This window comes from Pseudomonas sp. Au-Pse12 (genome assembly GCF_021341665.1).
GTDB lineage: Bacteria > Pseudomonadota > Gammaproteobacteria > Pseudomonadales > Pseudomonadaceae > Aquipseudomonas.
This window is the reverse complement of sequence record NZ_JAJTTH010000012.1, coordinates 114,436-172,106: the sequence shown is the minus strand read 5'-3', so window position 1 is coordinate 172,106 and position 57,671 is coordinate 114,436. Positions and strand designations below refer to the sequence as shown.

47 protein-coding genes and 1 tRNA gene (1 of these 48 running past the window's edge) are annotated in these 57,671 nt (G+C 62.8%); 28 read left to right on the top strand and 20 right to left on the bottom strand.

What is annotated here, in order from left to right; translation table 11 throughout:
* The first annotated feature begins 64 nt into the window (after window positions 1-64).
* The gene (locus LXM55_RS27850; protein ID WP_233323338.1) at window positions 65-1,294 is read left to right on the top strand and encodes a multifunctional CCA addition/repair protein; all 1,230 of its coding nucleotides are present in this window, start codon (window positions 65-67) and stop codon (window positions 1,292-1,294) included.
* A gap of 52 nt (window positions 1,295-1,346) precedes the next feature.
* Here the strand turns inward: LXM55_RS27850 and folK are convergent, their stop codons facing one another.
* Together folK and folB are read right to left on the bottom strand one after the other, a co-directional pair.
* Complete coding sequence (folK, locus tag LXM55_RS27845; RefSeq protein WP_233323337.1) at window positions 1,347-1,862, bottom strand: 2-amino-4-hydroxy-6-hydroxymethyldihydropteridine diphosphokinase; 516 nt, start codon at window positions 1,860-1,862, stop codon at window positions 1,347-1,349.
* A complete protein-coding gene (folB, locus tag LXM55_RS27840; RefSeq protein ID WP_233323336.1) occupies window positions 1,853-2,206 on the bottom strand; it encodes a dihydroneopterin aldolase in 354 nt (117 codons plus the stop codon). Before folB ends, folK begins: the two co-directional genes overlap by 10 nt.
* A gap of 74 nt (window positions 2,207-2,280) precedes the next feature.
* On the opposite strand from folB, the gene plsY reads away from it, so the two are divergent.
* Window positions 2,281-2,850, top strand: coding sequence for a glycerol-3-phosphate 1-O-acyltransferase PlsY (plsY, locus tag LXM55_RS27835; RefSeq protein ID WP_233323335.1), 570 nt, complete (start codon window positions 2,281-2,283; stop codon window positions 2,848-2,850).
* Window positions 2,851-2,896: 46 nt separating this feature from the next.
* Here the strand turns inward: plsY and tsaD are convergent, their stop codons facing one another.
* The gene (gene tsaD / locus LXM55_RS27830) at window positions 2,897-3,922 is read right to left on the bottom strand and encodes a tRNA (adenosine(37)-N6)-threonylcarbamoyltransferase complex transferase subunit TsaD (RefSeq protein WP_233323334.1); all 1,026 of its coding nucleotides are present in this window, start codon (window positions 3,920-3,922) and stop codon (window positions 2,897-2,899) included.
* Window positions 3,923-4,122: 200 nt separating this feature from the next.
* Between tsaD and rpsU the strand changes: the two genes are divergently transcribed.
* From rpsU to LXM55_RS27805, 5 genes are all read left to right on the top strand, one after another.
* A complete protein-coding gene (gene rpsU / locus LXM55_RS27825) occupies window positions 4,123-4,338 on the top strand; it encodes a 30S ribosomal protein S21 (protein WP_002551877.1) in 216 nt (71 codons plus the stop codon).
* 481 nt (window positions 4,339-4,819) lie between these two features.
* A complete protein-coding gene (gene dnaG, locus LXM55_RS27820) occupies window positions 4,820-6,793 on the top strand; it encodes a DNA primase (protein ID WP_233323333.1) in 1,974 nt (657 codons plus the stop codon).
* A gap of 67 nt (window positions 6,794-6,860) precedes the next feature.
* Window positions 6,861-8,708 (top strand): RNA polymerase sigma factor RpoD, encoded by a 1,848-nt coding sequence (gene rpoD / locus LXM55_RS27815; protein WP_233323332.1) that lies wholly within the window; start codon window positions 6,861-6,863, stop codon window positions 8,706-8,708.
* A 116-nt stretch (window positions 8,709-8,824) separates the two neighbouring features.
* Window positions 8,825-12,568 carry a bifunctional diguanylate cyclase/phosphodiesterase gene (locus LXM55_RS27810; RefSeq protein ID WP_233323331.1) on the top strand — a complete coding sequence of 1,248 codons (3,744 nt, stop codon included), beginning with the start codon at window positions 8,825-8,827 and terminating at the stop codon, window positions 12,566-12,568.
* A 15-nt stretch (window positions 12,569-12,583) separates the two neighbouring features.
* Window positions 12,584-12,660, top strand: a tRNA-Ile gene (locus LXM55_RS27805).
* A 185-nt stretch (window positions 12,661-12,845) separates the two neighbouring features.
* On the opposite strand, the gene LXM55_RS27800 is transcribed toward LXM55_RS27805, so the two are convergent.
* Window positions 12,846-15,221, bottom strand: a complete 2,376-nt coding sequence (locus LXM55_RS27800; RefSeq protein WP_233323330.1) for a glucose/quinate/shikimate family membrane-bound PQQ-dependent dehydrogenase — start codon at window positions 15,219-15,221, stop codon at window positions 12,846-12,848.
* A 207-nt stretch (window positions 15,222-15,428) separates the two neighbouring features.
* Here LXM55_RS27800 and LXM55_RS27795 point away from each other — a divergent pair, with 207 nt between their 5' ends.
* From LXM55_RS27795 to LXM55_RS27750, 10 genes are all read left to right on the top strand, one after another.
* Window positions 15,429-15,890 carry an Lrp/AsnC family transcriptional regulator gene (locus LXM55_RS27795; protein ID WP_232643820.1) on the top strand — a complete coding sequence of 154 codons (462 nt, stop codon included), beginning with the start codon at window positions 15,429-15,431 and terminating at the stop codon, window positions 15,888-15,890.
* A 168-nt stretch (window positions 15,891-16,058) separates the two neighbouring features.
* A complete protein-coding gene (locus LXM55_RS27790) occupies window positions 16,059-17,741 on the top strand; it encodes a flavin monoamine oxidase family protein (RefSeq protein ID WP_233323329.1) in 1,683 nt (560 codons plus the stop codon).
* A gap of 111 nt (window positions 17,742-17,852) precedes the next feature.
* Window positions 17,853-18,647 carry a carbon-nitrogen hydrolase family protein gene (locus LXM55_RS27785; protein ID WP_233323328.1) on the top strand — a complete coding sequence of 265 codons (795 nt, stop codon included), beginning with the start codon at window positions 17,853-17,855 and terminating at the stop codon, window positions 18,645-18,647.
* 48 nt (window positions 18,648-18,695) lie between these two features.
* Window positions 18,696-21,158 carry a pyrroloquinoline quinone biosynthesis protein PqqF gene (pqqF, locus tag LXM55_RS27780; RefSeq protein WP_233323327.1) on the top strand — a complete coding sequence of 821 codons (2,463 nt, stop codon included), beginning with the start codon at window positions 18,696-18,698 and terminating at the stop codon, window positions 21,156-21,158.
* 156 nt (window positions 21,159-21,314) lie between these two features.
* Window positions 21,315-21,389, top strand: coding sequence for a pyrroloquinoline quinone precursor peptide PqqA (gene pqqA, locus LXM55_RS27775; protein ID WP_003194766.1), 75 nt, complete (start codon window positions 21,315-21,317; stop codon window positions 21,387-21,389).
* A 104-nt stretch (window positions 21,390-21,493) separates the two neighbouring features.
* Window positions 21,494-22,405, top strand: a complete 912-nt coding sequence (gene pqqB, locus LXM55_RS27770; protein ID WP_233323326.1) for a pyrroloquinoline quinone biosynthesis protein PqqB — start codon at window positions 21,494-21,496, stop codon at window positions 22,403-22,405.
* A 92-nt stretch (window positions 22,406-22,497) separates the two neighbouring features.
* The gene (gene pqqC / locus LXM55_RS27765; protein WP_233323325.1) at window positions 22,498-23,250 is read left to right on the top strand and encodes a pyrroloquinoline-quinone synthase PqqC; all 753 of its coding nucleotides are present in this window, start codon (window positions 22,498-22,500) and stop codon (window positions 23,248-23,250) included.
* A complete protein-coding gene (pqqD, locus tag LXM55_RS27760) occupies window positions 23,247-23,522 on the top strand; it encodes a pyrroloquinoline quinone biosynthesis peptide chaperone PqqD (RefSeq protein WP_233323324.1) in 276 nt (91 codons plus the stop codon). The genes pqqC and pqqD overlap by 4 nt, the downstream gene beginning before the upstream one ends.
* On the top strand, window positions 23,494-24,660 hold the full coding sequence (pqqE, locus tag LXM55_RS27755) for a pyrroloquinoline quinone biosynthesis protein PqqE (protein ID WP_233323323.1): 1,167 nt from the start codon (window positions 23,494-23,496) through the stop codon (window positions 24,658-24,660). The genes pqqD and pqqE overlap by 29 nt, the downstream gene beginning before the upstream one ends.
* Window positions 24,626-26,458, top strand: a complete 1,833-nt coding sequence (locus tag LXM55_RS27750) for a S9 family peptidase (RefSeq protein ID WP_233323322.1) — start codon at window positions 24,626-24,628, stop codon at window positions 26,456-26,458. Before pqqE ends, LXM55_RS27750 begins: the two co-directional genes overlap by 35 nt.
* A 41-nt stretch (window positions 26,459-26,499) precedes the next feature.
* Here the strand turns inward: LXM55_RS27750 and LXM55_RS27745 are convergent, their stop codons facing one another.
* From LXM55_RS27745 to LXM55_RS27730, 4 genes are all read right to left on the bottom strand, one after another.
* Window positions 26,500-26,658: a YqaE/Pmp3 family membrane protein gene (locus LXM55_RS27745; protein WP_011063854.1), complete on the bottom strand. Its 159-nt coding sequence runs from the start codon at window positions 26,656-26,658 to the stop codon at window positions 26,500-26,502.
* 216 nt (window positions 26,659-26,874) lie between these two features.
* On the bottom strand, window positions 26,875-27,600 hold the full coding sequence (locus LXM55_RS27740; RefSeq protein WP_233323321.1) for a type 1 glutamine amidotransferase: 726 nt from the start codon (window positions 27,598-27,600) through the stop codon (window positions 26,875-26,877).
* Window positions 27,600-28,883, bottom strand: coding sequence for an aspartate aminotransferase family protein (locus LXM55_RS27735; protein ID WP_233323320.1), 1,284 nt, complete (start codon window positions 28,881-28,883; stop codon window positions 27,600-27,602). The genes LXM55_RS27740 and LXM55_RS27735 overlap by 1 nt, the downstream gene beginning before the upstream one ends.
* Entirely contained in the window at window positions 28,880-29,578 is a 699-nt protein-coding gene (locus tag LXM55_RS27730) for an MOSC domain-containing protein (RefSeq protein ID WP_233323319.1), read from the bottom strand. Before LXM55_RS27730 ends, LXM55_RS27735 begins: the two co-directional genes overlap by 4 nt.
* Window positions 29,579-29,680: 102 nt before the next feature.
* Here LXM55_RS27730 and LXM55_RS27725 point away from each other — a divergent pair, with 102 nt between their 5' ends.
* The gene (locus LXM55_RS27725) at window positions 29,681-30,610 is read left to right on the top strand and encodes a LysR family transcriptional regulator (RefSeq protein ID WP_233323318.1); all 930 of its coding nucleotides are present in this window, start codon (window positions 29,681-29,683) and stop codon (window positions 30,608-30,610) included.
* A gap of 237 nt (window positions 30,611-30,847) precedes the next feature.
* Here LXM55_RS27725 and LXM55_RS27720 read toward each other — a convergent pair whose 3' ends face one another.
* The 10 genes from LXM55_RS27720 to bioB form a co-directional block, all read right to left on the bottom strand.
* On the bottom strand, window positions 30,848-32,626 hold the full coding sequence (locus tag LXM55_RS27720) for an acyl-CoA dehydrogenase C-terminal domain-containing protein (protein WP_233323317.1): 1,779 nt from the start codon (window positions 32,624-32,626) through the stop codon (window positions 30,848-30,850).
* Between the two features lie 186 nt (window positions 32,627-32,812).
* Window positions 32,813-34,609: an acyl-CoA dehydrogenase C-terminal domain-containing protein gene (locus LXM55_RS27715; protein ID WP_233323316.1), complete on the bottom strand. Its 1,797-nt coding sequence runs from the start codon at window positions 34,607-34,609 to the stop codon at window positions 32,813-32,815.
* 91 nt (window positions 34,610-34,700) lie between these two features.
* Window positions 34,701-35,993: a GGDEF domain-containing protein gene (locus LXM55_RS27710; protein WP_233323315.1), complete on the bottom strand. Its 1,293-nt coding sequence runs from the start codon at window positions 35,991-35,993 to the stop codon at window positions 34,701-34,703.
* 220 nt (window positions 35,994-36,213) lie between these two features.
* Window positions 36,214-38,019 (bottom strand): phenylacyl-CoA dehydrogenase, encoded by a 1,806-nt coding sequence (locus LXM55_RS27705; RefSeq protein ID WP_233323314.1) that lies wholly within the window; start codon window positions 38,017-38,019, stop codon window positions 36,214-36,216.
* 300 nt (window positions 38,020-38,319) lie between these two features.
* On the bottom strand, window positions 38,320-38,616 hold the full coding sequence (locus LXM55_RS27700) for a pyrroloquinoline quinone biosynthesis protein PqqE (RefSeq protein WP_233323313.1): 297 nt from the start codon (window positions 38,614-38,616) through the stop codon (window positions 38,320-38,322).
* A gap of 107 nt (window positions 38,617-38,723) precedes the next feature.
* Window positions 38,724-39,404 carry a dethiobiotin synthase gene (gene bioD / locus LXM55_RS27695; RefSeq protein WP_233323312.1) on the bottom strand — a complete coding sequence of 227 codons (681 nt, stop codon included), beginning with the start codon at window positions 39,402-39,404 and terminating at the stop codon, window positions 38,724-38,726.
* Window positions 39,401-40,213, bottom strand: coding sequence for a malonyl-ACP O-methyltransferase BioC (gene bioC, locus LXM55_RS27690; protein ID WP_233323311.1), 813 nt, complete (start codon window positions 40,211-40,213; stop codon window positions 39,401-39,403). Before bioC ends, bioD begins: the two co-directional genes overlap by 4 nt.
* On the bottom strand, window positions 40,206-40,937 hold the full coding sequence (locus tag LXM55_RS27685) for an alpha/beta fold hydrolase (RefSeq protein ID WP_233323310.1): 732 nt from the start codon (window positions 40,935-40,937) through the stop codon (window positions 40,206-40,208). Before LXM55_RS27685 ends, bioC begins: the two co-directional genes overlap by 8 nt.
* A complete protein-coding gene (gene bioF / locus LXM55_RS27680) occupies window positions 40,930-42,108 on the bottom strand; it encodes an 8-amino-7-oxononanoate synthase (RefSeq protein WP_233323309.1) in 1,179 nt (392 codons plus the stop codon). Before bioF ends, LXM55_RS27685 begins: the two co-directional genes overlap by 8 nt.
* A gap of 114 nt (window positions 42,109-42,222) precedes the next feature.
* Window positions 42,223-43,278 carry a biotin synthase BioB gene (bioB, locus tag LXM55_RS27675; protein ID WP_233323308.1) on the bottom strand — a complete coding sequence of 352 codons (1,056 nt, stop codon included), beginning with the start codon at window positions 43,276-43,278 and terminating at the stop codon, window positions 42,223-42,225.
* Window positions 43,279-43,368: 90 nt separating this feature from the next.
* Between bioB and LXM55_RS27670 the strand changes: the two genes are divergently transcribed.
* The 5 genes from LXM55_RS27670 (at window position 43,369) to rarD (ending at window position 49,094) form a co-directional block, all read left to right on the top strand.
* Window positions 43,369-44,109: a ComF family protein gene (locus LXM55_RS27670; RefSeq protein WP_233323307.1), complete on the top strand. Its 741-nt coding sequence runs from the start codon at window positions 43,369-43,371 to the stop codon at window positions 44,107-44,109.
* Window positions 44,110-44,172: 63 nt separating this feature from the next.
* Complete coding sequence (locus LXM55_RS27665) at window positions 44,173-44,937, top strand: TOBE domain-containing protein (RefSeq protein WP_233323306.1); 765 nt, start codon at window positions 44,173-44,175, stop codon at window positions 44,935-44,937.
* 84 nt (window positions 44,938-45,021) lie between these two features.
* Window positions 45,022-46,926, top strand: coding sequence for a PhoX family protein (locus LXM55_RS27660; protein WP_233323305.1), 1,905 nt, complete (start codon window positions 45,022-45,024; stop codon window positions 46,924-46,926).
* A gap of 157 nt (window positions 46,927-47,083) precedes the next feature.
* A complete protein-coding gene (locus LXM55_RS27655) occupies window positions 47,084-48,058 on the top strand; it encodes a serine/threonine protein kinase (RefSeq protein WP_233323304.1) in 975 nt (324 codons plus the stop codon).
* Between the two features lie 148 nt (window positions 48,059-48,206).
* Window positions 48,207-49,094, top strand: a complete 888-nt coding sequence (rarD, locus tag LXM55_RS27650; RefSeq protein ID WP_233323303.1) for an EamA family transporter RarD — start codon at window positions 48,207-48,209, stop codon at window positions 49,092-49,094.
* A 223-nt stretch (window positions 49,095-49,317) separates the two neighbouring features.
* Here the strand turns inward: rarD and LXM55_RS27645 are convergent, their stop codons facing one another.
* Window positions 49,318-49,836, bottom strand: a complete 519-nt coding sequence (locus LXM55_RS27645; RefSeq protein ID WP_233323302.1) for a glycine cleavage system protein R — start codon at window positions 49,834-49,836, stop codon at window positions 49,318-49,320.
* A gap of 484 nt (window positions 49,837-50,320) precedes the next feature.
* Here LXM55_RS27645 and LXM55_RS27640 point away from each other — a divergent pair, with 484 nt between their 5' ends.
* Window positions 50,321-52,498 (top strand): malate synthase G, encoded by a 2,178-nt coding sequence (locus LXM55_RS27640; protein WP_233323301.1) that lies wholly within the window; start codon window positions 50,321-50,323, stop codon window positions 52,496-52,498.
* A gap of 79 nt (window positions 52,499-52,577) precedes the next feature.
* Here LXM55_RS27640 and LXM55_RS27635 read toward each other — a convergent pair whose 3' ends face one another.
* On the bottom strand, window positions 52,578-53,024 hold the full coding sequence (locus tag LXM55_RS27635) for a response regulator (protein WP_233323300.1): 447 nt from the start codon (window positions 53,022-53,024) through the stop codon (window positions 52,578-52,580).
* A gap of 257 nt (window positions 53,025-53,281) precedes the next feature.
* Between LXM55_RS27635 and LXM55_RS27630 the strand changes: the two genes are divergently transcribed.
* The 4 genes from LXM55_RS27630 to LXM55_RS27615 form a co-directional block, all read left to right on the top strand.
* Window positions 53,282-55,216, top strand: a complete 1,935-nt coding sequence (locus LXM55_RS27630; protein WP_233323299.1) for a putative nucleotidyltransferase substrate binding domain-containing protein — start codon at window positions 53,282-53,284, stop codon at window positions 55,214-55,216.
* A gap of 24 nt (window positions 55,217-55,240) precedes the next feature.
* A complete protein-coding gene (locus LXM55_RS27625) occupies window positions 55,241-55,948 on the top strand; it encodes a 3'-5' exonuclease (protein WP_233323298.1) in 708 nt (235 codons plus the stop codon).
* Window positions 55,949-56,241: 293 nt separating this feature from the next.
* The gene (locus LXM55_RS27620) at window positions 56,242-56,760 is read left to right on the top strand and encodes an RNA polymerase sigma factor (protein ID WP_233323297.1); all 519 of its coding nucleotides are present in this window, start codon (window positions 56,242-56,244) and stop codon (window positions 56,758-56,760) included.
* On the top strand, window positions 56,757-57,671 hold the 5' portion of the coding sequence (locus LXM55_RS27615; RefSeq protein WP_233323296.1) for a FecR family protein. It continues 63 nt past the right edge of the window; 915 of the gene's 978 nt are visible here — the first part of the coding sequence; it begins with the start codon at window positions 56,757-56,759; the stop codon falls past the right edge of the window. Before LXM55_RS27620 ends, LXM55_RS27615 begins: the two co-directional genes overlap by 4 nt.

The following is a 57,671-nucleotide window of genomic DNA, read 5'->3' as shown; positions in this document are numbered from 1 at the left end:
CCGATCACAAGCCTCCGAAGGCGCGAGACAAGGGTTATCCTGTCGCGCTAACGGAGGTTTTTTTATGCGGATTTACAAAGTCGGCGGCGCCGTACGCGATCGCCTGCTGGGCAGGCCGGTCACTGATATCGACTGGGTCGTGGTAGGTGCCAGCGCGCAAGACATGCTCGCCAAGGGCTTTCGCCCCGTGGGCGCCGACTTCCCGGTGTTCCTGCACCCCAAAACCGGCGAGGAATATGCCCTGGCCCGTACCGAGCGCAAGAGCGGGCGGGGTTATGGCGGCTTCACGTTCCACGCCAGCCCGGAAGTCACCCTGGAAGAGGACCTGATTCGCCGTGACCTGACGATCAACGCCATGGCCGAGGATGACCAAGGCTTGCTCACCGATCCCTACAGCGGCCAGAAGGACCTTGAAGATCGCCTATTGCGCCATGTTTCACCGGCATTCGCCGAAGACCCGCTGCGGGTACTGCGGGTAGCCCGCTTCGCCGCCCGTTACGCCGAACTGGGCTTTCGCGTAGCACCAGAAACGCTTGAGCTGATGCGTCAACTCAGTGAGTCGGGCGAGCTTCAAGCCCTGACCGCCGAGCGCAGCTGGAAAGAGATTTCCCGCGCACTGATGGAGGACCAGCCACAAGTCTTTATCCAGGTATTGCGCGACTGCGGCGCCTTGGCGGTATTGATGCCAGAAGTCGATGCTCTGTTCGGAGTGCCTCAGCCCCCCGCCCACCACCCGGAAATAGACACCGGCGTGCACACCCTCAGTGTGTTGCAACAAGCTGCGCAGCATCAGCAACCACTCAGCGTGCGCTGGGCCTGCCTGCTGCACGACCTGGGCAAAGGCGTGACACCCGAGGAAGAATGGCCACGGCACATCGGCCACGAACACAAGGGGCTGGAACTGATCAAGGCCGTCAACGAGCGCTTCAAGGCACCGCGGGAATGCCAGGAACTGGCGCTGCTGGTGGGCCAGTACCACACTCACGCCCACAAGGCACAGGAGCTGAAAGCATCGACACTGCTTGAACTGCTGCAAAGCTTCGACGTGTTCCGACGCCCGCAGCGCTTTGAGGAGTTCATTGCAGCTTGCGAAATGGATGCACGCGGCCGCCTGGGACTGGAGTCGCGACCTTATCCCCAGGCCGACTACTTGCGCGGCGCAGCCAGCGTGGCCCGCGCGGTTGCCGTGCAACCCTTGTTGGAGCAGGGCTTCAAAGGCCCGGAACTGGGCGAAGCGCTGAGGCTGGAGAGGCTGAAGGCCATCAAGGCCTACAAGGAACAGCAGTCGTCTTGAGAAACTCGCGGACAAGGCTCGGGCCTTGTCCGCACCCGAGCCCAGCGCAAGGCTACAGGGCCGGAGGCGTCAGTTGCCGGCCTTGCCACTCAAAGGCCACAGGCGCCAGCACCTGATCGATCTGCGCCTCATGCCAGAGTGTCCCCAGGCTTTTGCCGGCCAACGGATGCACCCGCTCTGGCGCCATCAGCGACAACGGCCACAGCACAAAGGCGTTCTTCAGAATCTCCGCACGGGGCAGGATCAGCCCATCGAAATTGCCGGTCAGCTCGCCGTACAACAAGACATCGATGTCCAGCGGCAAGCCTTTGCGATCCGGAGCATAACGGCCGTTATCCGCTTCGATGAACTTCAAGCGCCGATCCAGCTCGGTCAACGGCAGATCGGTATAACCCGACACCACCAGATTGAAGAACGGACCACTCTTGATCCCCACCGGCTGGCTTTCGAACACCGCCGAGCAACGCATATCCACCAGGAAACCGGCCAGGGCGTCGAGCCCGGCCCGCAGATGAACTTCACGCTCGATATTGCTACCGAGCCCCAGAAACACCTGAGTCAGCGACATCCGCGCTCGATCTCCACGCCCACACCCTTGGCAGCCGGGACGGCGCCGGGCTTGGTCAGCTTCAAGCGCAGCCAAGGGATGTGAAATTCACTCATCAGAACCTCGGCGAGACGCTCGGCGAAGGTTTCCACCAGTTGGTACTGGGCCTGCTCGGCAAATGCCTGGATCCGGGCGGAGACGCTCGCGTAGTCCAGCGCCAGTGTCAGATCGTCTCCCGCCGCAGCTGGCCGGTTGTCCCAGGCAAAGCTCAGATCAAGACGCAGGCACTGTCGGATGCCACGCTCCCAGTCGTAGGCACCAATCACGGTGTCCACTTCCAGCCCTTCGATAAACACTCTGTCCAAGCACTCTTCTCCGCAGCACGACAAGGGCGCAATGCGCCGTTAGAATCAGGGCTTCCTCGCCCGGAATAGTTAGCATGTTTTGGTTACTGGCGATTTTCGCCTACCTGCTCGGCTCTCTGTCCTTCGCCATTTTGCTCAGCCGCCTTACGGGTAATCCCGACCCGCGAATGAGTGGCTCGGGTAATGCCGGCGCCACCAACATGCTGCGCCTGGCCGGCAAGAAACTCGCGATCCTGACCCTGCTGGGAGATCTGTGCAAAGGCCTGGTGCCTGTGCTGATCGCTCACCTTGCCGGGCTTTCCCTGCAACAACAGGCCTGGGTCGGGCTCTACGCCGTCCTCGGCCACCTGTTCCCGCTGTACTTCCGCTTTCGTGGCGGCAAAGGCGTCGCCACCGCCGCCGGCATGCTCCTGGGGCTTTATCCCCCGGCCGCACTGCTGGCCGTCGCCGCCTGGGCGCTAACCTTCTATCTCACCCGCACCAGCTCGCTGGCTGCGCTGATCGCCACGCCCCTGACCTTGCCACTGCTGGCATGGCAGGAACCCGAGGCGCTGCTGCCGATGAGCGTGCTCACGCTACTGATCGTCTGGCGCCACCGCGGCAATTTACGCGACCTGTTTGCCGGGCGCGAACGGCATTTTTGAATCCGCCCGATGAAAAAGCTTCAGCTTTAGCCTCTACCCTGCAGCTTCACAGGGCTGACAACTGCTCCATCGGCCAACGCGCCTGCACACTGATTGCCAGGCTTTCCTGCTGCCCGGCCTGCAAACGCTGGCAGCCGGCGAAGGCGATCATCGCGCCATTGTCGGTGCAGAATTCGGGGCGAGCGTAGAACACATTGCCCTTCATTTCAGCGAGCATCTTTTCCAGCGAAGCACGCAACGCCTTGTTGGCACTCACGCCCCCCGCAATGACCAGCCGTTTGAGGCCCGTCTGCTTCAAGGCACGCTTGCATTTGATGGTCAAAGTTTCCACCACCGCCTGCTGGAACGCGAGGGAGATGTCGCAACGGGTTTGTTCACCGTCGTCTCCAGCGCTGACGCACTGCTGCCAGGTATTCAAGGCAAAGGTTTTCAAGCCACTGAAGCTGAAATCCAGCCCCGGACGATCGGTCATCGGCCGCGGAAATACAAAACGCCCCGCTACGCCCTGGGTGGCCAGGCGCGCGATCTCGGGACCACCGGGATAATTCAGGCCAATCATCTTTGCAGTCTTGTCGAATGCCTCGCCCGCGGCATCATCCAGGGTCTCGCCCAACAGCTCGTATTGGCCAATGCCATCAACCCGAACCAGCTGGGTATGACCACCAGATACCAACAAAGCGACGAACGGAAATTCCGGCGGCTGCTCTTCCAGCATGGGCGCCAGCAGGTGACCTTCCATATGGTGCACGCCCAAGGCTGGAATACCCCAGGCAAAGGCCAGCGCCTGGGCGCAGGAAGCCCCCACCAACAAGGCGCCCACCAGGCCGGGACCTGCCGTGTAGGCAATGGCGTCGATCTCGGTCGGCACGCAGTCGGCCTCGGCCAGCACCTGGCGGATCAAGGGCAGCATGCGCTTGACGTGATCCCGGGAAGCCAGTTCCGGCACCACGCCACCGTAGGCACGATGCAGGTCGATCTGGCTGAACAGCGCATCGGCCAAAAGGCCGCGTTCACTGTCGTAAAGCGCGACGCCGGTTTCGTCGCAGGACGTTTCTAATCCCAGTACTAGCATGGGTTTGCGCCTTGTAGAGGCTGAATTCGAAGGCGCGCATAATAGTCGCCACTCCGGCGCCCGACCAGCGGTTTTCGATCAGAGGCTTTGCATTCCGAGCGTTGAGGGGTTAACATCCGCAACCCTTAAAAACCGACGACCTCAGCCGCGATTTTTGCGACGAGAACGTTGACCCCGGTAATGAATGAAGGTAGCTCTGGATGCCAGCCGTCAAAGTTAAAGAGAACGAACCCTTCGACGTAGCTCTGCGTCGTTTCAAGCGCTCCTGCGAAAAAGCCGGTGTTCTGGCTGAAGTTCGTAGCCGCGAATTTTACGAGAAGCCGACTTCCGAGCGTAAGCGCAAAGCAGCAGCTGCTGTTAAGCGTCACGCCAAGAAAGTTCAGCGCGAACAGCGCCGCGCCGTACGTCTGTACTAATACACAGACGTTCGCTGCAAGCTTCTGCCAAGCCCGGCCCTCAGCCGGGCTAATGGCATTTGCGGAATACGCTTGATGCTTCACCGTCGAAGCCGCCCATGCGACCCAGACGAATCTGCTTCACCACGTCAGACCTGGCTTCTTGCCAGCGGTGCACGTCTTTTCTGACGAGCCTTCCAAGGCTACTGACGAGCACACCCTTACTGATTCCTACAGACGATCAGCCCAAGGCGCCCTTCTCCAGCGCCCGCTTAATGAGCTATCCGAGGCCATCCAAAGGCCACTGTCGGACTCAGCGCAACACCTTCAAATAGTCGAATACTGATTGAAACTAACGTCAGTGGACGTTCGGCAGATACACTTCCCGACTGCGATCACGCCGAAAACCAGAGTCGAGCCGCGCCACCCGACGCCTCGCCACACCTGATCTTTCGACAGCGTCGCCAGGGCTATTTTTCCGCGCAGTGATGACGAGAACGCCATGGCCGGGCTTATTCCCCAGAGCTTTATTGACGACCTTCTGAACCGCACCGATATCGTCGATGTCGTCAGCTCGCGCCTGCAAATCAAGAAAGCCGGCAAGAACTACACCGCCTGCTGCCCTTTTCACAAAGAAAAGACCCCTTCCTTCAGCGTCAGCCCCGACAAGCAGTTCTACTACTGCTTCGGCTGCGGCGCGGGCGGCAACGCCCTCGGCTTCATCATGGACCACGACAACCTGGACTTTCCCCAGGCCGTCGAGGAGCTGGCGAAGGCCGCAGGCATGGAAATCCCCCGCGAAGAAAGCACTCGCGGCCAGCGAAAACCCCGGCAACCCACCGACTCGCCGCTGTATCCGCTACTCACGGCTGCCGCCGATTACTATCGCCAGGCCCTGAAAAGCCACCCGGCGCGCAAGGCTGCGGTCGACTACCTGAAGGGTCGCGGCCTCACCGGCGAGATCGCCCGGGACTTCGGCCTCGGCTTCGCCCCGCCCGGCTGGGACAACCTGTTCAAGCACTTGAGCAGCGATACCCTGCAGCAGAAGGCCATGATCGATGCCGGCCTCCTGATCGAGAACGCCGAGACCGGCAAGCGCTATGACCGCTTTCGCGACCGGGTGATGTTCCCAATCCGTGATACCCGCGGCCGGATCATCGCCTTTGGTGGCCGGGTTCTGGGGGACGACAAGCCCAAATACCTGAACTCCCCGGAGACTCCGGTCTTCCACAAGGGCCAGGAGCTCTACGGCCTGTTCGAAGCCCGCAAGAACAACCGCAACCTCGATGAAATCATCGTCGTCGAGGGCTACATGGACGTCATTGCCCTGGCCCAGCAAGGCCTGCGCAACGCGGTGGCAACCCTGGGCACCGCCACCAGCGAAGAACACCTGAAACGCCTGTTCCGCATCGTGCCCAACGTACTGTTCTGCTTCGACGGCGACCAGGCCGGACGCAAGGCCGCCTGGCGCGCCCTGGAGGCTACCCTGGGCTGCCTGCAGGACGGACGCCGCGCACGCTTCCTGTTCCTTCCGGAAGGGGAGGATCCGGACACCCTGGTCCGCTCCGAAGGCACCGACGCCTTCCGGGCCCGAATCAACCAGCACGCACAACCGCTGGCGGACTACTTTTTCCAGCAATTGATCGATGAAGCCGACCCGCGCTCACTGGAAGGCAAGGCGCACCTGGCCACCCTGGCTGCACCATTGATCGAAAAAATTCCCGGGGCCAACCTGCGAACCCTGATGCGCCAGCGCCTCAGTGAAATCACTGGCCTGACCAATGAAACGGTCAATCAACTGGCCCACAGCGCACCACCGGAAGTGCCACCAGCCTACGACGCCGGCATCGATTACGACGCCATGCCGGACTACGCCGACTACCATGAGCCACACCAGGAGGCATACGCCCCGCAACAGGAGTGGACACCGAAGAAAAATGGCGGCGGCAAGAAGTGGGAGAACAAGCCCTGGGACAAGAATGGCAAGGGCAAGCGCCAGGGTGATCGCGACCAACCTCGCGGCCCGCGCATTCCTGCCGCGGTGGAACCACCGACCCTTTCAGCCTTGCGCACCTTGTTGCATCACCCGCAATTGGCAGAAAAAGTTGAAGATGCCGGACACTTTGCCGATGACGACAACACCAACACCCAGTTGCTGGTGGCCTTGATCGAAGCCGTGCAGAAAAATCCTAAGCTACGCTCTATCCATCAGTTGATGGCGCGCTGGCACGGCACTCAGCAAGGGCACCTGCTCACTGCATTGGCGGAAAAAGAATGGCTGATCGACGGAGATAACCTTGAACAACAGTTTTTCGACACCATTAATAGTTTGTCCGCTCGCCAACGTGAGCGTGTTTTAGAGCAACTTCTCAGGAAATCGCGTCAAAGCGAGCTCAGTAGCGAAGAGAAAAAACAGCTGGTTGAGCTTCTAAAACGCAATGTTCCCGCATCAAACCCGACCTCAACTGGCGCGTGAGGTCATAGCTCGGGTATAATCCTCGGCTTGTTTTTTGCCCGCCAAGACCTTCAGTGGATAGGGTGTTATGTCCGGAAAAGCGCAACAGCAGTCTCGCCTCAAAGAGTTGATCAGCCGTGGACGTGAGCAGGGTTACCTGACTTACGCGGAGGTCAACGACCACCTGCCGGAGGATATTTCAGATCCGGAACAGGTGGAAGACATCATCCGCATGATCAACGACATGGGGATCAACGTATTCGAGAGTGCTCCGGATGCGGATGCCCTTTTGTTGGCCGAAGCCGACACCGACGAAGCAGCAGCTGAAGAAGCCGCCGCAGCGTTGGCGGCTGTGGAAACCGACATTGGTCGCACTACCGACCCAGTGCGCATGTACATGCGCGAAATGGGCACGGTAGAGCTGCTCACACGTGAAGGCGAAATCGAAATCGCCAAGCGTATCGAAGAGGGCATCCGTGAAGTGATGGGCGCAATCGCGCACTTCCCTGGCACGGTTGATCACATCCTCTCCGAATACACTCGCGTCACCACCGAAGGTGGACGCCTGTCCGACGTTCTCAGCGGCTACATCGACCCGGACGACGGCATTACGCCGCCTGCCGCCGAAGTACCCCCGCCTGTCGACACCAAGACCGCGAAAGCGGATGACGACAGCGATGACGAAGAAGCAGAAGCGACCGAAGACGAAGAAGAAGCCGAAAGCGGTCCAGATCCGGTTATCGCCGCACAGCGCTTTGGCGCCGTCGCCGACCAGATGGAAGTCACTCGCAAGGCGCTGAAGAAACACGGCCGCGAGAACAAGCAAGCCATCGCCGAAATGCTGGCCCTGGCTGAACTGTTCATGCCGATCAAACTGGTTCCGAAGCAATTCGAAGGCCTGGTTGAACGCGTACGCAGTGCCCTGGATCGCCTGCGTCAGCAAGAACGCGCCATCATGCAGCTCTGCGTGCGTGATGCCCGCATGCCGCGTGCCGACTTCCTGCGCCAGTTCCCGGGCAACGAAGTGGATGAAAGCTGGACCGAGGCGCTGGCCAAAGGCAAGAGCAAGTACGCCGAAGCCATTGCCCGCCTGCAGCCGGACATCATCCGTTGCCAGCAGAAGCTGACCGCTCTTGAAGTCGAAACCGGCTTGAAGATCGCCGAGATCAAGGACATCAACCGTCGCATGTCGATCGGTGAGGCCAAGGCCCGCCGCGCGAAGAAAGAGATGGTTGAAGCCAACCTGCGTCTGGTGATCTCCATCGCCAAGAAGTACACCAACCGTGGCCTGCAATTCCTCGATCTGATCCAGGAAGGCAACATCGGCTTGATGAAAGCGGTGGACAAGTTCGAATACCGTCGCGGCTACAAGTTCTCGACTTATGCCACCTGGTGGATCCGTCAGGCGATCACTCGCTCGATCGCCGACCAGGCCCGCACCATCCGTATTCCGGTGCACATGATCGAGACGATCAACAAGCTCAACCGTATTTCCCGGCAGATGCTGCAGGAAATGGGTCGCGAACCGACGCCGGAAGAGCTGGGCGAACGCATGGAAATGCCTGAGGACAAGATCCGCAAGGTATTGAAGATCGCTAAAGAGCCGATCTCCATGGAAACCCCGATCGGTGATGACGAAGACTCCCATCTGGGCGACTTCATCGAAGACTCGACCATGCAGTCGCCAATCGATGTAGCCACCGTTGAGAGCCTGAAAGAAGCGACTCGCGAAGTACTCTCCGGCCTCACTGCCCGTGAAGCCAAGGTCCTGCGCATGCGCTTCGGCATCGACATGAATACCGACCACACCCTCGAAGAGGTTGGTAAACAGTTCGACGTGACCCGTGAACGGATTCGCCAGATCGAAGCCAAGGCGCTGCGCAAGCTGCGCCACCCGACGCGAAGCGAGCATCTGCGCTCCTTCCTCGACGAGTAAGCCCAAGACCCCCAGCCCAGCTGGGGGTTTTGCTTTCTGCAACCCGTCCTTCTTTCCTTCCCCGGCGCATAGCCCGTCTACACTCGAAACATTCCCCGTGCCATAACGAGACGGTTATGCCCAGACTGTCGGCCATACTTCTGCTGGCGCTGCTTACCTGGACCGCAACGGCTGGCGCGCTGACTCTCACCGACGAAGAACGTAGCTGGCTCAAGACTCACCCGGAACTGCGCCTGGGTGTGGACGCTTCCTGGCCGCCCTTCGAATACCGGGATGAGGACGGCCGCTATCAGGGCCTCGCGGCAGACTACATTCACCTGATCCAGGAACGCCTGTCAGTGACCCTCAAGCCTGTCGAGCCCGCGAGCTGGACCGCGGTGCTTGAGGACGCCAAGCAAGGCAAACTGGATTTGCTGCCCGGTATCATGTCGACCCCGGAGCGCCAGAGCTACATGGCCTTCACCCGGCCCTATCTTGATTTTCCCATCGTCATCCTTGCCCACTCCGGTGGCGCACAACCACGCAACCTCCAGGACCTCTACGGCCTCAAGGTCGCCGTGGTGGAGAACTACGCCCCCCACGAACTGCTGCGCACCCATCATCCGGACCTGAATCTGGTCGCCCTGCCCAATATCAGCTCCGCCCTGCAGGCCTTGGCCACCGACCAAGTGGATGCGGTGGTCGGAGACCTGGCGTCCAGCGTCTGGAGCCTGCGTCAACTCAAGCTCGAAGGCCTCTACGTCAGTGGCGAAACCCCTTATCGCTACCAGCTGGCGATGGGCGTGCCGCGGGACAGCAAAATCCTGGTGGGCATTCTCGACAAGGTCCTGGCTGACCTGAGCCCCGAGGAGATCAGTGCAATCCAGCAACACTGGGTGGGCAGCGTGCTCGACCACCGGACCTTCTGGTCGGATGTACTGCTGTACGGGCTGCCCGGTCTCCTGCTGCTGATCACGGTGCTGGCGGTAGTGATCCGCATCAACCGCCGCCTGAGCTCGGAAATCTCCCGCAGAGTCGCCCTGGAACAGGAACTGCGCAGCAGCGAATACCACTACCGCAGCCTGGTGGAGAGCTTGTCCGCGATTGCCTGGGAAGCGCGCATCAGCGATTTCACCTACAGCTACGTATCGCCCCACGCCGAGGCCCTGCTGGGCTACCCCCTTGCCCATTGGCTGATCCCAGGGTTCTGGCGCAACATCATCCACCCCGCGGACCTGACCCGCGCCCAAGCCTTCTGTGACCACGAGGTACAGGCCGGGCGCGATCACAGCCTCGACTACCGCGTGATCACCGCCGACGGTCGCTGCCTCTGGGTACGCGACATCGTCAGCCTGATCGAGCACGGCCACGAACCGGTGATGCGCGGGCTGATGATCGATATCAGCGAGACCAAGCACACCGAAGAGGCCCTGCGCCTGTCCGAGCAGAAATTCGCCTCGGTGTTCCAACAATGCCCGGACATCCTGGTCATCGCCCGGCTGTCGGACGGCTGCCTGCTGGAGGTCAACAAAGCCTTCGAGGAACAGATCGGCCTGAGCGCCGAGAGCGTGATTGGCCAGACCGCCACCGAGCTCAACATCTGGGGCATCCCCGGGGTTGGGCCTGGCCTGCTGCAACGGCTGCAGGCCGGCAGTATCCGCAACCTGGAGATGCCCTTTCGCCGGCACAACGGCCAGCTGTTCACCGGCCTGATCTCCGCCGAGCCCTTCGACCTCGACACCACCCCCGCCCTGGTGGTGGTGGTGCGCGACATCAGCCAGCTCAAGGAAACCCAGCAGCAACTGCAGACCTCCGAGGAAAAATTCGCCAAGGCCTTCCACGCCTCCCCCGACGGCTTGCTGCTAAGCCGCCAGCGTGATGGGCTGCTGATCGAGGTCAACGAAGGCTTCAGCCGCATCACCGGCTTCAACAGCGCCATGTCCCTGGATCGCTCGACCCTGGACCTGGGTATCTGGGTCAACCTCAACGAGCGCAAACAGATGCTCGACCTGCTGCACCGCGATGGCTTTGTCCGCGACTTCAGCTGCCACATCCGCCGCAGCGATGGGCAGATCCGCCTGTGCGAGCTGTCGAGCCGGCCACTGCCTATCGGTGACGACGACTGCATGCTGACCATTGCCCGAGACATTACCGACCGCCACCTGATGCAGGAGAAGCTGCAACAGGCGGCCACGGTGTTTGAAAGCACAGCCGAAGGCGTGATGATCACCGACACCCAGCAGCGCATCAGTGCGGTCAATCGGGCCTTCAGTGAAATCACCGGCTACAGCGAAAGCGAAGCACTGGGCCACACGCCTCGCCTGTTGGCATCGGGCCTGCACGACAGCGCCTTCTACGCCGCGATGTGGCATCAGCTGACCCTGGAAGGCCACTGGCAGGGTGAAATTTCCAACCGGCGCAAGAGCGGCGAGCTCTACCCCAATTGGCTGACCATCAACGCGGTACGCAACCGCGAGCGCCAGATCACTCATTTCGTCGCAGTGTTTGCCGATATTTCCAGCCTCAAGCATGCTCAGGCACGGCTCGATTACCAGGCGCACCACGACCCGCTGACCGGCCTGCCGAACCGCACCCTGTTCGAAAGCCGGCTGCAGAGCGCCCTCAACAACCAGCAAGACAATGCCAGCCAGGGCGCGGTGCTGTTCCTCGACCTGGACCGGTTCAAGCACATCAACGACAGCCTCGGCCATCCGGTGGGCGACCTGCTGCTCAAGGGCATCGCCGTGCGCCTCAAGGAGCAGCTGCGGGACATCGACACCGTGGCCCGCCTGGGCGGGGACGAGTTCATCATTCTGCTGCCGGGCCTGCACCAGGCCAGCGACGCCGATCACATCGCCAGCAAGCTGCTGAACTGCTTTAGCGCGCCCTTCCAGGCCGGTGAACACGAGTTCTTCATCAGCGCCAGCATCGGCACCAGCCTGTACCCCAAGGACGGCAGCGATGTCGCCACCCTGATCAAGAACGCTGACGCCGCCATGTACCGCTCCAAAGCCAAGGGCCGCAACCGGGTTGAACGCTACACCCGCGACCTGACCGCCCAGGCCAGCGAGCGGGTGGCTCTGGAGCACGAACTGCGGCGGGCCATCGAACGCAATGAACTGTCCCTGTACTTCCAGCCCAAGATCAGCCTCAGCAACCATGAACTGGTGGGCGCCGAGGCCCTGATCCGCTGGCACCACCCGACCTTCGGCGAGGTGCCTCCCGAGCACTTCATCCCACTGGCCGAAGAGAACGGCATGATCCTGCTGATCGGCGACTGGGTGCTGGAACAGGCCTGCCTGCAACTCAACCACTGGAACCAGCACTATGAGGGCTTCGGCCCGCTGTCGGTGAACCTCGCCGGCGCTCAACTGCGCCAGCCCAACCTGCTGGGGCGCATCGAACAGCTGCTGCGCGACTATGACCTGCAGCCCGGCATGCTACAGCTGGAGATCACTGAGAACTTCATCATGAGCCAGGCCGAAGAAGCCCTGGAAGTGCTGCATCAGCTCAAGCGCCTGGGCGTGCAACTGGCCATCGACGACTTCGGCACCGGCTACTCATCCCTCAGCTACCTCAAGCGCCTACCCCTGGATTTCCTCAAGATCGACCAGTCCTTCGTTCGCGGGCTGCCAGACGACCCCCACGACGTAGCGATTGTTCGCGCGATCATCGCCCTAGGACGCAGCATGCAGTTCACGGTGATTGCCGAGGGCGTGGAAAACCAGGAACAGCAGACCTTCCTCGCCCTGGAAGGCTGCGAGCAGATCCAGGGCTACATCGTCAGCCTGCCCCTTGAAGCAGATGAGTTCTGTGCGGCCTTCCTGCGGATCCGGGTTTCCGATTTTTCGGATAGCACAGCCGAGAAACCATCGTTATAATCCGCCGCCTACTGAGGGCCTATAGCTCAGTTGGTTAGAGCAGAGGACTCATAATCCTTTGGTCCACGGTTCAAGTCCGTGTGGGCCCACCACCTTCAAAGCCGCGCACTGCGCGGCTTTTTTGTGCCTGTCGCTTCGATGAATTCGAACCGCCACGCTCGCCAACGTCCCCCCGTCCAAGCCGGATCCAGAACACCAAGACCATCCCCCGCCATGTCTTGCGCCCATGAAAAAGCCGCGCATTGCGCGGCTTTTTCACGGTGCTGCGGCACTGCCCTTACTTGGGTAGCGCGTAAGCAATCACATAGTCGCCACGATCCGTCGACTGCCGTGCACCGCCTGCCGTGAGCAGGATGTACTGGCGCCCGGTCTTGGGCGATACGTAGGTCATCGGGCCCGACTGACTGCCCACGGGCAGGCGCGCTTTCCAGATCTCGTTGCCGTTGCCGGTATCGAAGGCCCGCAGGTAGAAATCCTGGGTGCCGGCGAAGAACAACAGGCCGGACTGGGTGGCCAGAGACGCGCCCAGGGTCGGCATGCCAATCGGAATCGGCAGGTGCATGCGAATCCCCAGCGGGCCGGTGTCCTGCACCGTGCCCACCGGCACTTGCCACATCAGCTTGCGGGTCTTCAGGTCGATGGCCGACAGGGTGCCGAATGGCGGTTTCTGGCAAGGAATGCCCGCCGCCGAAAGGAAGCGCTGGCGCATGGCGCCAAAGGGCGTGCCTTCCTGGGGCACCACGCCCATTTCGATGCCGCTGGCCCCGGCGGCAATCTGCTCGCGAGGGATCATGTAGTTGGCCAGGCCCAGGCGCATGTCGTTGACGAACATGTAGTGGCTGGTCGGATCCACCGACACGCTGCCCCAGTTCATGCCGCCCAGGGAACCCGGGAACTGCAACGCATGATCCAGGCCCGGCGGGGTGTACACGCCTTCGTGACGCATGCCCTTGAACTGGATGCGGCACATCAGTTGGTCGAACGGGGTCGCCCCCCACATGTCGGACTCGGTCAGCGTCTGATTGCCAATCGACGGCATGTCCACCGAGAACGGCTGGGTGGGCGAATAACGCTCGCCCGGGACATTGCCCTGGGGCACCGGACGCTCTTCGACACGAGCAATCGGCTGGCCGGTCTCGCGGTTGAGCAGGAAGATCTCGCCCTGTTTGGTGACCTGTGCCAACGCCGGTTGCACACCGCCCTTGTCGTCCGGAATGTCATACAGCAACGGCTGCGCCGGCAGGTCGAAGTCCCAGAGGTCGTGGTGAGTGGTCTGGAAGTGCCAGCGAACCTGGCCGGTCTTCACGTCGATGGCGACGACGGAGGAGTTCCACTTGTCGTCGAACGCGGTGCGCTGGCCGCCGAAGAAATCCGGAGTGGCGTTGCCGGTGGGCAGGTACACCAGGCCCAGCTTGGCGTCATAGGACATCGCCGACCAGACGTTCGGGGTGCCACGGGTATAGGTTTCACCCGCTGGCGGACGCTTGGTGGTGGCCGGGTTTCCCGGATCCCAGGCCCACATCAGCTCGCCGCTGCGCACATCGAAAGCCCGCACCACGCCTGGCGGCTCACCCGTGGAGAAGTTGTCCGCAACCCGGCCGCCGACGATCACCACAGTGCCCGCCACCAGCGGGGTCGAGGTTTGCTGGTAGTAACCCGGCTTGATCTCGCCCATGTCGGTTTTCAGGTCGACGGTGCCCCGGTTGCCGAAGTCTTCACAGGGCTTGCCGGTTTCAGCATTGATCGCAATCAGGCGCGCATCGCCGGTCGGCAGGAACAGACGCTTGGTGCAGGCCGCCGGAGCAGCGGCAGGCGCCGACACTTCGGTGACCGGGGCCGCCGAGGCGTCGAAATAGCCCAGGCCACGGCAACGCTGCCAGTTTGGCGCATAGCCTTGCGGGTCGAACTTCCAGCGCTCGGCGCCAGTGTCGGCATCCAGGGCGAACACCTTGCCGTAGGCGGTACAGGTGTAGACGGTATCGCCGATCTGCAGCGGGGTGTTCTGGTCTTCGGCGCCAGCGCCGTTGCTTTCAGGCACGTCACCGGTGCGGAAGGTCCAAGCCACTTGCAACTGACCGACATTGCCCTGGTTGATCTGGTCCAGGGCAGCAAAGCGGTTGCCCGCGGTGGTATTGCCCCAGTGGGCCCAGTCTTTCTGCTCAGTGCCCGGTGCCACTGGCTGGATCGCCGGCACCTTGTCCGCCTTGACCACGTGGGTCGGCACAAACATGTAAGCCAGGGTTGCGACCACGCCGATCCCCAGCAGCCCTGCCAGGCCATAGGCACCTCGCCCGGCATGGGCCCCGGAGGCTCGTACCAGGGTCGGGTAGATCAGCGCCACCACCAGACCGATTACTGCAAAGGTCAGCACCCGCGAAACCAGCGGCCAGTATTCCCAGCCCGCATCCCATACCGCCCAAATGCCGGTCAGCACCAGGGCCACGCCGTACAGCCAGGCGCCACGTGGATTGCGACGAGCAATCAACAGCCCGGAAACCAGCATCGCCAAGCCCATCAACAGAAAATAGGCGCTGCCGCCCAGGCTGAGGAGATACCCCCCGCCTCCGGCCAGGCCCAGCCCGATCAGGGCAATCAGGATGCCCAGCCCCGCGAGCACATATTGGCCGCCGGCGGCAGCCCTCGTGTTGTTCATCGTAAAACCTCTCCCATCTTTAAACCTAGTGGCGAGAATGTACTAACTGGTTACTTATGACAATCTGTCGCAGGCCATTTGTTTCAAAAAACTTCCCGACCTGCAGAGCCTGGTTACCGATTCCGCCACGTCCTCCGGGAGCTGCAGCGAGGGTGCACGGGAGCCTGTAACATGTGCCCTCCCTCGATACCCGTGCAGGAGCCCACCTTGTCCGATAGCCGCCCTCCCGTTCTTGACGAAGTCGACCGTCAATTGATCGCAGCCTTGCAGATCAACGCCCGCGAAAGTGTGGCGATGCTGGCCCGGCAGTTGGGTATCGCCCGCACCACCGTGACCTCGCGCCTGGCGCGCCTGGAGAAGAGCCGGGTCATCACCGGGTATGGCGTGCGGCTGGGCCAAAGGGTGGTCGATGGCGGCTTGCAGGCCTATGTCGGGATCAAGGTCCAACCGCGCTCCGGCAAGGAAGTCTTGCGCCGCCTGAGTGGCATGGCCCAAGTCCAGCAACTCTGTGCGGTCAGTGGCGAATTCGACTATGTGGCCTGGCTGCGCACTGACTCGCCGGAACAGCTGGACCAGTTGCTGGATCAGATCGGCAGTGTCGACGGAGTGGAAAAGACCACCACCTCGATCATCCTCAGCAGCAAGATCGATCGTGGGCACGCGCTGTAAGGCGCGCCCCGTCTTTTCGTCACTTTTAATCAATAATTCGTCATATCGATAAATAACAAGGCATAACGACGACAGTTTGCGTCTTATTTACGTGTTTCACCCTCTCTAGAATGGCTGCCATCTTTTCCTATACTCAGCACTCTGCTGAGCCGCCCGCCAAGGTCAGCCATGAACAAGAACAATCGCCATCCTGCAGACGGTAAGAAGCCGATCACCATTTTCGGCCCGGATTTCCCATTCGCCTTTGACGACTGGATCGAGCATCCCGCCGGCCTGGGCAGCATTCCCCAAGCCCAGCACGGCACCGAAGTGGCGATTGTCGGCGCCGGTATCGCCGGGCTGGTGGCGGCCTACGAACTGATGAAGCTGGGCCTCAAGCCGGTGGTCTATGAAGCCTCGAAAATGGGTGGCCGCCTGCGCTCCCAGGCCTTCGAAGGCGCCGAAGGGATCATCGCCGAGCTGGGTGGCATGCGCTTTCCGGTGTCGTCCACGGCCTTCTATCACTACGTCGACAAGCTCGGCCTGAAGACCAAGCCTTTTCCCAACCCCTTGACGCCGGCCTCGGGCAGTACCGTCATTGACCTGGAAGGCCAGACTCACTACGCGCAGAAACTTGCCGACCTGCCGGCGCTGTTCCAGGAAGTCGCCGACGCCTGGGCTGATGCGCTGGAGGACGGTTCGCGCTTCAGCGAGATCCAGCAAGCCATTCGCGACCGCGACGTGCCACGCCTCAAGGAGCTGTGGAACACCCTGGTGCCGCTGTGGGACGACCGCACCTTTTACGACTTCGTCGCCACCTCGAAAGCCTTCGCCAAGCTGTCCTTCCACCACCGGGAAGTGTTCGGCCAGGTGGGCTTCGGCACCGGCGGCTGGGACTCGGATTTCCCCAACTCGATGCTGGAAATCTTCCGCGTGGTCATGACCAACTGCGACGACCACCAGCACCTGGTGGTGGGCGGCGTCGAGCAAGTGCCCCTGGGCATCTGGCGCCACGTGCCGGAGCGTTGCGCCCACTGGCCGGCCGGCACCAGCCTCAGCTCGCTGCACAACGGCGCGCCACGCACCGGGGTCAAGCGCATTGCCCGTGCCGCCGACGGCCGCTTCAGCGTCACCGACAACTGGGGCGACACCCGGGAATACGCCGCGGTGCTGACCACCTGCCAGAGCTGGCTGCTGACCACCCAGATCGAATGCGAGGAATCGCTGTTCTCGCAGAAGATGTGGATGGCCCTGGACCGCACCCGCTACATGCAGTCGTCGAAGACCTTCGTCATGGTCGACCGACCGTTCTGGAAGGACAAGGACCCGGAAACCGGTCGCGACCTGATGAGCATGACCCTCACCGACCGCCTGACCCGTGGCACCTACCTGTTCGACAACGGCGACGACAAGCCGGGGGTGATCTGCCTGTCCTACTCGTGGATGAGCGACGCCTTGAAGATGCTCCCGCAGCCAGTGGAAAAACGCGTGAAGCTGGCCCTGGATGCGCTGAAGAAAATCTACCCGAACGTGGACATCGCCAGCCGCATCATCGGCGACCCGATCACCGTGTCCTGGGAAGCCGACCCGCATTTCCTCGGCGCCTTCAAGGGCGCACTGCCGGGCCATTACCGCTACAACCAGCGCATGTACGCGCACTTCATGCAGGACGATATGCCGGCCGAACAGCGTGGCATCTTCATTGCCGGCGACGATGTGTCCTGGACTCCGGCCTGGGTCGAGGGCGCGGTGCAGACCTCGCTCAACGCCGTGTGGGGGATCATGAAGCACTTCGGTGGTGCAACCCACGCCGAAAACCCGGGCCCGGGGGATGTGTTCCACGAGATCGGGCCTATCGCCCTGGCCGACTGAAACCGGCAACCGGCTCGCCACTACCCTCCGCAGGCAGCCGCTGTGGAGGTGTCGTGCAAACCCGCGACAGCGGCTACAGTGGCCGGTCTGCCAGTGATAGGAGTGAAGACCATGCGCGTCGCCCTGTATCAGTGCCCGCCGCAACCGCTGGATGTGGCCGGCAATCTGCAACGCCTGCATCAGGTGGCCATGGAAGCCACCGATGCCGATCTGCTGGTGCTGCCGGAGATGTTCCTCAGCGGCTACAACATTGGTGTGGAGGCGGTCGGGGCCCTGGCGCAAGCCCAGGATGGCCCCTCGGCCCAGCGCATCGCCGCCATTGCCCAGGCCGCCGGTACGGCCATTCTCTACGGCTACCCGGAGCGCAGCGCCGACGGCCAGATCTACAACGCCGTGCAACTGATCGATGCCCACGGGCAGCGCCTGTGCAACTACCGCAAGACCCACCTGTTCGGCGACCTCGATCACTCGATGTTCAGCGCTGGCGAAGATGACTTCCCACTGGTGGAGCTCAACGGCTGGAAGCTCGGTTTTCTGATCTGCTACGACATCGAGTTCCCGGAGAACGCCCGGCGCCTGGCCCTGGCCGGTGCCGAGCTGATTCTGGTACCAACCGCCAACATGATTCCCTACGACTTCGTCGCCGACGTGACGATCCGCGCCCGGGCCTTCGAGAACCAGTGCTACGTGGCGTATGCCAATTACTGTGGCCAGGAAGAGCAGATCCGCTACTGCGGCCAGAGCAGCATCGCCGCCCCCGACGGCAGCCGGATCGCCCTGGCCGGGCTCGACGAAGCGCTGATCATCGGCACCCTGGATCGTCAGCTGATGGACGAATCCCGGGCGCTCAATCGCTACCTTGCCGATCGCCGCCCCGAGCTTTACGACGACCTGAGCAAGCGCTGATCCGGAGATATCCGCTAGCATGAGCGCTTCTCTGTTCTGGAAGTGCTCATGCCCGCGCCGAACCACCCTCTGCCCCACCTGGAAACCCTGGCCAACGGCCTGCGGATTTCCCTGCGTCATGCTCCCCACTTGAAACGCTGCGCCGCAACACTGCGGGTTGCCGCCGGCAGCCACGATGTGCCGCTGGCCTGGCCGGGCCTGGCACACTTTCTGGAGCACCTGCTGTTTCTGGGCACCGAGCGGTTTCCTGCCGAACAGGGGTTGATGGCCTATGTCCGTGCCCAGGGTGGGCAACTGAACGCGCGAACTGGCGAACGCGCCACCGAGTTCTTTTTCGAACTGCCCACCAGCGCCTTTGCCGGCGGCCTGGAGCGCCTGTGCGAGATGCTTGCCCACCCCCGCATGAGCCTGGAAGACCAGCATCGGGAGCGCGAAGTCCTGCACGCGGAATTCATTGCCTGGTCCCGGGATGCAACGGCGCAGCGTCAATTCGCACTGTTTGCCGGCCTGTCCGCCAGGCACCCGCTAAGGGCCTTTCACGCTGGCAACCGCTACAGCCTGAACCTGCCCAACAAGGCCTTTCAACAGGCCCTGCAGCAGTTCTATCGCGACTATTACCAAGCCGGGCAAATGCTCCTGAGCCTCGCCGGCCCGCAGCCGCTGGAAGAACTCCGGGCCCTGGCCGAACGCTACGCTAGCGGCCTGCCGAGCGGCCAGCGCCTGGAACAGACACCGCCTCCTGCGCTGCTGGCTACGGCTGGCCAGCCTTATCAGAAGCATGAGGCAACGCGTCTGGACCTGCTGTTCGCCATTGAACACCTGCCCGAAGGCGCCGCCAGCGCCCTGGACTTTCTCTGTACCTGGCTGCAATCGGCCAAGCCCGGCGGCCTGCTGGCCGAGCTGCAGCAACGCCAACTGGCGCAAAGCCTGAAAGCCGTGCCGGTGTATGAGTTCGCCGGGCAAGCCCTGCTGCACCTGGAATTCAACCTGAACAGCGACGCCGTGACGGCCCCGGCCCAGGTCCGCGAACGGCTGATGGAGTGGCTGGGATTCTTCAGCGCTCAGGCCGACTGGGCACCGCTGCGAGAAGAATATGCCTTGCTGCAACAACGGCAGCTCCAGGTCGCCAGCGCGCTGGAACTGACTCGGCGGGACAGCCGGCAGACGGCCGCCGCCCTGGACGAATCGGGGCTCGCCACCCTCAAGTCGCTGCTCAAGCAGTTGCAGCCCCAGCCTGTGGCCAACTTCAGCCACGCGTGGCGCCTGCCTCCTGCCAACCCCTTCCTGCGCAGCACGCTCGAGGCTCCGCGGGCCGGGCTGATTCGTGGGCAGACCAGCGCTCATCGCGGGCTGCGCACCTTTGCCCAGGATCGTTCCCGGGGCCGCAAGGAACACTCGGCCCTGAGCTTCAGCCAGGCACTGCCAGCAGACCCTGCTGGCGGGGCCCTGATCCTGCGCTGGCAGCTGGCCTCGCCAGCCCCGATGGGCTTGCACGCGCGGTTGCGGCGCAGCCTGGAAGCACTGCGTGAGGATGCCCGACAAGCCGGCGTGGAACTGAACTTCAGCGCCTGCGGCAAGGACTGGCTGCTGAAGTTGCAGGGCTTGCCATCGCCCATGCCCGCCGTGCTGCAACAAGCTTTGAAAGCCCTGAGCCAACCCGCCGAGTCGTTCTGGCTGGAACAGGCAAGCCTCAGCGCTGAAGCGCCACTGCAGCCGATCCGTCAGTTGCTCAAGGCATTTAGCGAACAGCCACAATGCGACAACCCAGCCCAGCCTGATCCACAAGCTCTGCAAACACTGTGGGCCAATGCGCGCTGGGATGGGCTGGCCCTGGCGCTACCCAGCACTACCCAGGAAGCCCTGAGCCGCACCCTGCCACAAATACCGGGCACCGCGAACGCCTCTCTGTGCCACCCCGCCTCGCCAGGCACTGGCCTCCAGTGGCAGAGCCTGCCCGGGGGCTCGAGTGAACATGCCCTGCTGCTGTTTTACCCGGCACCCGGCACCCACCTGGCCGACGAAGCAGCCTGGCGGTTACTGGGGCAACTCTGCCAAACCCCCTTCTATCAACGCCTGCGTGTCGAACTGCAATTGGGCTATGGCGTCTTCAGCGCCGTTCGCCAGCGCCATGGGCAGACCGGCCTGCTGTTCGGCGTGCAATCCCCTGGCGCAACCATCACGGAGATCCTTCAACACATCGCGGAGTTCCTCCAGCACCTGCCCGAGCAGCTCCAGGTGCTCGATGCAGCCGCCTGGGATGCTCAGCGACAGGCCCTGGCCCAGCAGTTGCACGCCACGACCCTGCCGCTGGATCAGGCGGCAGAGCTGTTGTGGCAGGCGAAGCTGGCCGGCCATTCGTCGGATTACCTGCAGCAGTTACACGCGAGTATCCAGGCGCTTGAACCCGCCGCCGTGATCCACGCCGCCCGGCAATTGAAGGCTGCCGTCGCCGGCGTCAGCGCGCTGGCCAACAGGCCCTGCCCGGGGGCCCCCTGGCAAGTGGCAGAATGATCATTACCGGCGCTGCAATGAGCTTTCTTCAGAATTGCGGGCAACCTTCTGCGGGAATTTAGTAAGATAGCCTCCTAAGCATCTGAACATCTCCCGCCGGAGGTGGACTATATGTATAGGCAATACCCGTCCCACCCACCTCAAAGGAGCACTTTTATGACTTGGTCCAAACCTGCTTACACCGACCTGCGTATCGGCTTCGAAGTCACCATGTACTTCGCCAGCCGCTAATCTCTGCCTCTGGCCAGAAACGCAGCGCAACGCCTCGGCCCGTCCGGGGCGTTTTTATTTTCAGTTCTCCACCTTTTTTCCAGCCTTCAGCCCAGGGAGCGTCCATGTTTGTCCAGATTCTAGGTTCCGCCGCCGGCGGTGGTTTTCCGCAGTGGAACTGCAACTGCGTGAACTGCGCAGGGTTTCGCGACGGTAGCCTACGGGCCCAGGCGCGCACTCAATCGTCCATCGCCATTTCCGATGACGGGGTGAACTGGGTGCTGTGCAACGCCTCCCCGGACATCCGCGCCCAACTGCAAAGCTTCGCCCCCATGCAACCGGGCCGAGCGCTGCGTGACAGCGGCATCAGCGCGATCATCCTCATGGACAGCCAGATCGACCACACCACCGGCCTGCTCAGCCTGCGCGAAGGCTGCCCGCATCAGGTCTGGTGCACCGACATGGTCCACGAAGACCTGAGCACCGGCTTCCCGCTGTTCAAGATGCTCAGCCACTGGAACGGCGGCTTGAACTGGAACCGCATCGAACTGGACCAGAGCTTCAGCGTCCCCGCCTGCCCCAACCTGCGCTTCACGCCACTGCCCCTGCGCAGCGCGGCGCCACCCTATTCACCGCACCGTTTCGACCCGCACCCGGGGGACAACATCGGCCTGATCGTCGAAGACCTGCGCAGCGGCGGCAAACTGTTCTACGCGCCAGGCCTGGGCAAAGTGGATGCGCCACTGCTGGAAATCATGGCCGCCAGTGATGTGCTGCTGGTGGACGGCACCCTGTGGGAAGACGATGAAATGCAGCGTCGTGGCGTCGGCACGCGCACCGGTCGGGAAATGGGCCACCTGGCGCAGAACGGCCCCGGCGGCATGCTCGAAGTGCTGGAGCAGTTGCCCCGCCAGCGCAAGGTGCTGATCCACATCAACAACACCAACCCGATCCTTGACGAAGACTCCGCCGAACGTGCCGAACTGGTACGCCGAAAGGTGGAAGTGGCTTACGACGGAATGAGTATTGAGCTGTAGGGCGAATCGCCCACAAGCTCGACCCAAGCGCCTTGGCCCCTTTGCTTAGGAGCGGGCTTGCCCGCGAAAGGGCAACCCTCCGGAGAACACACATGACCGACACCCCGCTGTCCGCCGCCGAATTCGAGCAGGCTCTGCGCGCCAAAGGCGCCTACTACCACATCCATCACCCCTATCATGTGGCGATGTATGAAGGCCGGGCGACCCGCGAGCAGATCCAGGGCTGGGTCGCCAACCGCTTCTACTATCAGGTGAACATCCCCATGAAGGACGCGGCGATCCTCGCCAACTGTCCGGACCGCGAAGTTCGCCGCGAGTGGATCCAGCGCCTGCTGGACCACGACGGCGCCCCTGGCGAAGACGGCGGCATCGAGGCCTGGCTGCGCCTGGGCCAGGCCGTGGGCCTGGACCCGGACCAACTGCGCTCCCAGGAACTGGTGCTGCCCGGCGTACGCTTTGCCGTGGACGCCTACGTCAACTTCGCCCGCCGGGCCAGTTGGCAGGAAGCCGCCAGCAGTTCGCTGACCGAGCTGTTCGCCCCACAGATCCACCAGTCGCGCCTGGACAGCTGGCCCCAGCATTACCCGTGGATCGACCCGGCCGGCTACGAGTACTTCCGCACCCGCCTGGGCCAGGCCCGCCGCGATGTCGAGCACGGCCTGGCGATCACCCTGCAGCACTACACCACCCGTGCCGGCCAGGAACGCATGCTGGAAATTCTCCAGTTCAAACTGGACATCCTTTGGAGCATGCTCGACGCCATGAGCATGGCCTATGAATTGAATCGCCCGCCTTATCACAGCGTTACCGATCAGCGGGTCTGGCATAAAGGGATCCCCCTATGAGTTTCGACCGCAGCAAAACCCCACGCTGGCGCCCCGGCTACCGCTTCCAGTACGAACCGGCACAAAAGGGCCACGTCCTGCTGTACCCGGAGGGCATGATCAAGCTCAACGACAGTGCCGCGCTGATCGGCGGGCTGATTGATGGCGAGCGCAACGTGACGGCGATCATCAGCGAACTGGAGGTCCAGTTCCCAGGGGTGGCCGAGCTCGGTGACGATATCGAGCAGTTCATGGAGGTCGCCCGTGCCCAGCACTGGATCGAACTCGGCTGAAGCCGGCGTACCCGAAAAACCGCCAGTCGGCCTGCCGCTGTGGTTGCTGGCCGAGCTGACTTACCGCTGCCCGCTGCAATGCCCCTACTGCTCCAATCCGCTGGATTTCGCCGAGCAGGGCAAGGAGCTGAGCACCGAGCAGTGGATCAAGGTATTTCGCGAAGCCCGAGAGATGGGCGCCGCGCAGCTGGGCTTCTCCGGCGGCGAGCCGCTGGTGCGCCAGGACCTCGCCGAACTGATCGGCGAGGCGCGCAAGCTGGGCTTCTACACTAACCTGATCACCTCCGGCATCGGCCTCACCGAGCAGAAGATCAGCGACTTCAAGAAAGCCGGCCTGGACCACATCCAGATCAGCTTCCAGGCCAGCGACGAGCAGGTGAACAACCTGCTGGCCGGTTCGAAGAAAGCCTTCGCGCAGAAGCTGGAGATGGCCCGAGCGGTCAAGGCCCACGGTTACCCGATGGTGCTGAACTTCGTCACCCACCGGCACAACATCGACAAGATCGACCGCATCATCGAACTGTGCATCGCCCTGGAGGCCGATTTCGTCGAGCTCGCCACCTGCCAGTTCTACGGTTGGGCCCAGCTCAACCGCGTCGGCCTGCTGCCGACCCAGGAGCAACTGGTGCGCGCGGAACGCATCACCAACGAGTACCGAGCCAAGCTGGAAGCCCAGGGCCACCCCTGCAAACTGATCTTCGTCACCCCGGACTACTACGAAGAGCGTCCCAAGGCCTGCATGAACGGTTGGGGCAGCATCTTCCTCACCGTGACCCCGGACGGCACCGCCCTGCCCTGCCACGGCGCGCGGCAGATGCCGGTGCAATTCCCCAATGTGCGCGACCACAGCATGCAGCACATTTGGTACGACTCCTTCGGCTTCAACCGCTATCGTGGGTACGACTGGATGCCCGAGCCGTGCCGCTCCTGCGACGAGAAGGAAAAGGACTTCGGCGGCTGCCGCTGCCAGGCCTTCATGCTCACCGGGGATGCCAGCAACGCCGATCCGGTGTGCAGCAAATCGGAACACCACGGGATGATTCTCAAGGCCCGCGAAGAATCCGAAACCGCCACCCAAACCATTGAGCAACTGGCCTTTCGCAATGAACGAAACTCACGCCTCATCGCCAAGGGTTGAGCCCTTCAGCGCCAACCAGGCCACCGCCGCCGGAACCGATTTTGCCGAACTGCAGCTGACGCCCCACGGCCTGTTCTGGAATGAATATCGTCCCGCAGACGCCAGTTGCCGGATCTGGCATTGGCAGCAAGACCAGGCCCGTTGCCTGACCCCAGCGGGTTTCAGCGCCCGCAGCCGGGTCTACGAATATGGTGGCGGCGCCTTCTGCATCAGCGGCGAACACTTGGTGTTCGTCAATGACGCGGACCAGCAGCTGTATCGCCAGCCCCTGGCGGGCGGCGCGCCAGAAGCCCTGACCCGGGGCGATTGCCGCTACGGTGATCTGCAGGCTCACGCCGATCAGATACTGGCGGTGGAAGAGTGCGCCAACGACCACCGGCTGGTGGCCATCGACCTCCAGGACGGGCGTCGCCAGTTGCTCGCCGCCGGGGCCGACTTCTATGCCGCTCCGACCTTGAGCGCCAACGGCCAACGCCTGGCCTGGATCGAGTGGGATCGCCCTCATCAGCCCTGGACCTGCACGCGCCTGATGCTCGCCGAACGCCGCAACAACGGCACCTGGGGTGAGCCGCGCTGCGTGGCCGGGGACGGCGAGCAGGAATCCCTGCAGCAGCCACGCTTCGACCAGGACCAGCAACTCTACTGCCTGACCGATCGCCAGGGTTTCTGGCAACCCTGGGCCGAATCCGGCAGCGGTTTGCGCCCGCTGCCCTGTGCCGCGGCCGATCACGCTCCAGCCCCCTGGCAGCTGGGCTGCAGCACCTGGATGCCCCTGGGCGGTGACGCCTGGTTCGGCAGCTGGACCGAGAAAGGCTTCGGCCGTCTCGGCGTGCACCACGCCGACGGTGCGCAACAGGACTTCAGCGGTGACTACAGCCGCTTTCGCGGCCTGGCGCAGGATCAGCGCTACCTGTATTGCATCGCCGCCTCGCCCGTCAGCCCTTCGGCCGTGATCACCATCGAGCGTGAAACCCGGCAGGTACAGGTACTGGCCGGTGGTGTGGCGCCGCTGCCGGCGGAACGCATCAGCCGCCCGCAAACCCTGTGCTACCCCAGCGGCGACGGCCAGGCCCACGGTTTCTTCTACCCGGCCATGAACGGGGTCAACCGACCGCCTCTGGTGGTGTTCATCCACGGAGGCCCCACCTCCGCCTGCTATCCGATACTCGATCCGCGCATCCAGTTCTGGACCCAGCGCGGCTTCGCCGTGGCCGATCTGAACTACCGGGGCAGCAGCGGCTATGGCCGGGCTTACCGCCAGGCCCTGCACCTGCGCTGGGGCGAAGTGGATGTGGAGGATGCCTGCGCGGTGGTGTCCTACCTGGACCAGCAAGGGCTGATCGATCCACGGCAAGCGTTCATCCGTGGCGGCAGCGCGGGAGGCTACACCACCCTCTGCGCCCTGGCTTTCGCCAAGGTGTTCTGTGCCGGCGCCAGCTTGTATGGAGTCAGCGACCCCATTGCCCTCACCCGCTCCACTCACAAGTTCGAGGGTGACTATCTGGACTGGCTGATCGGCGACCCGCAGCAGGACCGGCAGCGTTACCTGGCCCGCACACCGCTGCTGCATGCTCGCGATATCAGTGTCCCGGTGGTGTTTTTCCAGGGCGAGCTGGACGCCGTGGTGGTGCCGCAACAAACCCGCGACATGCTCCAGGCACTCGAGGACCAGGGCATTGCCGCCGAGGCGCATTACTACCCGGATGAGCGCCACGGCTTTCGCAAGGCGGACAATCAGGCTCACGCCCTGGAACAGGAGTGGCGGTTCTATCAGAAAGTGCTGCAGGCACAGCCTTGAACAAGGCTCGCCCGTTCCAGCGGAGCGGGCGGGCCGGGCCATCAGCGTTTGGCGATGATGTACACCGCGTGGACGATACCGGGGATGTATCCACACAGGGTCAGCAGGATGTTCAGCCAGAAAGCGCCGCCAAAGCCCACTTGCAGAAATACCCCCAGGGGCGGCAAGAGAATGGCGAAGATGATGCGGATCAAGTCCATAGGGCAGCTCCCGTTGGAAATCGGCTCGGTTGAGCCTTGCCTGCAATCGACCCTGGCCGCGGGCCAGGGTTCAGAACAATCACTGGCCGCCCCCTGGCCTGACCGGAGCTCAGGCGAAAAGCAGGGATTTGAAAAAGCAGCAGGCAAAAAAACGCCCCGTGCGAAAAATCGGACACGGGGCGATGCGTTATACCGCAAGACGGTTCAGGAATTCAGTCAACGTAAGGTCGGATGGGGCCCGGAAAGGTAATCCAGCACTCGAAACAGTGTCGGCGCCAGGCCGCTGCAATGAGGGATCCCGGCGAGGATCGCCTGTTGGTCCTCGACGCTGTCCGGTTCAGCACTGTGTTCAGTATTCAGCCAGCCCTGGGGGCGGCTCTGCAAAAGCGCCTCGATGCTATGCAGGTCGCTCTGCAGCAGGCATTGCAAGCCAATGGCCCGCTCCTGCCAGATAAAGCCCTGGTGAGCACAGGCCGCCGAGCGATAGAGCGGCAACGCCCCCTTGGGCAGATCGAAGCTTTCGCCATGCCAATGAAAGGCCATCAGGCGCTCCGGCAAAGCCAGCCCGAGCGGCGAGTCCTGAGCATTGGGGTACTTTTCCACAGGCCACCAGCCGATCTCCCGCGCCGCACTGGGCCGCACTTGCGCGCCCAGTGCCTGAGCCAGGAGCTGGCCGCCAAGGCCTATGCCCAGCACTCGCTTGCCGGCGGACAACGCCTTGCGCAACAGGCGTTTTTCCGCAGCCAGCCAAGGCGTCTGTAGCTCGTCGTGCACGCTCATGGGGCCACCCAGGACAATCAGCAGGTCGAAACTGTCGAGCCGTGGCAAACGTGCCTGAGCGTACAGATGGCAGATGTGCACCGCACTTGCCCGCTCCAGCAGCCACTGGTTGATCCGCCCCGGACCGGCAGCCGGAGAATGCTGCAAGATCAGTACGCGCATCACACGGCCACTCCCTTGCGGCACTGCAATTGCGCTGTGCGCACCCGAGAAAAGGCCCGGGACAGGCGTAGGAGCATCTCGTCGATGTTGCCCTTGCTGACACTCAGCGCTGGAGTAAAACGCAGGCAGTCCGGTTGCGGAGCACTGAGCAGCAGGCCTTCATGCAGTGCCGCCTTGACCAGAGCCTCGGCCGACTCATCCGCCAAGGTCATGCCCCAGAACAATCCGTGCCCGCGCACCTGCCCCTGGGCATAGCGGCTCGCCAAACGCGTCAGTTCCTGCCCCAGGTACTGGCCGTTGCGGCGAACCTGTTGGAGAAACCCATGTTCGTGCAGGCTGTCCAGAACGGCCAGGCCGGCCGAAGTCATCAGCGCGTTGCCATGGTGGGTGCCGTCGAGTTCGCCCGCCTCGAAGCAGCAGGCCTTGCCCCGCGCCAGCAGCGCGGCCAGCGGTACACCGCCGCCGAGCCCCTTGCCCAGGGCGATGATGTCGGCGCGCACGCCATACAGCTGTTCGGCCAGCAGCGTGCCGCACCGACCGATACCGGTCTGGACCTCATCGAGAATCAGCAGAATGCCCAACTCGCGGCACAGGCGCTCGACGCCCTTGAGGTAATGCTCGGTTGCCGGAATGACACCGGCCTCACTCTGGATAGGCTCCAGCATGATCGCCACGGTTTGCGCGTCCACTGCCGCGTGCAGGGCCGGCAAATCATTGAACGGCACTTGGCTGAAGCCCGGTAAGCCTGGGCCGAAACGATTACCCGGGGCACCCTTGCCAGCCGCCGACAACGCCGCAAATCCGCGCCCGTGGCAGCCCTGGCGGGCCGTGATGATGCCTGCCGCGCCGCCACGGTGCAGCTGGCCCCATTTGCGCGCCAGCTTGATCGCGGCCTCGCAGGCTTCGCTGCCGCTGCTCAGCAGGTAGGCCTGGTCACTGCCCGTACTGCGACACAGACGATCGGCAAGCTTGAGCATGCCGCGGTTGTAGAACCCCGAACCAGGGTTGATCAGCGACTGCGCCTGCTCGGCAAGCGCCTTGACCAGCACGGATGGGCTATGACCAAGGCTGTTGGCAGCCCCGGCCTGCGTGAAATCCAGGTAGGTACGGTCTTCGCTGTCCCACAGCCAGGAGCCCTGGCCACGTACGAACACCGGTTGGGGGCGCTGCACGCTGGGCATCAGGCACTCACTGGAAAGCGCGTGGTCCGCAGCCGCCGCATGAGACTCGAGGGCCAGGTCTTCCAGGCTCGGCGGAGTGCGGCGCAGGTTGAACAGATTCATGCCCGCAGCCCCTCCAGCGGCAAGCCCAGCAAACGCGCGGACCAGTCTTCGACCCGGCCGGTGCGCAAGCGCTTGATAGCGATATCACGCCAGCGCGAAGAGAGTGCCGGGCAATCGATAAGGGTTTTCAAGCCTGCACGCTCTAGAGGTTCCTGGAAAAAACAGCGCAAGGCCCAGGCCACCGTCAGGCCGGGGTAACTGCGCTGGATCAGCTCGAAGGGTTCATCCACCTGGACAAAACCTGGCTTGAGCACCCGGTAAAACCAGCCACAGCGGCCGTTGTCCTGAGCCTGCTGGGGCAGATTTGCCAAGCCCCAGCGCTGGCTCAGGCGGTAACAGGGCGAACGCGGCTGGCTGATCTGCAGTAATGCGCCTCCCCAGCGAAACAGATCACCCAGGCAGACCTGTTCTTCAGTCAGGCCATGGGTAGAGAGGTTTTCACCGAACGCCGGTGCGCTCCAGCCGAACTGTGGATAACGTTTACGCCAGTGCTCGTAGTGCTCGGCGGGGTAGTGATGCAGTGCTCGCTCAGGGCCGGAGTGAAAGCGCGGATCACCCTGTTCATCGCTGCCCAGGCCTTGCGCCCATAACCAGAGACGGTTTGCAACTGGGTGCTTGTCGACATCACTGACCAGACCTCGGCCTAGATTTTTTGCCTTGCCTATGTAAACACCATCAACACAAACGGTATTCATCGCGCTTCGTGGCCCTGTAAGCCTAGTGAATAGGCGCTAGACTAGGCCCCTCGGGGGCTTCAGGCCATTTCGATTTTTAAGCTTTTTCGATAAGAAATACTTATGGATTTTAAGCAACTGCGTTATTTCGTCGCGGTGTATGAAGAAGGTCATGTAGGACGTGCTGCCGAGCGGCTGTCGATCTCGCAACCGGCGCTCTCACAGCAGATCCGGCAACTGGAACAGAACCTCGACGTCAGCCTGTTTGAGCGCAGCAGTAAACGCCTGCTGCCGACCCTCGCGGCTCATACGCTGTACAACCACGCCCTGCCCCTGCTCGACGGCTTGCAGCAGGCCCGTGAAGCGTTGCGCAACTTCAAGGGGCAAGCCTTGCGCACGCTGGCGATTGGCGTCTTGCAAACCGTGCACAGCAGCCTGGTGCCGCAGATGCTCGAACGGGTCCGCAAGGCCCAGCCGCATCTTGTAGTGCAGATCTACGAACTGACCGGCCTGGAAATCGAACGGCGCTTGCTCAATGGCTCGCTGGATATCGGCATCAGCTACTTGCCGCCGCGCCAGCCGGGCTTACATGGCGTACCGCTGTACGAAGATGAACTGACACTGGTCATCCCGGAGCAACATCCGTTGCGCGAATTCAAGAAGGTGTCCATGAGCCAGGCGGCAGAGTTGCCGATGCTGCTGTTGGGAGAAGAGTTTCAGATCCGCCAGATCTGGCAGGCGCAATTGGCGAACCTCGGGCGCCGTCCACAGGTGCAGGCCGAGCTGAACAACATGGCCGGCATTCTCGACAGCCTTCCCCATACGCGGCTAGCCACCGTACTTCCTGGGCGTTCCCAACAGCAGCACAGCAACAAGGAACTGCTGTGGAAACCACTGAGCGAACCCAGGGTGCCGCTGAAGGTCGGATTGGTCTGTCGGGATCTGCAACGCCAGCAAGGGACGCTGGAGCTGCTGCGAACCTTGTTGGAAGACTCGATGAATGTTCAGGAACCGCGCTTGGGGGGAACTTCCACAGCGGAAGCCTTGGGATAGGTCCGTCACAATAAAAAATCCGGACAAAAGAAAACCCCGCCGAAGCGGGGCTTTGCAGACTGTTTCCCTGACATCCTTTTCACTCCACCATCCTGGCGGAATCCTACGTGTCCGTGTTGTTGCTTTGCGCTTCCTGCGCGACGTCCATGTGAAGTAGATTAGCTTCAGCCTTCATCTACCGATATGGACGATCAGCAGCACGTTATGTAAGAGATTACTTACAAAGACCCTTACCGGTTAAAACTGCTCAGCCGACAACAGGAACAGCGATTCGCTACCCGCTTTCACCGAGGCGCTCAGGGAGTGAATACGCGGCAGCAGACGTGCAAAGTAGAACCGCGCGGTCCCCAGTTTGCTGGCATAGAACTGGTCATCCTGCTCTTTGCCCAGAGCCGCCTTGGCCATCAATGCCCACATGTAGGCGTAAGCCGTGTAGCCAAACGCCTGCAGGTATTCCACCGAAGCCGCACCGATTTCATTCGGGTTGCTGATCGCTCGATCCAGCAGCCACGCGGTCAGCTCATCCAGGTTGTCCAGGGCCGCACTCAACGGCTGGGTGAACTCTGCCAGTTGCCCATCGGCCGTCGCGGTGAAATGACGGATCTCATCGGCGAACAGACGGTAGAAAGCCCCACCGCTGCCCACGATCTTGCGCCCCACCAGGTCCAGGGCCTGGATGCCGTTGGTGCCTTCGTAGATCTGGGTGATGCGCACGTCGCGCACCAGTTGTTCCTGGCCCCATTCACGAATGTAGCCGTGCCCGCCAAAGATCTGCTGGCCATGCACCGTGGTTTCCAGGCCCAGGTCGGTCAGGAATGCCTTGGCCACGGGGGTCAGCAAGGCCACCAGGCTTTCCGCGCGCTGGCGGGTCTCGGCGTCCTCGCTGAACTTGGCGGTATCGAGTTGCATCGCCACATAGGTGGAAAATGCCCGACCGCCTTCGTTGGCGGCCTTCATGGTCAGCAGCATGCGCCGCACGTCCGGATGCACGATGATCGGGTCGGCAACCTTGTCCTTGGCTTGCGGGCCGGTAGGCGCACGGCTCTGCAGACGGTCACGAGCATACTCAACGGCGTTCTGGTAGGAGCGCTCGCCGGTCGCCAGCCCCTGGATACCCACGCCCAGGCGCTCATAGTTCATCATGGTGAACATGGCCGCCAGGCCCTTGTTTGGCTCGCCCACCAGGTAGCCGATGGCCTGGTCGAAGTTCATTACGCAAGTGGCCGAAGCCTGGATCCCCATCTTGTGTTCGATCGAACCGCAGCTCACCGGGTTGCGCTCGCCCAGGCTGCCATCGGCGTTGACCATGAACTTGGGCACCAGGAACAGGGAGATTCCCTTGGGCCCGGCCGGCGCATCCGGGAGCTTGGCCAGCACCAGGTGAATGATGTTTTCCGTCAGGTCGTGCTCACCGCCGGTGATGAAGATCTTGGTCCCGCTGATGGCGTAGGAACCGTCCGCTTGAGGCTCGGCCTTGGTGCGGATGATGCCCAGATCGGTCCCGGCATGAGGCTCGGTCAGGCACATCGAGCCCGCCCAGACACCGGCATACATATTCGGCAGGTAAGTGGTTTTCAGCTCTTCGCTGGCGTGGGCATTGATCGACAGGCAAGCCCCGGCGGTCAGCATCGGATACAGACCGAAGGCCAGGCTCGCGGAGTTGACCATTTCCTCGACCTGGGCCGATACCGCCTTGGGCATGCCCATGCCGCCGAACTCGGGATCACCGCCCACGCCGACCCAGCCACCTTCGGCGTAGGTCTGGTAAGCCTGTGGAAAACCTTCCGGGGTGGTTACCACGGTGTTGTTCCAGTGGCAGCCTTCCTCGTCGGCCCCGCGGCTCAATGGCGCAATGCTTCTGGCAGTCACTTTGCCCGCTTCTTCCAGAATCGCCTCGACAGTCTCGGCATCCACAGTCTCAGCCAGAGCCGGCAACTGGGCCCAGAGCTTGGCGACCTCGAAAACTTCATTGAGGACGAAGCGCATATCGCGCAGGGGCGCTTTGTAGTCAGCCATGGCAAACCTCGCAAAAACCAATAAAGCGGGCCGAAACGGGCCCATTTAGAAAACCCGAGTGTAACCGAACAACTTTTGCGACACATAGGGTCAACTAGTGACCTTTTTGTTATTTTTAGTCACACAGACACTCAAGCATGACAAAGCCCGCAGCAAGCGGGCTTCGTCCGTTCGATATCCGACTGATTACAGGGCGAACAACGCTGCCGGAAGGCTCATCAGGCAATCACTGCCAGCCTCGACTGCCGCCAAATGGGCAGCGGTACGCGGTAGCAGGCGCTTGAAGTAAAACTCGCAGGTGGCCAGCTTGGCCCTGGCGAACGCCTTGTCACCCTGCCCGGCATCCAGTTGCTGTTGCGCAACCACAGCCATGCGCAGCCACAGATAGGCCAGGACGATGTAACCGCTGTACATCAGGTAGTCCAGGGCCGCAGCGCCCACTTCGTCCGGGTTTTTCATGGCCGCCATGCCGACCTTGGTGGTCAGCTCGCCCCACTGGCGGTTCAAGCCATCGAGTTGCGCGACATAGGCCTTGAGCTGCGGATGCGCGACATGTGCTCCACAGAACCTGTGCACGATCTTGGTAAACCCCAGCAACAGCTTGCCCTGGCTGCCCAGCACCTTGCGGCCCAGCAAGTCCAGGGCCTGGATACCATTGGTGCCTTCATAGATCGGCGCAATGCGGCAATCACGCACCAGCTGCTCCATCCCCCACTCGCGAACATAGCCATGGCCGCCAAACACCTGCATACCGTGGTTGGTCACTTCCAGCCCGGTCTCGGTCATGAAGGCCTTGCAGATCGGCGTGAGGAACGCCAAGAGGTTCTCCGCCTCCTGGCGTTGTGCTTCATCGCGGCTCAGGTGCGCCACATCCAGCCATTGGGCAGTGAAATAGGCCAGGGCCCGATTGCCCTCGTTGAACGCCTTCATGGTCAGCAACATGCGCCGTACATCGGGGTGGACGATGATCGGATCGGCTACTTTGTCCGGAGCCTTGGGCCCCGTCAGGGAGCGCATCTGCAAACGATCATTGGCGTATGTGATCGCGCCCTGGAAGCTGGTCTCGCCCAGGCACAAGCCCTGCATCCCTGTGCCCAGGCGCGCGTGGTTCATCATGGTGAACATGCAATTCAGGCCTTTGTTGGCCTCGCCGATCAGGAAGCCCCTGGCACTGTCGAAGTTCAGCACACAGGTGGCGGAAGCCTTGATCCCCATCTTGTGCTCGATGGAGCCGCAGCTCACGCCATTGCGTTCGCCGGCCTGCCCTGCCGCGTCCGGCAGGAACTTGGGCACGATGAACAGCGAAATGCCCTTGGTTCCGGCAGGCGCGTCCGGCAGCTTGGCCAGCACCAGATGAATGATGTTCTCACTCATGTCGTGCTCGCCGGCGGAGATGAAGATCTTGCTCCCCGACACCGCGTAGCTGCCATCAGCCTGGGGGACCGCGCGGGTCTTGATGATGCCCAGGTCGGTGCCGCAATGGGCTTCGGTCAGGCACATGGTGCCGGTCCATTGCCCGGAGGTGAGCTTGCTCAGGTACAACCGCTTCTGTTCGGCGCTGCCATGGGCATGGATCGCCGACATGGCGCCATGGGTCAGGCCCGGGTACATGCCCCAGGAGGTGTTGCTGGAGCCCACCATCTCGCTGATCACCAACCCCAGCGAATGGGGCAGCCCCTGGCCACCGTAGGCCGGATCGGCCGCCAGCCCATGCCAGCCGCCCTCCACGTACTGGGCGAAGGCCTGCTTGAAGCCCTTGGGGGTGGTGACCACGCCGTTGTCGAAATGGCACCCTTCCTCGTCACCGGAACGGTTGAGCGGCGCCAGGACGTTTTCGCAGAATTTCGCGCCTTCCTCGAGGATCGCGCTGACCATGTCCGGGCTGGCATCAGTAGCCCCCAGCGCCGCGTAGCCGGCATGGAAGTCAAAGACGTGATCGATCAGAAAGCGCATGTCACGCAGGGGAGCTTGATACTCGGGCATGGTGGTTTCTCCGGCAGCAGATCGGTCCAACCTACTGCCGTCACCCTCAGCCTGCCAACGACTGTGCAGACGCTGAATGCGCCATCATCACTCAACCGGCAGCGGCGTCCATGCGCACCGCACCGCGACGGTTCTGCCCGAATGCCATGACACAGTTGCGACCCGCGCCCTTGGCACTGTAAAGCGCCTGGTCGGCGGCCTTGAGCACTTCCTCGGGGGTCCGGTGCTCCGCCAGGCGTTCAGCGACACCGATACTGATGGTCACTGAAACGCTGGACGCGGCGGCAACACCGCGCCGCTGGCGACCTTGCTGGTCGTCCTGAGGCCGGTTGTCCTGGTTGCGCAACTGAATGTTGTAGGTGGCGATGATCTCGCGAATCATCTCCAGGTGCGGCATGCATTCGTCCAGGGTCTTGCCGGCAAACACCACCGCGAACTCTTCACCGCCGTAACGGTAGGCGCGCCCGCCGCCGGTCACTTTCGAGAGTTTGCTGGCCACCAGGCGCAGCACCTGATCGCCCACATCGTGCCCGTGGGTGTCGTTGAATTTCTTGAAGTGGTCGACGTCGGTCATCGCCAGCACATAATTGCGCCCCAGACGCTGCATGCGCTCGTTCAGTGCGCGGCGTCCCGGCAGGCCCGTCAGCTCGTCGCGGAACGCCATCTGGTAAGCCTCATGGGCCACCGCGGCGGCGATCATCAGCATCACCTGGCTGCACATGATGTTCAGGGTGAACGGCAGGATGAAGGTCTTGGGCAGCATCCAGAACAGCCCCAGCAGCCCCACCAACTGCGCCGCATGAAGCGGGCGTGGGCTGCGCCAGTACTGGATCGCCAACAGCAGGAAGGCAGCGAAGAACACCGGATACGACAACTGGATCAGGCTCATCCAACTGCCGTGCAGGGCCGGCCAGCGAATCTCCGCCAACCAGTTCAGCAGCGCCTGCGGGTAACTCTGCTCAAGCCCCAGAGCCACGCTGCCGAATGCCAGCAGCACGGCAAAACGCGCCACCATGTCCTGAAATAAGTGCGTGCGTTCCTGCCAGGCGGCGAACAGGCCGAACAGCAGAGGCAACAGCAGGCAACAGAGATGAAATACCACCGCCGCATCCTCCCGGACCCGACCGTTATCCCGGTAGTAGTCGGTCTGGGTGTCCAGCAGGAAGTAGGCGATGTACACGGTCACCATCAAGAACAGTTCACGCTGGCGTCGATACACCGCGCAGTACGCACCACCGAGCAGCAGCACCAAGGTGGGCAACACATTGAACAGTGACGTGAAGAAGACGTTGAGGTCCTTGACGTAGGCGGCCGCCAGCCCCGCAAGCAGAAGCAGTAAAGACGGTAAAAAATGACTGAAATGTACAGCGGAAGAACGCGGCAAGGGTAAAACTCCGACCCGGCTGATCAATAGATGGCATTGTGCCTTCATTTATTGAAATTAAGCACACGCGACATGACAGACATCACATTGCCATCTCTTTAACGGCAGGAAATCGCTTCTGCTTAGTGATTTAGTCGGGAATTTTCATGAAGATTCTGCGGGCATAAAAAAGCCGCTCAACCCAAGGGGCGAGCGGCTTTTTCGAAGCCTTCAGTCAGGCTTAGTAAGCCAGGCCGAAGTCCTCTTCCTTCATGTCCATCAGGTTATTGGCACCCGAGAGCATGGTCGCAACGTGAGTGCGGGTACGCGGCAGGATGCGCTGGAAGTAGAAGCGCGCAGTCTGCAGCTTGGCGGTGTAGAACGCCTCTTCGGTGGTGCCGGCTGCCAGCTTTTCAGCCGCCAGGCGCGCCATGTCGGCCCAGAAGTAGGCCAGGCAGGCGTAACCGGAGTACATCAGGTAGTCCACCGAGGCGGCACCCACTTCCTCACGGTCCTTCATCGCGGCCATGCCCACTTTCATGGTCAGCTCGCCCCACTCTTTGTTCAGTGCTGCCAGCGGTGCAACGAATTCCTTCACCGCTTCGTTGCCTTCGTTGTTCTGGCAGAACTTGTGGACGATCTTGGTGAAACCCTTGAGGGCCTCGCCTTGAGTCATCAGTACTTTACGGCCCAGCAGGTCCAGAGCCTGGATGCCGGTGGTGCCTTCGTACAGCATCGAGATGCGGCTGTCGCGAACGTTCTGCTCCATGCCCCACTCGGCGATGAAGCCGTGGCCACCGTAGATCTGCACACCGTGGTTGGCGGATTCAAAACCCACTTCGGTCATGAACGCCTTGGCGATCGGCGTCATGAAAGCCAGCAGTGCGTCAGCTTTCTTCTTCTCTTCTTCGTCCACGCCGTACTTGACGATGTCGACCTGCTTGGCGGTGAAGTAGACCATTGCCCGGTTGCCTTCGGCGAAGGCCTTCATGGTCAGCAGCATGCGACGCACGTCAGGGTGCACGATGATCGGGTCAGCGGCCTTGTCCGGCGCTTTCGGGCCAGTCAGGGAGCGCATTTGCAAACGGTCGCGAGCGTACTTCAGGCCACCCTGGAAGCCGATCTCGGCGTGCGCCAAGCCTTGCAGAGCAGTACCCAGACGCGCGGTGTTCATGAAGGTGAACATGCAGTTCAGGCCTTTGTTCGCCGGGCCGATCAGGAAACCGGTGGCCGCGTCGAAGTTCATCACGCAGGTGGCGTTACCGTGGATACCCATCTTGTGTTCCAGGGAACCACAGCTCACGGCGTTGCGCTGGCCGACGCTGCCATCAGCGTTAGGCAGGAACTTGGGCACGATGAACAGCGAAATGCCCTTGGTGCCAGCAGGCGCATCCGGCAGACGGGCCAGAACGATATGGACAATGTTGTCGGCCATATCGTGTTCACCGGCGGAGATGAAGATCTTGGTGCCGGTGACTTTGTAGGAACCATCAGCCTGAGGTTCGGCCTTGGTGCGCAGCATGCCCAGGTCGGTGCCGCAGTGTGGCTCGGTCAGGCACATGGTGCCGGTCCATTCACCGGACACCAGCTTGGTCAGGTAGGCCTCTTGCTGCTCGGGAGTACCGTGCTCGGAAATGGTGTTCATCGCGCCATGGGACAGGCCTGGGTACATGCCCCACGACCAGTTGGCCTCGCCAACCATTTCGCTGACCGCCAGGCCCAGGGATTCAGGCAGGCCCTGACCGCCATGCTCAACGTCGTGAGCCAGGCTCGGCCAGCCGCCTTCGACGAATTGCTTGTAGGCCTCTTTGAAGCCTGTCGGTGTCTTAACGCCGGATTCACTCCAGGTGCAACCTTCCAGGTCACCCACACGGTTCAGCGGAGCCAGCACCTGCTCACAAAACTTGGCACCTTCCTCGAGAATGGCGTCAACCATGTCCGGAGTGGCGTCCTGGCAAGCCGGGAGGCTCTGATAGTGCGCCTCATAGCCGAGCAGTTCGTCACGAACGAAGCGAATATCACGCAAGGGGGCCTTGTAGTCAGGCATAGCGATAAACCTCTGCTGATGTAACCGGGAATGAACAACCGCGTTGAATTTTTATAGCGGTCAAACAGTTGTTTGAAACATACGTTTACGCCCAAATCTTGTCAAGCGCCGCGCCAATGCCTTTCGTCATAGAAACAAAAAGGCACGCGCAGGCGAACACCCACAGCACTGCCGTGAAGTGTAGGAACCGACTCGCCGGCAACCCGCTACGCAAAGGAATGAAGAAGAGGAATGGCAGAAAGGAAAAGCATGAGAAAAAGCCCGCTTCCCTTGAGGGAAGCGGGCTTTAACGGAAAACCATCAAGCGTAGGTGTCGATCAGTGTGCCGAGCATTTCATCAGAAGCCTTGGCAACCTTGACCCCCAGTTCCACCTGAACCTTGCCCATGGACATATCGACCATGCTGCTGGCCAAGTCGGGACTCTGGCTGCGATCCACGCCGCTCAGACGATTGACTTGATTCACCGATGCCTGCGTGTCGGCAGAGCGCTCAACGGCGCTGCTGGCGATCTGGCTGGAACCTTGATCGACACGATTCTGCCCGGCCTGAATGGCGTTCAGCCCGGCATAGAAAGCGCTGTTCCCGGAAATTTCCATGGGAGAACTCGACCTTGAAAATGAGTGACAGGTGTCATTGAAGCAGAGGCGTCAAGAAAACACCCGTCAAAAACACTAATGGCAATGTGCCTTGTCATAGGTAAAACCTAGTCCAGCAGGTCCAGCTGCAGGTGCTCGGCCACGGCCTCGGCGCTGGCCGGCTTGAGTTTCGGCACCCTGCCCAGGCACGGCGCCGGCAAGCGTTCGGCCAGGGTTGCGAGGTTTTCTTCCAGACGAGAGGTCTTCGGATCGATGATGTTGGCCACCCAGCCTGCCAGCTGCAGGCCGTCCTGGGCGATGGCCTCGGCAGTGAGCAACGCATGATTGATACAGCCCAGACGCACACCCACCACCAGGATCACCGGCAACCCCAACGCCATGGCCAGATCCGACAGGTTGTCCTGATCCGCCAAGGGCACGCGCCAACCACCCGCACCTTCGATCAGGGTGAAATCCGCGCCCTTGGCCAGAATGTGGCGCATCGGCGTCAACAGCGACTGCACGGTCAACGCCACTCCGGCCTCTCGCGCCGCCAGATGAGGGGCAATGGCCGGTTCGAAGGCAAACGGATTGACCTCTTCATAAGCCAATGGCAACGACGACTGCGCCTGCAACGCCAAGGCGTCGGCATTGCGCAGCCCCTTGGCGGTCAGCTCGCAACCGGAAGCCACCGGCTTGCCCGCCGCAGTGCTCAAGCCGGCCAGCCGCGCTGCGTGCAACAAGCCCGCGGCAATAGTGGTTTTCCCCACATCGGTATCGGTGCCGGTAATGAAGTAGGCAGGGCTCATAGCGGTTTCTCCAGCACGGCATAGACCACTTGATAAGTCGCCGGCAGGCCCTTGGCCTGGCGGAAACCTTCGTAGGCGTCGATCAGCCCGGCGATCCGCGCCCGGCCGGTCAAGCCGCCCGGGCGCCCGGGGTTGAGGTTATGCGCGCCCAGCGCCTTCAATTCGTGGGTCAGGCTACGCACATCCGGGTAATACAGGACATGGGGGATCTTTTCCAGGCTGCGCACTTGCAAGCCACTGCCAGCACACAGCTGTCGATAACGTTCAAACTCGCGGAAGCGATTGACGTGAACCTGGCCATCGACCTGACCCCAACTATCGCGCAGCTCCTGCAAAGTACCGACACACAGGCTGGCAAAAGCCAGCACGCCGCCCGGCTTGAGCACCCGCCGGGCCTCACTGAGCACGGCCGCGAAATCGGCGCACCACTGCACCGCCAGGCTGGAGAAGATCAGCTCGCAACTGTCCGCTCGCAAGGGCAGGCGCTCTGCATCCCCGGCAATGAAATGTTCGGCGCCGCCCAAAGGCCGGGCGTGATTGAGCATGCCCTCGGCGATATCCAGGGCCAGCCCTTGGGCAGTGCTGAAGCGCTGCCCCAACACCCGGCTGAAATGCCCGGTGCCGCAGCCCAGGTCCAGCCAGCGCTGCGGCTCCCAGCCCTGAGGCAACCGACTGAGCAAATGTTGCCCCACCGCACGTTGCAGCTCCGCGACACTGTCGTAGCTGGCCGCCGCACGAGAGAACGAAGCCGCAACCTGGCGCTTGTCAGGCAGGCTGCCAGGAAAGGTGGGTATGGAAAGGTCAGTCATCGCCAGACTCATGCAAAAAAGCCTGGATCGCACCGGCCACTCCATGGGGGTCCTCCAGAAGAAACCCGTGGCTGGCGTGTTCAATCAGGCCAACTTCTATATCCGGCAGCAAGGCCAGCAACTCACCGGCAGCCTCGGCAGGGACCAGCCCGTCGAGCCCGGCAAACAGGTGCAACTGCGGCCCGCGAAAATCCTCCAGGGCCGCGCGTGTATCCAATTGCGCGAGCAACTCCAGACCGGCCATCAACACGGCCGGCGACGTTGCCGGCGCGCCGCTGAGCAGCATGCGCGACAAGCCCCGCGGGTCGGCGGCGCCCTGGGCACAGAGCAAGGAAAAACGCTTGAGGGTGGCCCGCGGATCGGCCACGCAGCCGGCCAGGAAAGCGTCGAAGGTTTCCCCGGCCATGGCACTGGACCACTGCTCATGAGCAACAAAACTGGGATTGCTGGCCAGGGTCAGCAGGCCGCAACAGCGCTCGCCGCGCCGTGCCGCCAGTGCAGAGGCGAGCATGCCGCCGAGGGACCAGCCGCCCAGCCAGACGTTGTCCGGCAGCGCATCATCGAGTTCGTCCAACCAGTCCTGCGGGTCGCTGGAGGTCAACTCCGGCAAGGGCTCGATCTCCACCCGCAGGTGTGCATCCAGGCCCTGCAACGCCGCCGCCAATGGCTCCAGCGGGGACACACCCAAACCCCAGCCCGGCAACAGAATCAGTCGATCACGCATGGCTCGGCTCCGCTTGCAGTTCACTGAAACAGTCTGCCAACGCGCTTAACAATAGCTGCACCTGAGCCTCGCTGTGGGCCGCGGACAAGGTCACCCGCAGCCGTGCGCTGCCAGCCGGCACGGTCGGCGGACGAATGGCGCTGACCATGACTCCCCGCTCACGCAACTTCTGCGACAGCCGCACCGCCCGGGCACTGTCACCCACCATGATCGGCTGGATCGGGGTGAAACTGTCCATCAGCTCCAGGCCGATCTGCTCGGCCCCCTGGCGGAACTGACGGATCAAGGACGCCAGGTGCTCGCGCCGCCAATACTCGCTGCGCAGCAGTTCCAGGCTTTTCAAGGTGGCGCAGGCCAGGGCCGGTGGCTGGCTGGTGGTGTAGATGTATGGCCGGGCGAACTGGATCAGGCTTTCGATCAAGTCTTCGCTGCCAGCGACAAAGGCCCCGGCGGTGCCAAAGGCCTTGCCCAGAGTCCCCACCAACACCGGCACGTCCTCCAGCCCCAAGCCAAAATGCTCCACCAGGCCGCCGCCATTGGCCCCCAGCGGGCCGAAGCCATGGGCGTCATCCACCATCAGCCAGGCACCGCGGGCCTTGGTTTCACGGGCCAGGGCCGGCAGGTCGGCAACATCGCCATCCATGCTGAACACCCCGTCAGTCACCACCAGGGTATTGCCCGTGGCCTTTTCCAGGCGCTTGGCCAGGCTGGCCGCGTCGTTATGCAGATAGCGGTTGAAGCGCGCGCCCGAAAGCAGCCCGGCATCCAGCAGGGAGGCATGGTTGAGACGGTCTTCCAGCACCGTGTCGCCCTGCCCGACCAGGGCCGTGACCGCCCCCAGGTTGGCCATGTAGCCAGTCGTAAACAGCAATGCCCGAGGGCGGCCCGTGAGTTCGGCCAGCGCCTCTTCCAGGGCGTGATGAGGCGTACTGTGGCCGATCACCAGATGGGAAGCGCCACCGCCCACGCCCCAGCGGCTGGCGCCGGCGCGCCAGGCTTCGATCACTTGCGGGTGATTGGCCAGGCCCAGGTAGTCGTTGTTGCAGAAGGCCAGCAATGGCTGACCATCGACCACCACCTGTGGTCCCTGAGGGCTTTCCAGCAACGGGCGCTGGCGATAGAGGTGTTCGGCACGGCGGGCAGCAAGGCGCGCGGCGAGATCGAAAGACATGCTGGCCTCGATGTTGGCTTACAGACAATTCGCCGGTAGGGGCTGGCCCGTGAAATCCAGGACATTCGCGGGCCGGGCCGGGTTCGCCGGCAAGCCGGCTCCTACCGCACAAGGTCAGACGGCGGCGTTGTAGAACTGCTCGCTGCTTTTCTGCTCGACCAGGGCCTGCTCGATGGCCGCCTGGTGCACTTCGTCGGCGTGCTCTTCGCGGGCTTCGGGCTGGATGCCCAGGCGCGCGAACAGCTGCATGTCCTTGTCGGCCTGCGGGTTGGCAGTGGTCAGCAGCTTGTCACCGTAGAAGATCGAGTTGGCGCCGGCGAAAAACGCCAGGGCCTGCATCTGCTCGTTCATCGCTTCACGGCCGGCCGACAGCCGGACATGGGATTGCGGCATGAGGATCCGCGCCACCGCGAGCATGCGAATGAAGTCGAACGGGTCCACGTCCTCGGCATTTTCCAACGGCGTGCCGGCGACTTTCACCAGCATGTTGATCGGCACCGACTCGGGATGCTCCGCCAGGTTGGCCAGCTGGATCAGCAGCCCGGCGCGGTCATCCAGGGATTCGCCCATGCCGAGGATGCCACCGGAGCAGATCTTCATCCCTGCGTCGCGCACATAGGCCAGGGTCTGCAGGCGCTCGCTGTAGGTACGGGTGGTGATGATGCTGCCGTAGAACTCCGGCGAGGTATCGAGGTTGTGGTTGTAGTAGTCCAGGCCGGCCTTGGCCAGGGCCTCGGTCTGGTCCTGATCGAGGCGCCCCAGGGTCATGCAGGTTTCCAGGCCCATGGCCTTCACGCCTTTGACCATCTCCAGCACGTAAGGCATGTCCTTGGCCGACGGGTGCTTCCAGGCTGCGCCCATGCAGAAGCGCGTGGAACCGATGGCCTTGGCCCGGGCGGCCTCTTCCAGGACCTTCTGCACCTCAAGGAGCTTTTCCTTTTCCAGGCCGGTGTTGTAGTGACCGGACTGCGGACAATATTTGCAATCTTCCGGGCAGGCGCCCGTCTTGATCGACAGCAGCGTGGAAACCTGTACCCGGTTGGCGTCGAAATGCGCGCGGTGCACCGTCTGCGCCTGGAACAGCAAGTCATTGAACGGCTGGACGAACAAGGCTTTGACTTCAGCCAAAGTCCAATCATGACGCAGTGTGGCGGTGGTGCTGGCGCTCATGGGCGATTCCTTGATTATGCTTGGCAAGCGGTGCGGGACAGGAAAGCCCACAGCCGCGACACGGATGTTCGGCATATTTAAGGAAGAGCCATGCACTGTCAACCCAGATACAAAAAGCCGGTTTACATCTGGTTAAAAAACAAACAAATCTGTTTATTGTGCGACGAGCCCAGTGATTCAGCCTTGGCACTGTGCGCCCCGTGCCTGGATGAGCTGCCCTGGCTCGGCGCCCAGTGTTCAGTCTGCGCCCTGCCCTTGCCTGCTTCCGGCCTCACGTGTGGCCAATGTTTACGGCGTCCACCGGCGTTTCATCGCGTCATCGCCCCCTGGCGCTACGACTTTCCGGTGGACAGCTTGATCAGTCGCTTCAAACACCATGAAAAGTGGCCATTTGGCCGGCTGATGGCCGAACTTCTCGGCCAGTTCCTGCGCTATCGCTTCGATGAGGGGCTGCCGCAGCCCGACAGCCTGCTCGCCGTGCCACTGTCTCGCCAGCGGTTACGCCAACGGGGTTTCAATCAGGCCGGCATGCTGGCCCAGTGGCTGGGGAGGCAGTTGCAAATGAACGTGCAAACCGATCTGCTTCTGCGCCCCCAGGACACCCCCGCACAGCAAGGCCTGGATGCCCGAGCCCGGCAGCGCAACCTGCGCCAGGCCTTCACCCTTGCAGAAGGTGCCTCGCTCACGGGCCGCCACCTGGCCCTGGTGGACGATGTGCTGACCACCGGCGCCACCGCCCAGGCCCTGGCCCGTTTGCTGATCAAGGCCGGCGCGCGCCGGGTGGACGTCTATTGCCTGGCCAGAACCGCCAGCCCGGGTAGCGGCGACTGACTTGACTCTCGTCGCTCAAGCCGCAAACTCCCCGTCCACCTCCCGTGTTCAAAGCGCCCTGCCATGTCCCTGCCCACTCTGTTGACCCAGCACATCGTCCGTCGTCCGCAGCGCATCGCCCTGTTGCAACACATTGCCGAACAGGGCTCCATCACCCGCGCGGCCAAAAGCGCCGGCCTGAGCTACAAGGCGGCCTGGGATGCCATCGATGAGCTGAACAACCTGGCCCAGAGCCCACTGGTGGAGCGCAGCGTCGGCGGCAAGGGCGGAGGGGGCGCCAAGCTGTCTGCCGAGGGTCAGCGGGTGCTGCGTCTCTACCAGCGTTTGCAGGCGTTGCAGGCCCAGGTACTGGAGGCCGCTGAAGACGCCAGCGACCTCGACCTACTGAGCCGCCTGATGCTGCGCACCAGCGCGCGCAATCAGTTGCACGGCAAGGTCCTGGCCGTCGAACCCCAGGGCTGCAACGACCTGATCGTCCTGGCGCTGCCCGAAGGCCTGCAACTTCAGGCGCAGATCACCCACGACAGTACCCTGCGCCTGGAACTGCTACCGGGAACCGAGGTGGTGGCGCTGATCAAGGCCGGCTGGCTGGACGTTCAGGCTGTCGGCACCCAAGTAACAACTGGACACAATTGCCTGAGCGGCACCATCGAGCAGATTCTCGATGCCGAAGACGGCCCCTGCGAAGTGCGCATCGCCCTGCCCAACGGCCAGACCTTGTGCGCCCTGGCTGAGCCTCTGCGGCTCAAGGCCCTTGAATTGAGGGAAACATCGGCGGTCCAAGTGCAGTTCTCAGCCTCCCACGTTTTGCTCGGAACCCCGCTCTGAGCAAGATTCCAGGGCCATTTCACTGCAACATATTCGTCATGGGGGCTCATTAAGGTGGCTGCAAAAACCTGCAGGGAGCCTGATATGAGCCTGTTATTAGAAGAAGACCAACCCACCGATCTGGAACAGATGGTCGGCCTCAGCCGCCGCGGTTTCATCGGTGCCGGCGCCCTGTGCGGTGCGGCGCTGTTTCTCGGTGGCAACCTGCTGAGCCGCAGCGCCCTGGCTGCCAGTGTCAGCGCTGGCAGCAGCCAGTTGCTGGGCTTTGCCGGCATCCCTGCGGCCACCAGCGACAGCATCACCCTGCCGCCAGGCTACAGATCCTCGGTACTGATCAGCTGGGGCCAGCCCCTGGCCAAGAACGGCCCGGCCTTCGACCCCAGCGGCAACGGCACCGCCCAGGCCCAGGAAGTGCAGTTCGGCGACAACAACGACGGCATGAGCCTGTTCGCCTTCCCCGACGACCGCCACCGCGCGCTCATGGCGATCAACAACGAATACACCAACTACCGCTACCTCTACCCTCACGGCGGCTTGCCGCAATCCGCCGAAGACGTGCGCAAGGCCCAGGCCAGTGAGGGCGTCTCGGTGATCGAAGTCCAGCGCAAGAACGGCCAATGGCAGTTCGTCCAGGGCTCGCGCTACAACCGGCGGATTCACGGCAACACGCCGATTCGCCTGAGCGGCCCGGCCGCCGGGCACGAACTGCTGAAGACCAGCGCCGACCCCAAGGGCAGGAAAGTCCTCGGCACCTTCCAGAACTGCGCCAACGGCAAGACGCCCTGGGGCACCTACCTGACCTGCGAAGAGAACTTCACCGACTGTTTCGGCAGCAGCAATGCCGATCAGAAGTTCGATGCCGCGCAAAAACGCTACGGCGCCGTGGTGGCCAGCAAAGAGATCAACTGGCACCTGCATGACCCGCGCTTCGACCTGGCGAAGAACCCCAACGAACTCAACCGTCATGGCTGGGTGGTGGAGATCGACCCGTTCGACCCGCAATCGACCCCGGTCAAGCGCACGGCCCTGGGCCGCTTCAAACATGAAAACGCCGCCCTGGCGCAAACCCGCGACGGTCGTGCCGTGGTCTACATGGGCGACGACGAGCGTGGCGAGTTCATCTACAAGTTCATCAGCCGCGACAAGATCAACCACCGCAACCCCAAGGCCAACCGCGACCTGCTGGATCACGGCACCCTCTACGTGGCGCGCTTCGATGCCGGTGACAACAACCCGGACCACCCAAAAGGCCAGGGCCAGTGGATCGAACTGAGCCACGGCAAGAACGGCATCGACGCCAGCAGCGGTTTCGCCGACCAGGCCCAGGTGCTGATCCAGGCACGGCTGGCAGCCAGCGTGGTCCAGGCCACGCGCATGGACCGCCCGGAATGGATTGTGGTCAGCCCCAAGGATGGCCAGGTCTATTGCACCCTGACCAACAACTCCAAGCGCGGCGAAGACGGTCAGCCGGTCGGCGGGCCCAACCCGCGGGAGAAGAACGTCTACGGGCAGATCCTGCGCTGGCGCACCGGCGGCGATGATCATGGCGCCATGAACTTTTCCTGGGACCTGTTCGTGGTCGCCGGCAACCCGAGCCTGCACGCCGGCCAGCCCAAGGGCGGCTCATCCAACATCACCCCGCAGAACATGTTCAACAGCCCCGACGGCCTGGGTTTCGACACGGCCGGGCGTTTGTGGATCCTCACCGACGGCGACTACAGCAACAGCGGCGATTTCGCCGGCATGGGCAACAACCAGATGCTCTGCGCCGACCCAGACAGCGGTGAAATCCGCCGCTTCATGGTCGGGCCGGTGGGTTGTGAAGTCACCGGCATCGCTTTCGCCCCGGACCAGAAGACCCTGTTCGTGGGCATCCAGCACCCGGGGGAAAACGGTGGTTCAACCTTCCCCGAGCACCTGCCCAACGGCAAGCCGCGCTCCTCGGTAATGGCCATCACCCGGGAAGACGGCGGCGTCATCGGCGCCTGACCCTCGCGCCCTGGCCACCGGCTCCTACACCCGCAGGAGCCGGTTCGCCGGCGAATCCGGCCCCCGGCGAAGCGCCCGCAAACCCTCCCCCGCTGGCCCGTCGTCTGCGTTACCATGCTTGGCCGGACGCGGCAGCCTGCTGCGCGCAGGAGTAAGCATGTCGCACCCGTTTGAAACACTGACCCCCGATCTGGTCCTGGACGCCGTTGAAAGCATCGGCTTTCTCAGCGACGCTCGCGTGCTGGCGCTCAACAGCTACGAAAATCGCGTCTATCAAGTCGGCATCGACGAAGGCGAGCCACTGATCGCCAAGTTCTACCGGCCGCAACGCTGGACCAACGAAGCGATCCTGGAAGAACACCGCTTCACCTTCGAACTCGCCGAATGCGACGTACCGGTGGTGGCGCCGATCATTCATGAAGGCGCCAGCCTGTTCGAGCATGCGGGCTTTCGTTTCGCCCTGTTCCCGCGCCGCGGCGGCCGCGCTCCCGAGCCGGGCAACCTGGACCAGCTCTATCGCCTCGGCCAGCTGCTCGGGCGCCTGCACGCGGTGGGGGCCACCCGCCCGTTCGAACACCGCGAAGCCCTGGGGGTGAAGAACTTCGGCCACGATTCCCTGACGACCCTGCTGCAGGGCAACTTCATTCCCAAGAGCCTGCTGCCGGCCTACGAGTCGGTGGCCCGCGACCTGCTCAAGCGGGTGGAAGAGGTCTACCAGGCCACGCCGCACCAGAACATCCGCATGCACGGCGACTGCCACCCCGGCAACATGATGTGCCGCGACGAGATGTTCCACATCGTCGACCTGGATGACTGCCGCATGGGGCCGGCGGTGCAGGACCTGTGGATGATGCTTGCCGGCGACCGCCAGGAATGCCTCAGCCAACTGTCCGAGCTGATGGATGGCTACAGCGAATTCCACGATTTCGACCCGCGGGAGCTGGCCCTGATCGAGCCGCTGCGCGCCCTGCGCTTGATGCACTACAGCGCCTGGCTGGCCCGACGCTGGGACGACCCGGCGTTCCCCCACAGCTTCCCCTGGTTCGGCAGCGAGCGTTATTGGGGCGATCAGGTCCTGGCCCTGCGCGAGCAACTGGCGGCCCTCAACGAAGAACCTCTCAAACTGTTCTGAATCCGTCCGCGGGCGACGAAAAAGCCCGCGAGATCGCCTTCGCCGGCAAGCCGTCACCCACAGAAACTGGCGGCGCAAAAGTCAGGACAGGTCTAGACAATTGTCCTTACAATTGCCGCTTTGTTAGCTGCCTAAGCAAGGACTCTGCATGCAAGCCGCCAACCCGCGCCGCGGGTACATCCTGGGCCTGACCGCCTACATCATCTGGGGTCTGTTTCCGCTGTATTTCAAAGCCATCGCCAGTGTTCCCGCCATCGAGATCATCATCCACCGGGTGCTCTGGTCGGCGCTGTTCGGCGCCCTGTTGCTGATGGTGTGGAAACACCCCGGCTGGTGGCGCGAACTGCGGGACAACCCCAGGCGCCTGGCGATCCTGGCGCTGAGCGGCACGCTGATAGCGGCCAACTGGCTGACCTACGTCTGGTCGGTGAACAACGGGCGCATGCTTGAAGCCAGCCTCGGCTACTACATCAATCCGCTGGTCAATGTGCTGCTGGGCATGCTGATTCTGGGCGAACGCCTGCGGCGCCTGCAGTGGCTGGCGGTGATCCTGGCGGCAGTCGGCGTGGCCCAGCAAGTGTGGCAGGTGGGCAGCCTGCCCTGGGTCTCGCTGATACTGGCGCTGAGCTTCGGTTTCTACGGGCTGATCCGCAAACAGGCGCCGGTCAAGGCCCTGCCCGGCCTGGTGGTGGAAACCTGGATGCTGGTGCCGATCGCCCTGGGCTGGCTCCTGCTGCACCCCGATGCCAGCAGCGCCCACGCCGCATTCTGGAGCAGTTCCCAAGCCTGGTGGCTGGTGGCCGCCGGCCCGGTGACGCTGGTGCCGCTGGTGTGCTTCAACGCCGCCGCGCGGGACCTGCCCTACACCACCCTGGGCTTCCTCCAGTACCTGGCCCCGACCCTGGTACTGCTGCAGGCCGTGCTGCTGTTCGGCGAGCACCTGTCTTCCAGCACCCTGCTGGCCTTCATGTTCATCTGGGCCGGCCTGGCGGTGTACAGCGTGGATGCCTGGCTCAGCCTGCGCGGGCGTCGCTGATCAATAAACGTCCAAAACCCTACAGGCCTTGTCCGCCAAGGCCTGCAGCGCTTCTTCCCAAGGTTATCCACAACCTGATCCCCGCCCTTTGTGCACAAGCCCTTGAAACTGCTGCTTTTTTGATCAGCAAGCGCAACGCCGCGCAGGCTCTGGGCTCGCGCCTGGTCTCTACAGGTTATCCACAGGCGCATGCACGGATTACTGGGATAACCCGGCAGCCGGATCAAGGCTCGCTGCGCAGCACCAGCTCCACCATCAAATCGTCCGCCAGGGTTTCCAGGCGCGCCTGCAGCACTTCCAGGGACAAGGTCAGGGGCACCGCGAGGATCGCTTCGGCGTGGAACAACGGCTCGCTGCTCATGGGCGCCGGCCGCACCTCAGTGACCAGGCGTTCCAGGTTGACGCCCTGCTCTGCCAGCAAGCGGGTGATATCACGAACGATGCCCGGGCGATCGTTGCCCACCAGCTCCATGGCAATGGGCTTCCAGGTGCAGGACTGTTCGATGCTGCTTTCGGCAATCAGCACGCGAATGCCCTGAGCCGCCAAGCCTTGCAGGGCATCCACCAGTTCATCGTAGGCTTCAGCGGGCACCGCGACCCGCAGGATCCCGGCGAACTGCCCGGCCATGCGTGACAAGCGGCTCTCCAGCCAGTTACCGCCATGCTCGGCAATGCACTGGGCGATACGCTCGACCTGGCCGGCCTTGTCCGGGGCAAATACCGTGAGAACGAGATGGTCCATGGCGCAGCCCTCTTGGGGGAATGAAAGAGCAATTATAGGCAGCCTCGCTGCCCGCGCTTTGCCCCGCGTTCAAGGCTGGCCAGCGAAGGCCGCCACGAGGGACGCAGGGCAAAACACAAATCGTGTACAACTTTTTGTATTTATATGGAACAATCCACCACCTTTTTTGAGAACATCACGTTCCCCAGCGTGACCGCACTGCATTCTAAAGTCGCGGAACGACGTATTTAGTCTAATTTTCACAACCGCAGTTCATCATGTAGTATGCCGCAGCGCGCACTACATAACGTTGGAACGATGTCCGCCAAGGCCTGATCGCAACCCCCGCAACAGCCCGTCAGCAAGGCTCTGCCGTTGATTGGAAGGACCCAGCCGCCAGCAATGGCATGTACTGGAGAGCAGGGTTGTGTTTTAAATGGCCACCGGCTTCATTGTTAATTTGAAGAGCTGAAAAGCGAAATAGCTGAGCAGAGTGAGGCAAGCAATGACTGAACACGTTCAAGTCGGTGGCCTGCAGGTCGCCAGAGTCCTGTTCGACTTCGTGAACAACGAAGCCATTCCCGGTACCGGCCTCACCGCCGACGCGTTCTGGGCCGGTGCCGACAAGGTCATTCACGACCTGGCACCGAAGAACCAGGCCCTACTCGCCAAACGCGACGATTTCCAGGCGCGCATCGATGCCTGGCACCAGTCGCGCGCCGGCCAGGCACATGATGCCGTGGCTTATAATGCCTTCCTGCAAGACATTGGTTACCTGCTGCCAGAAGCGGCGGATTTCCAGGCCACGACGCAAAACGTCGATGAAGAAATCGCCCACATGGCCGGCCCGCAGCTGGTGGTGCCGGTGATGAATGCGCGCTTCGCCCTCAACGCCTCCAACGCCCGCTGGGGCTCGCTGTACGACGCGCTGTACGGCACCGACGCCATCAGCGAAGCCGATGGAGCAGAAAAGGGCAAAGGCTACAACAAGGTCCGCGGCGACAAGGTCATCGCCTTCGCCCGTGCCTTCCTCGATGAATCAGCCCCGCTGACCGCCGGTTCGCATGTCGACTCCGTGAGCTACAAGATCGCCGGCGGCAAGCTGGTGGTGGGCCTCAAGGGTGGCAGCAACAGCGGCCTGCGCGACGACACGCAACTGATCGGCTACCAGGGCGATGCCGCGGCCCCTACCGCGATCCTGCTCAAGCACAACGGCCTGCACTTCGAGATTCAGATCGACGCCGCAAGCCCGGTCGGCCAGACCGACGCCGCCGGGGTCAAGGACCTGCTGATGGAAGCGGCCCTGACCACCATCATGGACTGCGAAGACTCGGTGGCCGCCGTCGATGCCGATGACAAAGTGGTGATCTACCGCAACTGGCTCGGCCTGATGAAGGGCGACCTGGCGGAAGAAGTCGCCAAGGGCGGCAAGTCCTTCACCCGCACCATGAACGCCGACCGCGAGTACACCGGCGTCAACGGCGAGCCGGTGAAACTGCATGGTCGCTCGCTGCTGTTCGTGCGCAACGTCGGCCACCTGATGACCATCGACGCGATCCTCGACAAGCACGGCAACGAAGTGCCGGAAGGCATCCTCGACGGCCTGGTCACCAGCCTTGCGGCGATCCACAACCTCAACGGCAACACCTCGCGCAAGAACAGCCGCACCGGCTCGGTGTACATCGTCAAGCCGAAGATGCATGGCCCTGAAGAAGCCGCGTTCACCAACGAACTGTTCGGCCGCATCGAAGAGGTGCTGAACCTGCCGCGCAACACCCTGAAAGTCGGGATCATGGACGAGGAGCGCCGCACCACGGTCAACCTCAAGGCCTGCATCAAGGCGGCCAGCGAGCGCGTGGTGTTCATCAACACCGGTTTCCTCGACCGTACCGGCGACGAGATCCACACCTCCATGGAAGCCGGCGCCATGGTGCGCAAGGCCGACATGAAGGCCGAGAAATGGATCGGCGCCTACGAGAACTGGAACGTCGACATCGGCCTGTCCACCGGCCTGCAAGGCCGCGCGCAGATCGGCAAGGGCATGTGGGCCATGCCGGACCTGATGGCCGCCATGCTCGAACAGAAGATCGCCCACCCGCTGGCCGGTGCCAACACCGCCTGGGTACCGTCGCCGACCGCGGCTGCGCTGCACGTGCTGCACTACCACAAGGTCGACGTGTTCGCCCGTCAGGCCGAACTGGCCAAGCGCCCTCGCGCCTCGGTGGACGACATCCTGGCCATCCCTCTGGCCAGCAACCCCAACTGGTCGGCCGAGCAGATCAAGAACGAACTGGACAACAACGCCCAGGGCATTCTCGGTTACGTGGTGCGCTGGATCGACCAGGGCGTGGGTTGTTCGAAAGTGCCGGACATCAACGACGTCGGCCTGATGGAAGACCGCGCCACCCTGCGTATCTCCAGCCAGCACATCGCCAACTGGCTGCGCCACGGCGTGGTGACCCAGGAGCAGGTGCTGGAAAGCCTCAAGCGCATGGCCCCGGTGGTTGACCGGCAGAACGCCAGTGACCCGCTGTACCGCCCGCTGGCACCGGACTTCGACAGCAACATCGCCTTCCAGGCCGCCCTGGAACTGGTGATCGAAGGCACCCAGCAGCCCAACGGCTACACCGAGCCGGTCCTGCACCGTCGGCGTCGCGAGTTCAAGGCCAAGAACGGTCTGTAAGCGCGCGTAGCCTGGCGCAATGAAAAAAGCCCCGGTCACCAGGCCGGGGCTTTTTTTTGCCTGTGACGCAAGAAAACGCCTAGAGCACCACGCCCAGTTCGTGCTTGACCAGGGCCAGCAGCTTGCTGGTGTCGATCGGCTTGAGCAGGAAGTCCACCACGCTCAGGTGCATGGCGGCGATCGCGTCGCGCACATCGGCGTCGCCGGAAATGATGATGATCGGCAGCGCCGCCCGCTCCGACTCGCGCACCTGGCGAATCAGTTCCAGACCACTGCAGGGGGCCATGCGCAGATCGGTGATCAGCAAGCCAATGGATTTGTTCGATTCAAGCAGTTCAAGCGCGGCCTTGCCGCTGGCCGCCGTGATGCAACGGATACCATCCAGGCCAAGAATTTCCGCCAGCAGTTCCCGGGCATCCTTGTCGTCATCGGCAATCAGCACCCGCTGGAGCGGCAGATCCGGCTCCAGCATGAGCGCACTCAGGGCCTCGCGCTCGGCGTCACTCAAAATATCGTGGTCGGGCATACATTTCTCTACATGAACAGATCAATCCCCTAGCACAGTGGTCAGACATCGCTAAGCAGGTCTCCAATGTGCACTTCGTCGGAAAAATTTCCAAGAGTCTTGATCAGAGCTTTTTTGCATTGATTGCAAGCGCTTCAAAGCCAAATGTCCGGCCCCCGGCCGCTACCTAGACTTACGTCCAATGGGCACCCCAGGCGTTGCAGCCGACCATGCCGTAATCCGACCACAAGAAATCCAAAAAGACTGCGGTAATCGTTATGAGTAAAGCGGACGCCTTCACCCAGGCCGGGAAGACCGCGGTGATGCAGAACATCCAGGGCACCGTGCAGTTCCTGCAGCGGTTCCCTCCGTTCAACCAGATGGAGCAGCTCCATCTGGCGTACCTGGTGGAACAATGCCACCTGCGCTTCTACGGCCCCGGCGACAGCATCATCAAGCCGGCCGACGGCCCGGTTGAGCACTTCTATATCGTCAAGCAGGGCCGCGTGGTGGGCGAGCGAACCCACGCCGCCAAAGGCAGCACCGAGACCACCTTCGAAATCACTTCCGGCGAATGCTTCCCGCTGGCCGCCCTGCTCGGCGAGCGCGCGACCCGCACCGAGCACCGCGCTGCCGAAGACACCTTCTGCCTGCAACTGAACAAGGGCGCCTTCATCAAGCTGTTCGCCCTGTCCGCAGAGTTTCGCGATTTCGCCCTGCGCGGGGTCAGCAGCCTGCTGGACCAGGTCAACCAGCAGGTCAAGCAGAAGGCCGTGGAAACCCTCGGCACCCAGTACTCACTCAATACCCGCCTGGGCGAACTGGCCATGCGTCATCCAGTGGCCTGCGCGCCGCAGACCCCGCTGCGCGAAGCGGTGGCGCTGATGCACGAGCAACAAGTGGGCAGCATCGTGGTCGTGGACGAACAGCGGACGCCCCTGGGGATCTTCACCCTGCGCGACCTGCGCCAGGTGGTGGCCGACGGCACCCAGGACCTCAACCAGCCCATCGAACGGCACATGACCCAGGCGCCGTTCTTCCTCAGCCCGGACCACAGCGCCTTCGACGCCGCCATCGCCATGACCGAACGGCACATCGCCCACGTCTGCCTGGTGAAAGAGCAGCGCCTGTGCGGCGTGGTGTCCGAACGCGACCTGTTTTCCCTGCAACGGGTCGACCTGGTGCACCTGGCGCGGACCATTCGCAACGCACCCCGGGTCGAACACCTGGTGGCACTGCGGGGCGAGATCGGCCAGTTGGTGGAGCGCATGCTGGCTCACGGCGCTTCCTCGACCCAGATCACCCACATCATCACCCTGCTCAACGATCACACCGTGTGCCGGGTCATCGAACTGACCCTGGCCGACAAGGGCGACCCCGGCGTGCCTTTCAGCTGGTTGTGCTTCGGCAGTGAAGGCCGGCGCGAACAGACCCTGCACACCGATCAGGACAACGGCATCCTGTTCGAAGCCCGTGACGCCGCCCAGGCCGCAGAAATTCGCGGCAAGCTGCTGCCCATCGCCCAGCAGATCAACCAGAGCCTGGCCCAGTGCGGCTTCACCCTGTGCAAGGGCAACATCATGGCCGGCAACCCCGAGCTGTGCCTGTCCCGCGCCGAATGGGCCCGGCGCTTCGCGGCCTTCATCCGCGAGGCAACCCCGGAAAACCTCCTGGGTTCAAGCATCTATTTCGACCTGCGGGTGGTCTGGGGTGATGAACAGGGCGCCGAACAGCTGCGCCGCGCCATCCTCGACCAGGTCGCGGACAACCGCCTGTTCCAACGCATGATGGCGGAAAACGCCCTGCGCCAACGCCCGCCCGTGGGGCGTTTTCGCGAGTTCGTGCTGGCCAGGAAGAACGGCGAGAAGGCCACCCTCGACCTCAAGGTCCAGGGCCTCACGCCCTTCGTCGACGGCGCCCGGCTGCTGGCCCTGGCCAATGGCATCGGCGCGATCAATACCCTGGAGCGCCTGCGCCAGCTGGTGTCCAGGCAAGTCATCGAGCCCCTGGACGGCGCCGCCTATGAAGAGGCCTATCACTTCATCCAGCAGACCCGCATGCAGCAGCACCAGCGCCAGACCCGGGAGAACCAGCCCTATTCCAACCGGGTCGACCCGGACAGCCTGAACCACCTGGACCGGCGCATCCTGCGTGAATCCCTGCGCCAGGCCCAGCGCCTGCAAAGCAGTCTGGCCCTGCGGTATCAGTTATGAGCTATCAGTTATGAGCCATCAGCTATGAGTCTGTTTGCCTGGTTCCGTCCCGCCGTCAGCGTACTGACCGCCGAGCAACAACAACGCCGCGACCGCCTGCCAGCCTTCACCGGGCTGGGTGAAGGCAGCCTGCGGGAACAGCGCTGGGTGGTGGTGGACCTGGAAACCACCGGCCTCAATCTCAACCGCGACCAGGTACTGTCGATCGGCGCGGTGGTGATCGAAGACGGCGCCATCGACTTCAGCCAGCAATTCGAACGCACCCTGCAACGCGAAGGCCACAAGCTCAGCCCCAGCGTGCTGATCCATGGCCTGGGCCCCAGCGCCATCGCCGCCGGCTGCGACCCGGTGGAGGCCCTGCTGGACTTCATGGAGTTCGTCGGCGACAGCCCGCTGCTGGCCTTTCATGCCCCGTTCGACCAGCACATGCTCGGCCGGGCGCTGAAGGACAGCCTGGGCTATCGCCTGCAACACAGCTTCCTCGATGTGGCGGACATGGCGCCGCTGCTCTGCCCCCAGGCCCAGCTTCGCGAAGCCGGGCTGGACGACTGGGTCCGCTGGTTCAACCTGCAAGTGGTGGAACGGCACAATGCGGCGGCCGATGCCCTGGCCACCGCGGAGCTGGCGCTGATCCTGTTCAACCGTGCCCGCCAGCAGCAGATCCACAGCCCGTTGAACCTGCAACAGCGCCTCGGCCAGTGGAAGCGTCGCCAGCAGGCCCCTTCGTTCTGATCCACCGCAGCGGCGCAGATACCTGTGGCGAGGGAGCTTGCTCCCGCTCGGCCGCGCAGCGGCCGTAGAACCTGAGTCCCGGTTCCACCTGACACAGAGCCTTGGGCGTGCTGCGCACGCCAGCGGGAGCAAGCTCCCTCGCCACAACAAGCTTCTTGCCCACGCAGAAATCTCCGGCAGCGGTCATCTTCAGCCATAAGACAGCCGACCAGCGTCAATTGCGCCACTGTTTCGCCTCTGCGACAATCGCGAATAATTCTCGTTATTTTAAACTTCTCGATTGGTGAGTCCCGTTGCCGTCAGTCCCAAGCCCCCACAATGAGCTAGTTGGTGCGTTGTATCGCGACCATCGCAGCTGGCTCTTGGCCTGGCTGCGGCGCAACGTGGCCTGCAGCCAGCGGGCCGAGGACCTGAGCCAGGACACCTTCGTCCGTCTGCTGGGGCGGGCTGAACTCAAGGCGCCCCGGGAGCCCCGGGCCTTTCTGCTGGCCATCGCCAAGGGCCTGCTGTTCGACTATTTCCGCCGCGCCGCGTTGGAACAGGCCTACCTCAACGAACTGATGCTGATCCCCGAAAGCGAGCAACCCTCGCCGGAAGAACAGCAGATGATCCTCGAAGACCTCAAGGCCATCGACCGCCTGCTGGGCAAGCTTTCGAGCAAGGCGCGCATGGCCTTCCTCTATAACCGCCTCGACGGCCTGAGCCACGCCGAGATCGCCGAACGCCTCGGGGTCTCGGTGCCGCGGGTGCGCCAGTACCTGGCCCAGGGCATTCGCCAGTGCTACATCGCCCTGTACGGGGAGCCGCTATGACCCCCATGAGTTCCAAGCCGGTGTCGGCCCGGGTGCTGGACGCGGCCATTGCCTGGCAACTGTCGCTGGATGGCGACGCCAGCGCGGTGGAGCGCGAAGAGTTCGCCAAATGGCATGCCGCCCACGAAGAACACGCCCGCGCCTGGCGCCAGCTGGGCATGCTCGACCAGCGCTTCAGCGTAGCCAGCGGCCCAGCCCGCACGGCCTTGCTGCAATCGCGCGAAGGCCTGCGCCGACGGGTGCGCAAGCTGGGGCGTGGGGTCGCCAGCGTGGTGCTGGTGGCCGGGCTGGCGCTGTTTGCCGGGGAGCGTTACCTGCCAGTGGATTACTGGCTGGCCGACCAGCGTACCGCCACCGGCGAGCAGCGCACCCTGCACCTGAGCGACGGCACGCGGATCAACCTCAACACCCACAGTGCGCTGGACGTGCGCTTCGATGAACAGCAGCGGCGGATCGTGCTGCAGGAAGGCGAGGTCCTCATCGAGACCGGGCACAACGACAGCCGCCCCTTCATCGTCGAGACCCGCGACGGCCGGATGCGTGCCCTGGGCACGCGGTTCCTGGTCAAGCGTGAAGACCAGGGCACCCGCCTCGGGGTGCTGCAATCGGCGGTGGCGGCGCGACCGCAAGCCGCTCAGGACGAGCAGGTGCTCAAGCAAGGCCAGCAAGTGCTGATGCGCCGCGCTGGCCTCGAACCGCTGCCGCCCCTGAACCCGGGGGCCGACGCTTGGACCCGGGGCATGCTGGTGGTGGACAACGCGCGCCTGGGCGACCTGATCAAGGAGCTGGGACGTTACCGTCGCGGCTACCTGGGCGTCGCCCCGGAAGTGGCCGACCTGCGCATTACCGGCAGCTTTCCGCTGCAGGACACTGACCTGGCGCTCAATGCCCTGCTGCCCACCTTGCCGGTA

Coding starts and splice junctions, on each gene's coding strand:
- LXM55_RS27850 (WP_233323338.1), top strand. CDS start 65: ATGCGGATTTACAAAGTCGGCGGCGCCGTACGCGATCGCCTGCTGGGC.
- folK (WP_233323337.1), bottom strand. CDS start 1,862: ATGTCGCTGACTCAGGTGTTTCTGGGGCTCGGTAGCAATATCGAGCGT.
- plsY (WP_233323335.1), top strand. CDS start 2,281: ATGTTTTGGTTACTGGCGATTTTCGCCTACCTGCTCGGCTCTCTGTCC.
- tsaD (WP_233323334.1), bottom strand. CDS start 3,922: ATGCTAGTACTGGGATTAGAAACGTCCTGCGACGAAACCGGCGTCGCG.
- rpsU (WP_002551877.1), top strand. CDS start 4,123: ATGCCAGCCGTCAAAGTTAAAGAGAACGAACCCTTCGACGTAGCTCTG.
- dnaG (WP_233323333.1), top strand. CDS start 4,820: ATGGCCGGGCTTATTCCCCAGAGCTTTATTGACGACCTTCTGAACCGC.
- rpoD (WP_233323332.1), top strand. CDS start 6,861: ATGTCCGGAAAAGCGCAACAGCAGTCTCGCCTCAAAGAGTTGATCAGC.
- LXM55_RS27810 (WP_233323331.1), top strand. CDS start 8,825: ATGCCCAGACTGTCGGCCATACTTCTGCTGGCGCTGCTTACCTGGACC.
- LXM55_RS27800 (WP_233323330.1), bottom strand. CDS start 15,221: ATGAACAACACGAGGGCTGCCGCCGGCGGCCAATATGTGCTCGCGGGG.
- LXM55_RS27790 (WP_233323329.1), top strand. CDS start 16,059: ATGAACAAGAACAATCGCCATCCTGCAGACGGTAAGAAGCCGATCACC.
- LXM55_RS27785 (WP_233323328.1), top strand. CDS start 17,853: ATGCGCGTCGCCCTGTATCAGTGCCCGCCGCAACCGCTGGATGTGGCC.
- pqqF (WP_233323327.1), top strand. CDS start 18,696: ATGCCCGCGCCGAACCACCCTCTGCCCCACCTGGAAACCCTGGCCAAC.
- pqqB (WP_233323326.1), top strand. CDS start 21,494: ATGTTTGTCCAGATTCTAGGTTCCGCCGCCGGCGGTGGTTTTCCGCAG.
- pqqC (WP_233323325.1), top strand. CDS start 22,498: ATGACCGACACCCCGCTGTCCGCCGCCGAATTCGAGCAGGCTCTGCGC.
- pqqD (WP_233323324.1), top strand. CDS start 23,247: ATGAGTTTCGACCGCAGCAAAACCCCACGCTGGCGCCCCGGCTACCGC.
- LXM55_RS27750 (WP_233323322.1), top strand. CDS start 24,626: ATGAACGAAACTCACGCCTCATCGCCAAGGGTTGAGCCCTTCAGCGCC.
- LXM55_RS27745 (WP_011063854.1), bottom strand. CDS start 26,658: ATGGACTTGATCCGCATCATCTTCGCCATTCTCTTGCCGCCCCTGGGG.
- LXM55_RS27740 (WP_233323321.1), bottom strand. CDS start 27,600: ATGCGCGTACTGATCTTGCAGCATTCTCCGGCTGCCGGTCCGGGGCGG.
- LXM55_RS27735 (WP_233323320.1), bottom strand. CDS start 28,883: ATGAATCTGTTCAACCTGCGCCGCACTCCGCCGAGCCTGGAAGACCTG.
- LXM55_RS27730 (WP_233323319.1), bottom strand. CDS start 29,578: ATGAATACCGTTTGTGTTGATGGTGTTTACATAGGCAAGGCAAAAAAT.
- LXM55_RS27725 (WP_233323318.1), top strand. CDS start 29,681: ATGGATTTTAAGCAACTGCGTTATTTCGTCGCGGTGTATGAAGAAGGT.
- LXM55_RS27720 (WP_233323317.1), bottom strand. CDS start 32,626: ATGGCTGACTACAAAGCGCCCCTGCGCGATATGCGCTTCGTCCTCAAT.
- LXM55_RS27715 (WP_233323316.1), bottom strand. CDS start 34,609: ATGCCCGAGTATCAAGCTCCCCTGCGTGACATGCGCTTTCTGATCGAT.
- LXM55_RS27705 (WP_233323314.1), bottom strand. CDS start 38,019: ATGCCTGACTACAAGGCCCCCTTGCGTGATATTCGCTTCGTTCGTGAC.
- LXM55_RS27700 (WP_233323313.1), bottom strand. CDS start 38,616: ATGGAAATTTCCGGGAACAGCGCTTTCTATGCCGGGCTGAACGCCATT.
- bioD (WP_233323312.1), bottom strand. CDS start 39,404: ATGAGCCCTGCCTACTTCATTACCGGCACCGATACCGATGTGGGGAAA.
- bioC (WP_233323311.1), bottom strand. CDS start 40,213: ATGACTGACCTTTCCATACCCACCTTTCCTGGCAGCCTGCCTGACAAG.
- LXM55_RS27685 (WP_233323310.1), bottom strand. CDS start 40,937: ATGCGTGATCGACTGATTCTGTTGCCGGGCTGGGGTTTGGGTGTGTCC.
- bioF (WP_233323309.1), bottom strand. CDS start 42,108: ATGTCTTTCGATCTCGCCGCGCGCCTTGCTGCCCGCCGTGCCGAACAC.
- bioB (WP_233323308.1), bottom strand. CDS start 43,278: ATGAGCGCCAGCACCACCGCCACACTGCGTCATGATTGGACTTTGGCT.
- LXM55_RS27670 (WP_233323307.1), top strand. CDS start 43,369: ATGCACTGTCAACCCAGATACAAAAAGCCGGTTTACATCTGGTTAAAA.
- LXM55_RS27665 (WP_233323306.1), top strand. CDS start 44,173: ATGTCCCTGCCCACTCTGTTGACCCAGCACATCGTCCGTCGTCCGCAG.
- LXM55_RS27660 (WP_233323305.1), top strand. CDS start 45,022: ATGAGCCTGTTATTAGAAGAAGACCAACCCACCGATCTGGAACAGATG.
- LXM55_RS27655 (WP_233323304.1), top strand. CDS start 47,084: ATGTCGCACCCGTTTGAAACACTGACCCCCGATCTGGTCCTGGACGCC.
- rarD (WP_233323303.1), top strand. CDS start 48,207: ATGCAAGCCGCCAACCCGCGCCGCGGGTACATCCTGGGCCTGACCGCC.
- LXM55_RS27645 (WP_233323302.1), bottom strand. CDS start 49,836: ATGGACCATCTCGTTCTCACGGTATTTGCCCCGGACAAGGCCGGCCAG.
- LXM55_RS27640 (WP_233323301.1), top strand. CDS start 50,321: ATGACTGAACACGTTCAAGTCGGTGGCCTGCAGGTCGCCAGAGTCCTG.
- LXM55_RS27635 (WP_233323300.1), bottom strand. CDS start 53,024: ATGCCCGACCACGATATTTTGAGTGACGCCGAGCGCGAGGCCCTGAGT.
- LXM55_RS27630 (WP_233323299.1), top strand. CDS start 53,282: ATGAGTAAAGCGGACGCCTTCACCCAGGCCGGGAAGACCGCGGTGATG.
- LXM55_RS27625 (WP_233323298.1), top strand. CDS start 55,241: ATGAGTCTGTTTGCCTGGTTCCGTCCCGCCGTCAGCGTACTGACCGCC.